35 protein-coding genes are annotated in these 50,949 nt (G+C 70.8%); 14 read left to right on the top strand and 21 right to left on the bottom strand.

Annotation, left to right across the window (positions count from 1 at the left end; translation table 11 throughout):
- On the bottom strand, positions 1 to 2,756 hold a 2,756-nt coding region (locus D7V93_RS01435), incomplete at its 3' end, for an RCC1 domain-containing protein (RefSeq protein ID WP_147450994.1).
- A 369-nt stretch (positions 2,757 to 3,125) separates the two neighbouring features.
- Between D7V93_RS01435 and D7V93_RS01430 the strand changes: the two genes are divergently transcribed.
- Together D7V93_RS01430 and D7V93_RS01425 are read left to right on the top strand one after the other, a co-directional pair.
- A complete protein-coding gene (locus tag D7V93_RS01430) occupies positions 3,126 to 3,422 on the top strand; it encodes a hypothetical protein (RefSeq protein WP_120641609.1) in 297 nt (98 codons plus the stop codon).
- Between the two features lie 12 nt (positions 3,423 to 3,434).
- Positions 3,435 to 4,256: a ferritin family protein gene (locus D7V93_RS01425; RefSeq protein WP_120641614.1), complete on the top strand. Its 822-nt coding sequence runs from the start codon at positions 3,435 to 3,437 to the stop codon at positions 4,254 to 4,256.
- A 74-nt stretch (positions 4,257 to 4,330) separates the two neighbouring features.
- Here D7V93_RS01425 and D7V93_RS01420 read toward each other — a convergent pair whose 3' ends face one another.
- The 4 genes from D7V93_RS01420 to D7V93_RS01405 all read right to left on the bottom strand — a co-directional run bounded on the left by D7V93_RS01420 (position 4,331) and on the right by D7V93_RS01405 (position 8,425).
- The gene (locus D7V93_RS01420; RefSeq protein WP_120641613.1) at positions 4,331 to 5,710 is read right to left on the bottom strand and encodes a pyridoxal phosphate-dependent decarboxylase family protein; all 1,380 of its coding nucleotides are present in this window, start codon (positions 5,708 to 5,710) and stop codon (positions 4,331 to 4,333) included.
- Between the two features lie 96 nt (positions 5,711 to 5,806).
- The gene (locus D7V93_RS01415) at positions 5,807 to 6,160 is read right to left on the bottom strand and encodes a hypothetical protein (protein ID WP_120641608.1); all 354 of its coding nucleotides are present in this window, start codon (positions 6,158 to 6,160) and stop codon (positions 5,807 to 5,809) included.
- Positions 6,161 to 6,203: 43 nt separating this feature from the next.
- A complete protein-coding gene (locus tag D7V93_RS01410) occupies positions 6,204 to 7,664 on the bottom strand; it encodes a putative metal-binding motif-containing protein (RefSeq protein ID WP_120641607.1) in 1,461 nt (486 codons plus the stop codon).
- Positions 7,661 to 8,425, bottom strand: a complete 765-nt coding sequence (locus D7V93_RS01405) for a YfgM family protein (protein WP_120641606.1) — start codon at positions 8,423 to 8,425, stop codon at positions 7,661 to 7,663. Before D7V93_RS01405 ends, D7V93_RS01410 begins: the two co-directional genes overlap by 4 nt.
- A gap of 121 nt (positions 8,426 to 8,546) precedes the next feature.
- Between D7V93_RS01405 and D7V93_RS01400 the strand changes: the two genes are divergently transcribed.
- Complete coding sequence (locus tag D7V93_RS01400; protein ID WP_120641605.1) at positions 8,547 to 9,110, top strand: flavin reductase family protein; 564 nt, start codon at positions 8,547 to 8,549, stop codon at positions 9,108 to 9,110.
- 22 nt (positions 9,111 to 9,132) lie between these two features.
- On the opposite strand, the gene D7V93_RS01395 is transcribed toward D7V93_RS01400, so the two are convergent.
- Positions 9,133 to 10,053 carry a bifunctional helix-turn-helix transcriptional regulator/GNAT family N-acetyltransferase gene (locus tag D7V93_RS01395; protein WP_120641604.1) on the bottom strand — a complete coding sequence of 307 codons (921 nt, stop codon included), beginning with the start codon at positions 10,051 to 10,053 and terminating at the stop codon, positions 9,133 to 9,135.
- A gap of 107 nt (positions 10,054 to 10,160) precedes the next feature.
- Positions 10,161 to 10,808 carry a hypothetical protein gene (locus D7V93_RS01390; protein WP_120641603.1) on the bottom strand — a complete coding sequence of 216 codons (648 nt, stop codon included), beginning with the start codon at positions 10,806 to 10,808 and terminating at the stop codon, positions 10,161 to 10,163.
- A 179-nt stretch (positions 10,809 to 10,987) separates the two neighbouring features.
- Between D7V93_RS01390 and D7V93_RS01385 the strand changes: the two genes are divergently transcribed.
- From D7V93_RS01385 to D7V93_RS01375, 3 genes are read left to right on the top strand one after another with little or no spacing between them, the layout of a single operon-like run.
- Positions 10,988 to 14,674 (top strand): AsmA family protein, encoded by a 3,687-nt coding sequence (locus D7V93_RS01385; RefSeq protein WP_120641602.1) that lies wholly within the window; start codon positions 10,988 to 10,990, stop codon positions 14,672 to 14,674.
- Positions 14,671 to 15,210 (top strand): DUF1318 domain-containing protein, encoded by a 540-nt coding sequence (locus tag D7V93_RS01380; RefSeq protein ID WP_120641601.1) that lies wholly within the window; start codon positions 14,671 to 14,673, stop codon positions 15,208 to 15,210. Before D7V93_RS01385 ends, D7V93_RS01380 begins: the two co-directional genes overlap by 4 nt.
- Positions 15,204 to 18,677, top strand: coding sequence for a TolB-like translocation protein (locus D7V93_RS01375; RefSeq protein ID WP_120641600.1), 3,474 nt, complete (start codon positions 15,204 to 15,206; stop codon positions 18,675 to 18,677). Before D7V93_RS01380 ends, D7V93_RS01375 begins: the two co-directional genes overlap by 7 nt.
- 74 nt (positions 18,678 to 18,751) lie before the next feature.
- Here D7V93_RS01375 and D7V93_RS01370 read toward each other — a convergent pair whose 3' ends face one another.
- Positions 18,752 to 20,386 carry a fibronectin type III domain-containing protein gene (locus D7V93_RS01370; protein WP_147450993.1) on the bottom strand — a complete coding sequence of 545 codons (1,635 nt, stop codon included), beginning with the start codon at positions 20,384 to 20,386 and terminating at the stop codon, positions 18,752 to 18,754.
- 208 nt (positions 20,387 to 20,594) lie between these two features.
- Here D7V93_RS01370 and D7V93_RS01365 point away from each other — a divergent pair, with 208 nt between their 5' ends.
- Positions 20,595 to 20,840 carry a hypothetical protein gene (locus D7V93_RS01365; protein ID WP_147450992.1) on the top strand — a complete coding sequence of 82 codons (246 nt, stop codon included), beginning with the start codon at positions 20,595 to 20,597 and terminating at the stop codon, positions 20,838 to 20,840.
- A 78-nt stretch (positions 20,841 to 20,918) separates the two neighbouring features.
- Here the strand turns inward: D7V93_RS01365 and D7V93_RS01360 are convergent, their stop codons facing one another.
- Together D7V93_RS01360 and D7V93_RS01355 are read right to left on the bottom strand one after the other, a co-directional pair.
- Positions 20,919 to 21,920 (bottom strand): extracellular catalytic domain type 1 short-chain-length polyhydroxyalkanoate depolymerase, encoded by a 1,002-nt coding sequence (locus D7V93_RS01360; RefSeq protein ID WP_120641597.1) that lies wholly within the window; start codon positions 21,918 to 21,920, stop codon positions 20,919 to 20,921.
- A 16-nt stretch (positions 21,921 to 21,936) separates the two neighbouring features.
- Positions 21,937 to 22,770: an alpha/beta fold hydrolase gene (locus tag D7V93_RS01355; protein WP_120641596.1), complete on the bottom strand. Its 834-nt coding sequence runs from the start codon at positions 22,768 to 22,770 to the stop codon at positions 21,937 to 21,939.
- A 121-nt stretch (positions 22,771 to 22,891) separates the two neighbouring features.
- On the opposite strand from D7V93_RS01355, the gene D7V93_RS01350 reads away from it, so the two are divergent.
- Complete coding sequence (locus tag D7V93_RS01350; protein WP_120641595.1) at positions 22,892 to 23,536, top strand: TetR/AcrR family transcriptional regulator; 645 nt, start codon at positions 22,892 to 22,894, stop codon at positions 23,534 to 23,536.
- A gap of 52 nt (positions 23,537 to 23,588) precedes the next feature.
- Here the strand turns inward: D7V93_RS01350 and D7V93_RS01345 are convergent, their stop codons facing one another.
- Both D7V93_RS01345 and D7V93_RS01340 read right to left on the bottom strand, forming a co-directional pair.
- The gene (locus D7V93_RS01345) at positions 23,589 to 23,999 is read right to left on the bottom strand and encodes a hypothetical protein (protein WP_120641594.1); all 411 of its coding nucleotides are present in this window, start codon (positions 23,997 to 23,999) and stop codon (positions 23,589 to 23,591) included.
- A 90-nt stretch (positions 24,000 to 24,089) separates the two neighbouring features.
- Entirely contained in the window at positions 24,090 to 24,839 is a 750-nt protein-coding gene (locus tag D7V93_RS01340; RefSeq protein ID WP_120641593.1) for an SDR family oxidoreductase, read from the bottom strand.
- Positions 24,840 to 24,939: 100 nt separating this feature from the next.
- Here D7V93_RS01340 and D7V93_RS01335 point away from each other — a divergent pair, with 100 nt between their 5' ends.
- Complete coding sequence (locus D7V93_RS01335) at positions 24,940 to 25,923, top strand: GlxA family transcriptional regulator (RefSeq protein ID WP_244237050.1); 984 nt, start codon at positions 24,940 to 24,942, stop codon at positions 25,921 to 25,923.
- On the opposite strand, the gene D7V93_RS01330 is transcribed toward D7V93_RS01335, so the two are convergent.
- The 3 genes from D7V93_RS01330 to D7V93_RS01320 all read right to left on the bottom strand — a co-directional run bounded on the left by D7V93_RS01330 (position 25,917) and on the right by D7V93_RS01320 (position 29,351).
- Entirely contained in the window at positions 25,917 to 27,062 is a 1,146-nt protein-coding gene (locus D7V93_RS01330) for a right-handed parallel beta-helix repeat-containing protein (RefSeq protein ID WP_341870902.1), read from the bottom strand. The two genes, D7V93_RS01335 and D7V93_RS01330, sit on opposite strands and share 7 nt — an antisense overlap.
- A gap of 177 nt (positions 27,063 to 27,239) precedes the next feature.
- Positions 27,240 to 28,148: a GNAT family N-acetyltransferase gene (locus D7V93_RS01325; RefSeq protein WP_244237049.1), complete on the bottom strand. Its 909-nt coding sequence runs from the start codon at positions 28,146 to 28,148 to the stop codon at positions 27,240 to 27,242.
- 153 nt (positions 28,149 to 28,301) lie between these two features.
- Entirely contained in the window at positions 28,302 to 29,351 is a 1,050-nt protein-coding gene (locus D7V93_RS01320) for an acyltransferase family protein (protein ID WP_120641589.1), read from the bottom strand.
- Between the two features lie 287 nt (positions 29,352 to 29,638).
- Here D7V93_RS01320 and D7V93_RS01315 point away from each other — a divergent pair, with 287 nt between their 5' ends.
- Positions 29,639 to 31,087 carry a M20 family peptidase gene (locus D7V93_RS01315; RefSeq protein ID WP_120641588.1) on the top strand — a complete coding sequence of 483 codons (1,449 nt, stop codon included), beginning with the start codon at positions 29,639 to 29,641 and terminating at the stop codon, positions 31,085 to 31,087.
- Positions 31,088 to 31,153: 66 nt separating this feature from the next.
- On the opposite strand, the gene D7V93_RS01310 is transcribed toward D7V93_RS01315, so the two are convergent.
- On the bottom strand, positions 31,154 to 31,783 hold the full coding sequence (locus D7V93_RS01310; protein WP_120641612.1) for an HAD hydrolase-like protein: 630 nt from the start codon (positions 31,781 to 31,783) through the stop codon (positions 31,154 to 31,156).
- A 153-nt stretch (positions 31,784 to 31,936) separates the two neighbouring features.
- Here D7V93_RS01310 and D7V93_RS01305 point away from each other — a divergent pair, with 153 nt between their 5' ends.
- Positions 31,937 to 32,956 carry a neprosin family prolyl endopeptidase gene (locus D7V93_RS01305; protein ID WP_120641587.1) on the top strand — a complete coding sequence of 340 codons (1,020 nt, stop codon included), beginning with the start codon at positions 31,937 to 31,939 and terminating at the stop codon, positions 32,954 to 32,956.
- Positions 32,957 to 32,974: 18 nt separating this feature from the next.
- On the opposite strand, the gene D7V93_RS01300 is transcribed toward D7V93_RS01305, so the two are convergent.
- The 5 genes from D7V93_RS01300 to D7V93_RS01280 form a co-directional block, all read right to left on the bottom strand.
- Positions 32,975 to 33,493, bottom strand: coding sequence for a GNAT family N-acetyltransferase (locus tag D7V93_RS01300; RefSeq protein WP_120641611.1), 519 nt, complete (start codon positions 33,491 to 33,493; stop codon positions 32,975 to 32,977).
- Between the two features lie 37 nt (positions 33,494 to 33,530).
- Positions 33,531 to 34,034, bottom strand: a complete 504-nt coding sequence (locus D7V93_RS01295; protein ID WP_147450991.1) for a hypothetical protein — start codon at positions 34,032 to 34,034, stop codon at positions 33,531 to 33,533.
- Between the two features lie 95 nt (positions 34,035 to 34,129).
- On the bottom strand, positions 34,130 to 35,056 hold the full coding sequence (locus tag D7V93_RS01290) for a YihY/virulence factor BrkB family protein (RefSeq protein WP_120641585.1): 927 nt from the start codon (positions 35,054 to 35,056) through the stop codon (positions 34,130 to 34,132).
- 21 nt (positions 35,057 to 35,077) lie between these two features.
- A complete protein-coding gene (locus tag D7V93_RS01285) occupies positions 35,078 to 36,313 on the bottom strand; it encodes a hypothetical protein (protein WP_120641584.1) in 1,236 nt (411 codons plus the stop codon).
- A 200-nt stretch (positions 36,314 to 36,513) separates the two neighbouring features.
- A complete protein-coding gene (locus tag D7V93_RS01280; RefSeq protein ID WP_120641583.1) occupies positions 36,514 to 37,206 on the bottom strand; it encodes a type 1 glutamine amidotransferase domain-containing protein in 693 nt (230 codons plus the stop codon).
- Positions 37,207 to 37,309: 103 nt separating this feature from the next.
- Here D7V93_RS01280 and D7V93_RS01275 point away from each other — a divergent pair, with 103 nt between their 5' ends.
- The 3 genes from D7V93_RS01275 to D7V93_RS01265 form a co-directional block, all read left to right on the top strand.
- The gene (locus D7V93_RS01275) at positions 37,310 to 38,266 is read left to right on the top strand and encodes a LysR family transcriptional regulator (protein WP_120641582.1); all 957 of its coding nucleotides are present in this window, start codon (positions 37,310 to 37,312) and stop codon (positions 38,264 to 38,266) included.
- 80 nt (positions 38,267 to 38,346) lie between these two features.
- Entirely contained in the window at positions 38,347 to 38,832 is a 486-nt protein-coding gene (locus D7V93_RS01270) for a DUF2267 domain-containing protein (RefSeq protein ID WP_120641581.1), read from the top strand.
- 329 nt (positions 38,833 to 39,161) lie between these two features.
- Positions 39,162 to 50,949 (top strand): non-ribosomal peptide synthetase (locus D7V93_RS01265; protein WP_120641580.1); only part of this gene is annotated, 11,788 nt, incomplete at its 3' end.

The raw sequence follows: 50,949 nt of genomic DNA, 5'->3' as shown, positions 1-50,949 counted from the left end.
GAGTAGTGGTCCGCGCCCCACGCCCAGACGGTGCCGTCGGAGCGCAGTGCCAGCGAGTGGACCACCCCCGCCGACACGGCGACCACCCCGCTCAGCCCCAGCACCTGGACCGGGCTGGAGCGGTTGAACGAGGTGCCATCCCCGAGGATGCCGGAGCCGTTCCACCCCCAGGCCCAGACGGTGCCGTCCGAGCGCAGCGCCAGCGTGTGGGCGTAGCCCGCGGAGATGGCCACCACCCCGCTCAGCCCCGGCACCGGGAGGGGCGTGTCGCTCGGGGTGGTGGAGCCGTTGCCGAGCTGCCCCCAGTAGTTCTCTCCCCAGGCCTGGACGGTGCCGTCCGTGCCCAGCACCACGGTGTGGGTGCTCCCCGGAGCGACGGCCGCCGCGCCGCTCACGCCGGGCACCGGTTCGGGGAAGGAGCGGTCCGCCGGGGTCCCCGTCCCCTGCTTCCATCCCCAGGCCCAGACGGTGCCGTCCGAACGCAGCGCCAGGGAGCGGCCGGTGTTCGCGTAGAGGGCCACCACCGCGTCCAGGTCCGGGAGCCGGAAGGGCGTGAGGTGGTAGGGAACCTCGCCGGTTCCGAGCTGACCGTACTCATTGGAGCCCCAGCTCCAGAGCTCGCCGTCCGCGCCCTGGGCCAGCACGTGGAGGTCGCCCCCGGCAAGGGCCCGCACATCGCTCAACCCCGGCACCTGCGTGGGGGTGGTGCGGTCGGCCTCGGTGCCGTCTCCCAGCTCGCCCCGGGAGTTGTCGCCCCAGGCCCAGACAGTGCCGTCGGAGCGCAGCGCCAGCGAGTAGCTGTCGCCCGCGAGGATCGTCGTCGCGCCGCTCAGGCCCGTCACGCGCGTGGGCACGGCCCGAGAGGTGGTGGTGCCATCCCCCAGCGCGCCGTCGGCGTTGTCACCCCAGGCCCAGACCGTGCCGTCCGTGAGCCGGGCCAGCGAGTGGATGCTGCCCGCGGAGACCTCCGCCACGCCGCTCAGGGTGGTCAGCCGCTTGGGAAGCAGCCGGTTGGTCCGGGTGCCGTCCCCCAGCTGCCGCGAGGAGTTGTCGCCCCAGACCCAGACAGTGCCGTCGGAGCGCAGCGCCACCGAGTGGGCGTCCCCCGTGGAGAGCGCGGTGACGTTGATCAAGCTCAACACCTGCGAGGGGTCGACGGTGTTGGTCGTCGAGTTGTTGCCGAGCTGTCCGCTCGCGTTGTCGCCCCAGGCCCAGACGGTGCCGTCGGAGCGCAGCGCGGAGGAGTGGTAGTAGCCCACGGAGATGGCCACGACGCCGCTCAGGAAGCGCACCTGCGTCGGCGTGAGGCGGTCCACGAAGGTGCCGTCGCCCAGCTGGCCCCGGAAGTTCGAGCCCCAGGCCCAAACGGTGCCGTCGGCCCGGAGCGCCAGGGCGTGGGAGGAGCCCATGGAGACGGCGACCACGTCACTCAGGCCTGGCACCTGGACGGGAACGCGGTGGGTGGTGGTGGTGCCATCCCCGAGCTGGCCGTAGAGGTTCTCCCCCCAGGCCCAGACGGTGCCGTCCGGCTTCACGACCAGGGAGGAGCTCCCGCCCGCGGAGAAGCGCAGGACGCCGGAGCCGGCACCGATGAGCCCGGGCGTCGTGCGCGGGGTGAGCTGTCCGTCGCCCAGCTGGCCCTGGGCGTTGTCACCCCACGTCCAGAGGGCGCCGTCCGTCCGCTGCGCCAGCGAGTGGGAGGCCCCCGCTCCAAGCGCGAGGACCCCGCTCAAGCCCGTCACCGGGACCGGCGTGGACCGCGTGCTGGTCGTGCCGTCCCCCAGGGGGCCGGAGGCGTTGTGGCCCCAGGCCCAGACGGTGCCGTCCGAGCGCAGCGCCAGCGAGTGCGCGCTCCCCGCCGCCAGCGCCGTCACCTCCGAGAGGGTGGTCTGCTTCACCGCCTTCAGGCGCTTGTTGTTGACGGTGCCGAGGCCCAGCTGGCCCTGGGTGTTGTCGCCCCACACCCAGACGGAGCCGTCCGCGCGCAGCGCCAGCGAGTGACGCCCGCCCCCCGTCAGCGCGACGACGGTGCTCAGGCCCAGAACCTGGACGGGCGCGCTCCGGTTGACGGTGGTGTTGTCCCCGAGCTGGCCCTCGGTGTTCCGGCCCCAGGCCCAGACGGTGCCATCGGAGCGCAGCGCAATCCCGTGCGTGTCGCCCGCGGCGATGGAGACCACCCCGGTGAGCGTGGGGACGGGCGCGGGGAGGGTCCGGTCGGCGGAGGTACCGTCGCCCAGCTGGCCGAAGGCGTTGGCCCCCCAGGTCCAGACGGTCCCGTCCTCGCGCAGGGCGAGCGAGAACTCCAGACCGCTGGCCAGGTGCACCACGCCCGTCAGGCCCTGCACCGGGACCGGCGTGGACCGTGGGCTGTTCGTACCGTCGCCCAGCTGGCCATGGAGGTTGTCGCCCCAGGCCCGGACCGTGCCGTCGGCGCGCAACGCCAGGGAGTGCTGGCCTCCCGCGGCCACGGCCTTCACGGTCCCCAGCCCCGGAACGGGCCCCGGGAGGGCGCGCCCGGTCGCGGTGCCGTCACCCAGCTGGCCCTGGGCGTTGTCGCCCCAGGCCCAGACATTGCCGGTCGGGGTGAGGCTCAAGGAGTGGCGTGCGCCCCCGGCCACCCGCGCCGGCCGGGCCCGCACATCCAGGGGCGAGGTCGACTGTGCGGGCGTCCCGGCGGCAGGGGGAGCTTCCAGGTCGCAGGCTGGCAGCAGCGCCAATCCCAGCAGCAGCTGCGTCAGCAAAAGAGTCATTTTCATGGCTGGCCATGAAGACCCGGATTCGACAGGGAATCAAGGGGTGGCGTCTGTCATTCCTGGAGACGCGGGAGCGCCATCGCCACCAAGGCCTGTGCTTCAGCCCAGCAGACAGTGGAGGCTGAGGTCCAACTGGCTGCGCACCAGGCCCAGGAGGCTCTTCAGCGAGGGCGTCTGGCCTCAGCCGGGTGGCCAGCTCCGGATGAAGGTGAACCCGCGGATCAAGACCGCGAGCCTCATCCGAGACGAACGCCTGAAACCTTCCCGGGACCGTCTGGAGTGGGGCTGGAGGGCCCGCGTGGAATGACATGTCATGGGCGCTTCGGGTAGTGTCGCGTCCGAGCTGTCGGGCCGGCGAAACGCGAGCGCACCATGAGCGATCTCCCCCCGAAGCACGCCCCGTCGTCTCCTCCCATGCCGTCCGAGCCCGCAGCGCCGGAGCGCCGCCGCAGGGGACGGGTGCTCCTGGCCGCCTCCGCGGCCGGCGCGGCCCTGTCGATGGCCGCATGCGACCCCTTCATGACCACCAACCCGGCGCCCTGCATCTACGACGGTGGCTTCTACGACGACGATTGTGACCCGAGCAACGGCACGAACGAGGACCGGGACAAGCCCTCCGACGCGGGCCCCGACGCCGGGGCGGATGCCGGGTCCATCCTGGTGCCGTAGGGCATGCGAGCCATGACCTCCGAACTCTTTGAAATCGACCTGACGGACGGCCCAGCGCTGACCCTGCACGAGCGGGCCACGGGGGACATCGCCCAGCGCTATCCCTGGGACTCGATGGATCCGTCCTGCTACCCGCCGCTGCTCGTGGAGCGGGCCCGGCACTCCTGGACCCTGCGCGCGCTCAACGAGTTCGGAAGCGCCACGGTCATGGGGCAGCTCGTGCAGGTGCTGGGCGAAGCGCGCGTCCCGCTGGACCTGTGGAGCCTCGCGGCGCGTTTTCCCGCGGAGGAGATCCACCATGTGGAGCTGTGCGCACGGATGGCGATGAGCCTGGGCGGAGGCACCCCGCTCACGTACGACCCAGGGGCCTTCGCCGTGGCGTTCGACCCGTCGCTCACCTTCCTCCAGCGCGCCAACGAGCTCATCGTCCGGGAGTGCTGCGTGGGGGAGACGCTTTCCTTCGCGCTGCTGTCAGGCTGCCTGCGCGCGACGACGCATCCCCTGACGCGGGCCGTGCTCACGACGCTCGTGCAGGAGGAGGCCCTGCACGGGCGGCTCGGGTACCTGTATCTGGATTGGATTGCCCCGGAGCTGGGGCCCGCGGAGAAGGAGCGGCTGGGGCGCATCGCCCGGCAGACGCTGGATGCCCAGGCGCCGCTCTGGGAGAAGCTTCGCAGCACCACGAAGGACGGCGTCACGCGCGAGGGCTTCCTCCTGGAGCACGTGAACGCGCTGGGCTGGATGGAGTCCCAGGACTACATCGCGGTGACCCACGAAACCGTGGAGGCCCAGGTGAAGGCGCCGCTCCTGCGCCACGGCATCCGCGTCCCCTGAAGTGGCGGGCGCGGGCCCCCAGGCGCTGCACGGCCTCTCCACCGTCCCGGGCGAAGCCGTGCGCCTTCCCGCACCTAGACCCTGGAGGCCGCGGCCTCCAGCGCCGCGAGGATGACGGGGAGGTCCGCCTCCGCCGTGCGCCAGTTGGAGAAGGCCGCGCGCAGGCCGGGGCGGTCGGCGTACTGCGTGGGGGTGAAGTGTACGCGCCCGTCGGCCTGCAGCGCCGCGAGGAGGCGGTCGCGCCGCGCGGCGTCCCCCGAGCGCAGCGCGAAGCAGGCGATGTTCAGCATCACCGGGGCGAGCAGCTCGTAGTGCGGGGACGCCGCGAGCCCCTCCCCCAGGCCGCGGGCGAGCGCGCAGCTGCGCTCGACGAGGGCGCGGTGCCCGTCGCGGCCGTAGGCCATGAGCGTCATCCACGCGGGCAGCGCCCGGAAGCGGCGCGAGTTCTCCGGCGTGCGGTGCAGCAGGTCCGGCCCCTTGCCAAGGTAGGCGGCCACCGCCCGGAAGACGCTCTCCTGCCGCGCGAGGTGGCGCGTGAAGACGATGCCGGAGTCGTAGGGGACGTTGAGCCACTTGTGCCCGTCGGCCGCGACCGAGTCCGCGTGCTCGAGCCCCCGCAGCAGGTGCGCGTGCGCCGGGCTGCAGGCCGCGAAGATGCCGAAGGCGCCGTCCACGTGCAGCCAGGCCCCGTGGCGGCGGCACGACTGCCCCACCGCCTCGAGGTCGTCGAAGTCCCCGGTGTTCACCTCCCCCGCACTCGCGAGCACGATGGCCGGGGCACCGCCGAGTGCCTCGAGCCGAGCCTCGAGCGCCTTCGGATCCATGACGGGGCGGCCCGGAAGACTGGGGATGGCCTGCACCGCGCGCCGCCCCATGCCGAGGATGGAGAGCGCCTTGAGCACGCTCGCGTGCGGGGCGCTGCCCAGCACCGCGACCCGCGGCAGCCCCCACAGCCCCTCCTCGCTCACGTCGTGGCCCAGGCGCTCCAGCGCCCACTGCCGCGCGGTGGCCAGCGAGACGAGGTTCGCCGCCGTCGCGCCGCTCACGAAGGCGCCCTCGAAGTCCTCGGGCAGGCCGAAGAGGGAGCGCAGAAGTCCCAGCGCCTCGCGCTCCACGCTGGTGGCGAGCGAGTCGCCGCTGTTGCTCAGGTTCTGGTCGTACGCGGAGACGAGCCAGTCGCCCACGAGCGCCGCGGGGGTGGTGCCGCCGGTGACGAAGCCGAGGTAGCGCGGCCCCGCGGAGCCGGAGAGCCCGGCCTCGTAGCGGCGGCGGAAGAGCGCGAGCGCGTCCTCGGCGCCGAGGCCCGCGTCGGGCAGCCCGAGCGGCGCGGGCGGCTCGGGCCGAATGCCCGCGGGGCGCTCGGGCAGCGTGGTGAGGAACTCGAGGGCGCTCGCGCGGGCCTGCTCGAGCAGGTCCGGGAGCCGGGAGAGGTCACGGGAGAGGAGGTCGCTCATGGTCACCAGGGTCCCCGCCCCCCTTGGGAGACGGAAGACCGCGCATCATGCGTCAGCCCCTGGAGAACGCGCGAGCCCTCATCGACCCACGTGCGCCTACGGCAGGCAGTACGAAGTCGGGTACTCGCACTTGTACGGAGTCTGCCAATACCAGGCCCCGTAGATGCAGATCTGCTGCTGGAACTTCGTGGCCGTCTGGGTGCAGCAGCCGTTTTGCACGTACCGGGTCGAGTAGTTCGTACAGGCGGAGGCGGTCACGGTGCCGCTCTCGGTCTCGACCGGGACGAGCTCATCCATGTTCACGGTCGAGGGGTCCACCAGTCCCGTGGTCCCCTCGTGCGAGATGGCGGTGTCGGGAGAGGGCTCCGACGCGGAGTCGGTGCCGCAGCCAGCAAGCCCGAACACGGCACACGAGAGAGCGATAAGGGCGAAGGAATGAGAGGTCTTCATGGCAGGGATCCTGGGTTGGGGGTGAGTACGCGATGGCAAGACATTACGGGGCCCGGGGGCCCCAGTGGAATCCGGTCCCATCGAGCGTGGCGCTCCACAGCTCATCCGACGACAGCCCCTCGAGGGTCGTGAAGCCCTGGGTGCCGAAGAGGAAGTCCCTCCACTCCTCTCCGTCGAAGCGAACAAGGTCGTCCGTGTCCAGGCGCGCGAAGACGGAGCCCTGTCCGAAGGACACCACGTCGAGGATGTCGGGCGAGACGCCCCCGTCCACGTAGATGGGGTACGCGGGCTTCGTGCTCCAGGAGCCCGCCGCACGCTCCAGGAACAGCCCCTGGTCTCCGGCCGCGTAGGCGAGGCCCGGCGCCACGACATGCACGGTGTGCAGGGCGAGCTGCCCTCCGGAGGGCGGCGGCAGCGTCTCCCGCAGCCACGGGCCTCCGTCCGCGTTGACGTGGTACGCGACGGGCAGCTCGCCCGTGGAGCCCACGGTGATGAGCGTTCTCGGGTCGAGGCCGTGGATGGAGCGGAGGTCCGCGTCCACGTGCGCCATCCGCACCGGCTCCGCCGGGTAGTCCCAGCGGAGGATGTCCCCGGTCTCACTCACCGCGTAGAGCGTCGTGCCTCCGTCCGACTCGAAGCCCACGAGGTCCTGGATGGCCGCCCCGCCCCCGTCGAAGGACGTCAGCGAGCAGGGCCCCCCGGCGGCCAGCGCCCGCGTGGCGAGCTGCCCCTCCCAGGAGCCCAGGAACACACGCCCGTCGCTCGGCCGCGCCCACGCGGTGGACCACGCCCCGTGGCAGTCGGTGAACGGCTCCACGTCGAACCCGCCGTCGGTCCCCTGTCGGACGTGGGCGAGCACGTCGTTGCTGTCGCTCACGAGCCAGGCCTGGTTGCGCGCATGGGGAGCCACGTCCCGGAAGCTCGCGCCCGTCAGCGTCCCGGTCGTCCGCCATTCGACGCCGTCACAGACGGGCGCCGGATCCTCCCGGCCGTCACAGTTGTTGTCCAGGAAGTCGCAGCGCTCCGCCACGCCCGGGGAGATGGAGACGGAGCGGTCATCACAGTCCGTGCCCCGGGTGCCGGTGCTCACAAAGCCATCACCGTCTTCATCCCGCGCGCTCAGCTTCAGCTCGACGGTGGCGGTCCCCTCCTCGGGAACCACCGCCTGATCCGACGCGGTGGCCACCTCCTGGACCGCGCACGAGCGCTCATAGGCGGAGGCCGTCACCTTCACGGTGTCACTCCACCCGGACCGGCGAATGAACCCCACCTCCGCCGTCCCCTCAAGCACGGGCAGCTCCAGGGTCCTGGAGCCATCCGCCGCGTCCACCAGTCGCAGCGTGACGCAGCCTGGACGGAAGCCGTCGTAGGTCAGCAGCACCCGGACCTGGCAGGGGTGGCTCGCGTCGCACCCGCTGGGGCGCTCCTCCTCGAGCTCCTCGATGTCCGGCACCGTGCAGGTGATGCAGAGCAGCCCGAGTCCCACGGCCACGGCGCGCATCATGGAGACACCTCCGTCCGCGGCGAGGGCGGACTGTCCGTGAGGAGCCAGGTGACGGCGGCTCCGGCGGCGGCGGTGACGGCCGCGCCCAGCAGGACGTTGGCCGCGAGCGACTGGCCCCGCGCGCTGTCCAGGTGCGCGGTCCGGTCGCTGTAGAAGACATCGTCGCGCGCGGCGTTCACGTTGCTCCGCGACTGGAGGCCCAGGTAGCCACCAACGCCACCGAGCACCACGCCCCCTCCCAGCAAGGCCAGCGGAAGCACGGGCAGGGAGCGCGTGGGGCGCACCTCCGCCTGCGCCGCGGACGGAACGAAGGCGGGCGGCGGAGGCTGCTCGGGCGGCGCGTCCGTCATCGCACGCGGGGCGTCCGGGGGCGGTCGGGGACTGCGTGCCAGGTCACGCTGCACGGTCCGGCGCACCTCCTCGAAGTCGCGTGACACCTTGGGTGACACCTTCACCGGAAGGTTTGCATCGGGCAGCAGCGACAGCCCTTCCTTGAAGGCGTCCAGTGCCTCCTGACGGCGTCCCAGGTCCGCGAGCACGAGGCCCCGGAAGGTGGCCACCCTGCCCCACTCCCTGTCGTCGCGCGCCACGGCCTTCGCCGCGTCGAGCTGCTCGAGGGCGCGCTCGTAGTCGAGCTCCTCGTAGGCGTGGGCTGCGGCGGACATCCGGGCCTGGAAGTCCGGGCCCGCGGAGGCCGCCGGCTGGCTCCAGGCGGGCGACACCAGCATCAGCGCGAGGCCGAGCACGATTCGCAGGTCCATGGGCGCGGAAGATACCACCCGACCTCCCGCCCCCGGATCGCCCTGAAGGGCTGTTTTGACACCACAGTGCGTTTGTCATTGGCACTGTAATCACTGTCCACTCAGCTAGAGTGCCTGGCCCATGAGAGTCCCGCTCGAGCTCCGCCGCGCCTACAAGCTGCTCAACCACGGCCCCACCACGCTCATCACGAGCGCCGCGAAGGGCCGCACCAACGTCATGGCCGCGGCCTGGGCCATGCCCATCGACTTCGAGCCGCCCAAGGTCGCCGTGGTCATCGCCGAGGGCACCTTCACCCACGAGCTGGTGACCGCCTCGGGAGAGTTCACCCTCTGCGTCCCCACGCGCGCGCAGTTGGAGCACGTGTACGTCGCGGGCTCGGCCTCCGGGCATGCCGAGGACAAGTGGGCGTCGTCGGGGCTGAAGGCGGTTCCCGCCTCCCGCGTGCAGGCGCCGCTCGTGGAGGGCTGCGTGGGATGGCTGGAGTGCCGCGTGCTTCCCGAGCCGGACGTCCAGCGCAAGTACGACCTGTTCATCGCCGAGGTCGTCGCGGCCTGGGTCGAGGACTCGGTGTGGAAGGACGGGGGGTGGGACTTCAGCGCCGGAGACGACTACCGCCCCATCCACCACCTGGCGGGCGGCGTGTTCTTCGCCACGGGCGAGCGGATGCAGGCGCGCAAGCCGTAGGGCGCGAAGAAGGAGCCGGGCCTCAGAGCTTGAGCTCCCAGGTCTGGCTCACCAGCCGCTTGCCGAAGCTCTCATGCGGCTCGGAGTCGACGAGCTGGAAGCCGGCCGCCTCGTAGATGCGGCGCGCGGAGACGAGCACGTCGTTCGTCCACAGCGTGAGCTTGCGGTAGCCCGCCTGGCGCGCGAAGCGGATGCACTCCTCCACGAGCCGGGCGCCGATACCGTGGCCGCGGGCGCTCGACTCCACGAGCAGCAGCCGCAGCTTCGCCACCGTGTCGCTCTTGCGCACGACGAACACCGAGCCCACCGGCGCCCCGTCCAGCTCGGCAATCCAGCAGCGCTCGCGCTTCGGGTCATGCCCCTTTCCGAAGTCCGCCACGATGCTGGCCACCAGCGCCTCGAAGCGCTCGTCCCAGCCGTACTCCTGCGCGTAGAGCGCGCCGTGGCGCTGCACCACCCATCCCAGGTCACCGGGCTGCGGCGGGCGCAGGATGAAGGGCGCGCGGCGCAGGGGTGCGGGCCGCAGGAGCCCCTCGATGGTCCCCATCGCCTCCACCAGCCGCGTGCGCTCGGCCGGCGCGAGCCGTCCGAGCAGCTCGCCCACCTCGTGCGAGGAGCGCGCGTTGATGGCCGCGAAGGCCTGCTGGCCCTTGCGCGTGAGGGCGAGGAGGCTGCGGCGCGCGTCCTCCTGGGAGCGCTCCTTGCGCAAGAGCCCCTTCTGCTCGAAGCCGCGCAGGATGCGGCTGAGGTAGCCCGCATCCAGCCCCAGCTCCTTGCCCAGCTCCACGGCGGACGTGCGCTCACGCTGCGCGAGTTCGTAGAGGACGCGTCCCTCGGAGAGCGAGAAGGGGCTGCCCAGCAGTTGCCGCTGAAGCACCCCCATGTGCTGCGTGTAGAAGCGGGTGAAGCGGCGGACGGACTCGACGGGCGACGGTGACGACATGCTTGCTATCGTCAACTGAATTGATTGACGGAGTCAAACACCTCCGTTGATCGCCGCGCTCCTCGCTGTCCATCGAGGCCTGCTCCTTGCGCTCCTTCGCACTGCCGTCAGAAGCGCACGGCGAAGAGAGGAATGGAGGGGTGGGTCTGCCACCGCCGGGTGCGCAGGCCGTCGCGGCGGGCCTGGAGCTCGCGCAGCTCCTCCTCCCGCAGGGTGCGCTCCTGGATGAGCGCGTCGCGCTGGTCCTTCCGGGCATGGGCCGCCCGCGAACCTCCGGTGAAGCCGCCGATGATGAGCCCCACCCCCGCCGCGCCAGGCAGCGCGAAGACCAGGCCCACGGTCACGAGCGCGTCCCCGGTGTTTCCCGCCGTGTCCAGGCCCGCGGCGAAGACGGGAATGCCGATGAGCAGCAGCGGCGCGAGGATGAAGCCGATGATGGTCATGACCTTGTAGCCCGCGGGGCGGCCCAGGCGGATGGAGCGGATCTGCCCATCGAGCAGGCTCACCTGCTGCGCCAGCTCCTCGATGCGCGCGTCCAGGCCCTCGTCCGTGCCCAGCTGCTGCGTGTCCTGCGCCTCCCGGTCCGGAAACGGCGCCGTGGGAAAGAGCTCCGGCTCCGACCCCGTGGGCGCCTGCGCCACGAGCAGCCGCGCGGACAGAGGTCGCCCATTGAAGGACGGCGCGGGCGACACCAGGGACAAGGAGGAAGCGGTGGGAAGCGAGGCCAGCAGGACGGCGGCGACCAGGGACAGCATGGCAGGCGATCCTTTCGCGAGCGCGACGGAAGGACGAACCTACCATCGCGCTCCTCGGGAATGATTCATCGGGCGCACGGTTCCGCCCCGCTCGCCCTCCGTCTCCAAGGGGGCTCGGATTGAAGCCCGATTCCGCCACATGGTAGGACGCGGGTGGCCGCTCTCCTCGACGGAACACCATGGAATCCCCCGGAGCTGGACGGCCTCGTCGGCGATTGAAGCGGATCCTCGCGGGCGCGCTGCTCGGGCTCGTCGCGCTCGTCGTGCTGGTGCTCGCCGCCGGGGTGGTCGTGCTGCACCACCTGGACCAGCCCTGGCTGAAGCAGCGCATCGTCTCCCGGGTGGAAGCGGAGACGGGCCTGCGGCTGGACTACCAGGCCGCCCGCGTCGCGGTGCTCACGGGGTTGTACCTGGAAGCGCTGGTGGTGCGGACCCCGTCGCCGTTCGAGGGTGCCGCGCCGGAGCTGCTGCGCGTCGGGACGCTGGAGGTGCACTGGTCGCCGGGTGCCCTGCTGAGCCGGACTCCCCGCGTGGAGCGGGTGGTGGCGCGGGACGTGGCCTTCACCCAGGTGGCCGATGACGCGGGCCCCACGTCCCTCGATGCGGTGACGGGACCGGAGGCCCCCGAGCCGACGCCCCCCAAAGCCCCCCTCGGAGCCTCGCGGCAGGCCGCGGACTTCCTGGCCTCCGCCCCGCCGTTCGGGAGGATTGAACTGTCGGGCGTGTCGGTGGGCTACGTCCGCGTCCGGAACGGAGCCGTGGTCGACCGCTGGTCCCTGCGCGGGCTCGCGGCCGTGGTGGAAGCGAGACGTCACGACGGGGCATGGAAGCTCTTCGCGGAGCTGGGCCAGCCCGGAAGGCCCCTGCCGCTCGTGCTGGGCCGTGAAGGTCCTGCCACGCCGCCGGCCCTGGCCGAGCTGGCGCTGGCCCTCTCGGCGGAGGTAGGTGCCTCCGCCGCACGCGCACAGGTGGACCTCGACGTCACACGGCAGACGTTCGATCCCCGGTTCGCCGTCAGCACGCTGCTGCACGGCGCGGTATCTGCGAAGTTCGAGAGCGAGCAGCAGCACATCGCCGTCGACCTGGACCGCACCCGACTGACCGACAGCGCCGAAGTGCAGGCCCAGTTGGTGCTCCCGGATGCGGCGGAGCTTCCGCCCATCCTGATCCGGGCCCTGGCGGACGTGGATCTCGAAAGGCTGTCGCAGGCGATTCCCGCGGACCTGCGTCCCTTCTCCCTCGAGCGCGGCAAGGTGCACCTGGACGCCCAGGACGTCACGCTCAGCGCCATGCCCCAACTGGGGGCCCGGGGCAGGCTCGGGCTGGAGGTGGAGGTCGCGGCGCTCCAGCGCCTCCAGGACACGCTCCGGCTGTCACTCCGCGCAGGACGCATCACCCTGACGGCGACCCCGGATCCCCAGCAGGGGCTCACCGCCCGGCTTGCCTTCGCGCTCCAGGGGCTGGAGGTCCAGGGGCCCACCGCGCTCCGCATCCCCATGGCCTCCGGTGAACTGAAGGGTCACCAGTTGCGGCCCGACCTCGCCTCCCCCCTCCAGGTCGCCGGGGACGTGGACCTGTCTGGGAAGGTGGAGGCCCTGGACGTCCGCGCCTCCGGGCTCCAGGTGATGGCGGAGCAGTTGGGACTCCATCTCCAGGCGCCCCTCGCGAGCAAACCGCCCTTCACGCTGAAGGCAGACATGCCCGTGGGCACGCTCCAGGTCGTCACGGCGGAGGGACGCGAGCTGCTGAAGGGCCCGGTGGACGTGAAGCTCCACGTGTCGGAGGCGTACCCCGAATGGGAGGAGCCCCGCCTCAGCCGCGCCCGCGCCCGCCTGAAGGTCGACATCGACACGCTGCACGCGTCTGTCGAAGCCACCAAGGGGACCGACGACGTCGCCTACACGCTCGACGTCCAGACCCCGGACCTCGTCGCCGCCCGCCCCTTCATCCCGGACTCCGTCGCCGCGCATGTTCCCTGGAAGGGATTGGGTGTGCTCCTGGCGTCCAAGGGCAGGCTGACGGCGCTCTTCTCCGCCTCGCCCCGGCTGGAGCACCAGACGGAGCTGCGCTTGCAGCGGCCAGGCTGGGACGATGTGACGGCGCACGAAGCCATCCTCGTGCTGCGCTCCCAGGGCGATGCCTGGCGGCACCAGGGCGAGCTGGACCTCCAGCTCGAAGGGCTGCGCATCGGCGACAGCGACGCGGGCCCCCAGCATCAGCGCCTCACGCTGGACCTCGACCGCCGCAAGCCGTCACTGCGACTGGGACTCACCGGCCACGCGGGGCTGAAGGCCAACGTCGACGCCGCGCTGGCCTTCGACCGCAAGGCCCGGGCGCTTCGCGTGGATGTGAAGGGCGACCTTCCACCGCTAGGTCCCCTCTCGCCCCTCCTGGCCCGGGCCGGGGTCCCCAGGGAGGTGGATCCGTCAAAGCTGTCCTTCAATGGCGAACTCCACGGCACGCTCTTCGGCGTGCTCACGGGCATCGCCGCGGACGGGACCCCGCGCCTGACTCCCAATCCGCTGCGCACCGGCGCCTTCGAGGGAACCGCGGTGGTGGACGGACGCGGTCTCCGCTGGAGACAGGATGCCCTGTCCATCCACCTCCCCGAGGCGCACTGGCAGGCCGAGTCACATGTCGACGGGCCCCGTCGCCGCGTCCACAGCCACCTGACGGCGGAGAAGCTCTCCGTGGGCCTGAGCGACCGCCGGTTGTCATTCGCAGGCCTGTCGAGCGACACCACCGTCAACTTCACCGACAAGCTGGAAGCGGCGGAGATGGAAGGCAGCCACCAGATCAAGGTCCGCACCCTCGAACAGAATCCGGCGCTGCCCTACCCCGCCCAGGACCTGGAGGCGTCGTTCACCGTCCGCCACCAACCCCACGGCATCGTCCACGTCCCCGACCTGAAGCTGATCAACCCGGGGACCGGGACCGAGCTCAAGGTGCAGGGGCGGCTCGACCTCAGCGATGGCCGGCGCCGGCTGGCCTTCCGGGGGGAGCTGGAGCAGGACCTGTCGCGGCTCGCGCAAGCAGGCCGCATCGAGAGCAGCGGCAAGGTCTCCGTGGACTTCCGGGTGTCATCACCCGACCTCGTGATCTTCCGGACCCTCTCCCACCTGGTCTTCCAGAACGTGAACCTGCGGCTGCCCGAATCCGGCATCGCGGTCGAGACGCTCGATGGCGACGTGCCGCTGGCGGAGAACGTGGAGTTCAGCGAAGGCCAGGTGCAGCTCCTGAGCGACATCGACGTCAATCCCTATTCAATGCTTCGCTTCGCCGACCAGCATCCCCTGTTCTCGGGCAGCAGCTTCGTGTCGGTGGGACGCATCACCACGCCGCGCTTCACCATCGCGCCCCTGGCCGGCAACCTGTCCATCAACCAGAACGTGGTGTCCATGAGCCAGTTGGAGATGGGCGTCCGGGGCGGGCGCATCACCGGCCAGTGCCTGCTGAACTGGCAGGGAAGGCACTCCACGCTGGAGGCCCACGTGCGGGCGACGGGCGTGAAGTCGTCCCGGGGCGAGCCCTTCGACGGCAATGCCGCCGTGGTCATCTCCGCCAGGGATCGCAGCGTCAACGGGCGTGCGGAGATCCTGCGCATCGGCAACCGGCACCTGCTGGACCTGCTGGACCTGGAGGATCCGCGCCACGTGGACCCCGCCACCAACCGCGTCCGCTACGCGTTGGGCCTGGGCTACCCGGAGCACGTGCGGGTGAGCTTCAATCACGGCTTCGGCAGCCTGAGCATCACCATGGGCGGCCTGGCCAGGCTGGTCAGCATCGATGAGATCCGCGGCATCCCCCTGGGCCCCCTCGTCGACCGGATGCTCCTCCCCCTGACTCCTCCCGAGGCCACGCCATGAAACACCGCGGGTTGCTGCTCCTTGCCACCCTCGCCGCGCCCGGCTGCATCCGCGCTCCGGAGATCGTCATGGTCGACCGCGCGACGGCGCTCGAGGAGCAGGCCTCGGGTTCGTTCAAGGACGTGGAGCAGCGGCTGGCCCGCGCGGGCATGAGCCCCACGCCAGTGCCGCTCACGCCCAACCAACTGGAGGATCTGGGCATCCAGCCCACGCCGCTCGTCGAGAACCTCGGCAAGACGCCGGCGGACCGCGTCGACGACCTGCTGCGGCGCCACTGCGTGGGCGAGGGCCGGGATGGGCTGCTGGTGGTCACCCGGCGCCAGTGTCAGGCCGGGCGCATGTCCTCCGACGACGTCGCGCTGGTGGAGCGGGTGAACCGCGGCCGGATGCAATTGTGGCAGTGGATGCGGACGGTCCGCCCGGGCGTGCCTGAAGCAACGCTGCGGCAGGGCTGGCAGCAGGCGCACGCGGAAGGGGTGGTCTGCGGCGGCTGGGTGGAAGCGGGTGACGGCACCTGGGGAGAGAAGAAGTGCTGACACCCGGTGGCCGGTGGTGCGTGGCCCTGGCCGTGCTCATCGCGGGCGCGGCCCTGGCCCAGGAGGAGGACAACGACGGAGGCCTGCGCACGCTCTCGCGGCTCACCGTGGGCGTGGGGGACCAGTTCCTGGGACAGTTGGGGCCGGACGGAAACACGCTGCTCTTCGTGTCCAACCGCAACATCGCGACCGAGATCTACGTCCAGGACCTGGAGCAGGGCCGCGAGCGCCGCCTCTTCGATGAGGGCGCGGACGTGACGTGGCCGCGCATCAGCCCTGATGGCAAGCACCTGCTCTACATCTCGTTCCGCACCCAGGCCAGCGGACAGCTGTGCGTGAGGGACCTGCCGGCTGCCGAGGAGCGCCGCTGCCTGGAGGAAGAGACCAGCGCGCTGCAGGCGGAGTGGATCGACGCCTCGCACATCGCGCTGGTGAGCCGCGCGACCATCCAGGGAGACCTGCGCCTGTCACGGGTCGCGGTGGAGCGCGAGTGGAGCGTGAGCCCGCTGCTCGAGCGCAACCTGACCAGCCCCACCCTCTCTCCCGATGGACGCTGGCTGGTGTACGTCCCCATCGAGCGCTCCGTGCGGCAGGTGGGCCCGGGCTTCGCCGCGCGCGCCGCGCCCCACCTGGAGGCCCTCCGGCTGGACCGTCCCGGCGCGGCCCCCATCCCGCTGGCACTCGACCTCCCGGGGCAGACCGGGCAGCCGGTGTTCGCACGCGATGGGCGGTCGCTGTACGTGGTGCAGTTCTTCACCGACTCCAACGCGGACGGCGTGATTGACGCCAGCGACAGCGGGGTGTTGTTCCGGGTGCCCTTCGCGTCCGAGCGCGAGGATGCGCCCGAGCGGGCCGCGGCCTCCAGCCCGGATCAGCTCACCAACGAGACCTGGAGCTGCCAGTACCCGGCGCCAGCAGCCACGACCCTCATCGCGACCTGTTCGCGCGACCATTCGCTGGATGTGTATCAACTGCCGCTGGACGGCCTGGTCCCCAGCGACTGGGACGTGCCGCGCCTCAGTGAAGAGCTGAAGATGGTGGGGCGGCGCGCGGACCTGCTCCTGCTCTACCGTCAGCGCCTGCTGCGCGAAGCACGGCCCAAGCCCCGCCGGCTGCTGATGATGCGCCTGAGCCTGCTCCACCTGGCGTTCGAGGACTTCGGCACGGCGGCCTTCTACGCCCGCCACATGTCCGCCGTGGAGGACCCCGCCACCCGGGGCCTGTCGGAGCCGCTGCGGATCCTCATCGACCACCGGCGGGACATGAAGGAGCGCGAGCGCGGCCGCATGGTGGACGAGCTGAACGAAGCCGAACGGCAACGCATGGCCGCGTTGGATCCGGCAGGCGCGCCCAGCCCGCCCTCCGCCGTCTTCCAGCACGTCGTGCGCAGTGAGCTGGCGCAGGCCGCGGGTGACTTCACCCAGGCGCGCCAGGAGCTGGAGGCGGCCCAGGTGACGGACACCACGCCGCGCGCGGTGCTGGAGGCGTGGTTCGATCGAGCGGACGCGCTGTACCGGGCGCTCGACGACCGGGAGGCCCTGCTCGACGCCGGCCGCAGGCTGTCCACGAACAAGGTCTTCCGTGACGACGACCAGCTCGACTTCGCCCGCGCCGCCGTCCGCGCGCTGTACCGGGGACGCCCCTACGCCGAGGCGGATGCCGCGATGGCCCAGGCGCTCGGGACGGCGCCCGCCGGTTCCGCGCTGGCGTTCGCCCTGGAGCTGGGCCGGCACGTCAATGCGTTGCACGAAGAGCGCCCGCCCCGCCCCGTCCGGGATGCGCTGATGGCGTTCTACCATCAGCAGACGGACCCGCTCCGTCGGCGTGCGCTGGTGCAGGACGCCGTCGAGCGCGCGGCGGGCCTGGGCGCGGATGGAGTGCTGGAGGCCCTGGCGACGGCCTACGTCGAGGACGCCCCGGCTGGCACCGAGGAGGGCCGCCGCGCGGAGCGGCTGTTCCGCCGCACGATGATGGGCCGCGCCTACCGCCGGTTGGGCAGGCAGCGCCAGGACGAGGCCCGTGCCGACTTCGACCTCGTGACGCGGCGGACGGGTTCGCTGGAGAGCGCCGTCGAATCCATGAGCCTGCGCCTGCGTGCCGGCGTCAGCCCGGAGGTCGTGGAGCAGGAGGTCACCACCACCGCCGCGAAGATGCGCGGGCCGCTCGCGCACTTCGTGAAGGCGTATCTCCTGGCGCGCCAGTTGCCGAAGCTGGAGGACGGCGCCCATGCGCAGGCGGTGGCGGCGGCCGTGAAGGAGCTGCGCGCGGCCTGGCCGGAGCTCAAGAACCAGCGCGCGGCACGGGCCCTGTATGGCGCCATCCAGCACGAGGACTTCCTCCGCGGTCACGATCCCGCCGCCGCCGAGCGCGCCAACCGGCACTACCTGGTCGCCCTGGATCTGGTGCGCAACAACGTCCGCTACAAGGCGATGATCCTCGGCGCGTTGGGGCTGCTGCACACGCAGGTGGGCAACTTCCACATCGCCCTGGGCTACCTGGATCAACGGGACGCGTATCCCTACGTGGACAACGCGGCGGGGGTGGCGGTGTCGTTGGCCCGCGCCCGGGCGCTGCTGCACGTCGGCCGGGAGGCGGAGTCCGCGCAGGCGGCGGATCAGGCTCTGGCCCTGGTGGACGCCGCGCCGAAGCTGGCCCGGTTCGCCCCCCTGGCCCTGGATCGCGCGGCGCTCTACAACCTCGCGGCGGGCCGGTTCGAGCGGGCGCTGGCGCTCTACGGCCGCGAGCTGCCCGCCGTGGAGGCAGGCCCCCGCGACACGGAGGGGCTGCGCAACCGGCTGGTGGTGCGCCTGTCCCGCAGCGCCGCCGCGTTGGGCGCGGGTCAGCCCCAGCGGGCGTTGGAGGACCTGGATCAGGTGGAGCGCGACCTGGCGCTCCCCGCCGTGCGGGCCACGCTGAACCAGGCGCGGGCCACGCCCCGGCAGGTCCAGCGCGCCTACCGCATCATCGCCGCGGGCCTGCGCGCCAACGCGGAGACGCGGCTCGGGCACCTGGACGCCGCGGCCCGCGCGCTCGAGCAGCGGCGCGCGCTGTTCCTGGAGCAGTTCGACGAGACGGACCGCGACGAGGACATCCGCGCGGCGACGCTGGCGGAGCTGCGGCTGGCCGAGAACGCCGTGGACCGCCAGGACCCGGCGCGGGCGGCCCAATGGTTGGGCACGGCGCTGGAGCACGCCGACGCGCTGAGGGAGCGCACCCACGCACCGGTCGATGCCAATCAGTTGGATGTGCTCTGGTTCGCGGCGCAGCTGCACGCACAAGGCAGCACGCGGCTGCCCTTCGACGTGCCCCAGCGCCTGGGCCAGGCGCGGCGCACCCTCATCGAGCAGCGCGACCCCGTCTGGCGCGCCTATCGGGCGTGGTTCGACATCTACCTGGCGCTCGGCGTAACGCAGGGGCCCACGCCGGCTGCGGGGGAAACTCCGGCTCAGGCCCCCTTGGCCCGATGAGCTTGGAGCAGTCCTCTCACAGAGGCCCCGCCCGCCACCGCCAGGCTTCGCGGTAGCGGGCTTCAAGCCGGGGGCTACGGCGTGGTGAACGCGGCGCTGAACGTCTCCGCGCGGGTGAAGGGCAGCAGCTCCCCGCTGACGAAGGGCGCGCGCCAGGGCTCGTAGTTCGGAGAGCCGTCCGCTGCCACGCGCAGGTAGTACGTGGAGCCGGGGACCAGGAGGCCCGGCGGCAGGCGCAGCTCGGTGCGGTCACCCGGCACGGTGAAGCGCGTCTGCACGGTGGTGAAGGAGGTGGTGGGCAGCAGCACGAGCGTCACGATGTAGGCCCGGGGCGTCCCCAGGGTGGGCGGCCGCCAGCTCATCACCGGCTGGTTGGTGCCCACCTGGCGCGACACGTAGGCGTCCACGCCATCGATGCGCAGCTCCCGCGGCGGCGAGATGCCGGGCTGGATGGGCCCGGCGATGAGGCGGTCCAGCCGGTCGGTCACGTTGAAGGTGCCGCTCGGGAAGAAGCTGCGGCCGTTCACGACCACCGGGGAGGAGGCCCGGAACGAATAGGACGCGCTGCTCACCACACCCCAGGTGGAGGGGTAGGGATTGCCGAAGGTGAGCCGGCGCGTGAGGACCCCGTCCTCGCCCCTGGGCAGGTACATGTCGAGCAGCTCCCCCTGGTAGCCCACCCAGCCGTCCTGGAGCCCGTTCGCCGAGGGCACCACCGAGAACGAGGGGTAGTTGAGCGACGCGTTCGGGTTCGCGTCCGTGCGCCAGCGCGTGAACTCCGCCAGGCGCCACTCCAGGGAGAACGAGGTCTGCGGCGCCTGCTGCATCAAACCGCTCAGCGACAGGAACGACGCGCTGTCCGGCGTGTAGTCGAACGCCGGCATGCGCAGGCTCTTCGACACGGCGGCGTACGTCAGCGGCGCACCGCTGCTCGGCGTCGTCCCGGCCGTCGTCACGCTGAGCTGGTTGATGTAGAGCCGGTCCCCCTTGGCCGCGCTCAGCGCGGGCATCGGGTAGCCGGTGCCGCTCTGCACGTAGCCATCCGAGGTGCTGTAGGACGTGCTGCCCACGGGCGGCTCGCTCGAATAGAAGGACAGGTAGGCGAACAAGTCCACGTCGCCGCTGGTGACCTCGAAGGAGCTGCCCGGGCTGGTGACGGACTCGTAGGTCTGCCACGGCGCGAACTGGGAGAGGTTCACCTGCGCGGGCATCTCCACCATGGGGGGATAGACGGCGTCCGCGCGGCCCACGCGGTTGACGCCCAGGTCGAAGCGGCGCTCGTGGGTCAGGTAGTAGCTCCGATTCGAGCGCAGGAAGTACTCCACCTGGGGCACGTTGTCGAAGCGCATGCCACCCGTCACCGGGGTGCCCGTGCGCCTGTCGAAGCCGATGCCGTTGGGGATGAGCAGCTCCAGGTCCTGGCCGGCCAGGCTCTGGGGCACCACCGTCACCGTCCCGTTGCTCGCGTGGAAGCGGCTGTCCGCCGTCACCAGCACGGAGGTGTCCGGCGTCCCCGCATCCGTGCCCCCGTCGGCGTCACCGCAGCCCGGCAGCAGTGGGTCGTCGGTGAAGACCGCCTCCCCTTCGCGAGGGTCCGCCTGCACGACCTCCTGCGGGTTCACTTCATCGGCGGAGGGGTCTCCTCCCGCGCAGCCCAGCCAGGCCGCGCAGACGGGAACGAGCAACAAGGACAAGCGACGCAAGGACATGGAGGGCCCGGGGGTGAAGAGAGGGTTTGACGGTCCGGCCGAGGCCGGACCTGACGACCCCGGATATACGTCAATGGACAGATTCCCTGACTATTTCACCTTGACAGGAATTCAAGTTCTCTCACGGTAATTCCATGGGCAGGTGCCATCCGTTGGAAAGCGGACTATCCTGGCGAGGCAGCACAAACCTTCGAACCAGGACAAGCACATGCGAGTGGCAATCATTGCCGGGCTGATGGCGGTCGGACTGCTGGCGGGCTGTGGCGGCGCGGAAGGAGTGGAGGAGACGGCCAGCCCGGAGGAGCAGGGGCAGGTCCACCAGGGGGTGACGCGCTGGGAGTGCGTCAACGACTGTGACATCAAGTGGATGCAGTGCGTCTATGGCACTGGCGGCACCCCGAAGCCCACCTGCGACAGCTACAAGGCGTTCTGCATCTCCCAGTGTCCCCCCTGACGCTCGCGCGTCATCCCAGGCGACGAGCGCCTGGGGATGGGTCGACTTGATGGGCTGGGAGAGAGCCCGGCCTGCGGCTCAGCGCGAGTGTTGTTTGAAGAAGTCCCACATGAGGGTGGTGCCGTCGGGCCCCGCGGGGTCGGCGAACGGGAAGGCCGGGTCTCCGCCCGGCCATGCGTGCCCCATCCCCTTGACTTCATACTGCTGGAGCAGCAGCACGCCGCCGGTGACGTAGTCCCTCACGGTGTAGTCGCGGCCTCCCGGCGAGGTGGCGTTCACCACGCGGGTGGGCTGGTTCGACACGCTGTTGTTGTCCGCGCCGTCGTCCCCGTAGTCGTTCGTCTGGAGGAACTGTCGCACGGTCTGCGTGCCATTGATGGGGTTGACGACGTTGTCGTTCGTGCCGTGAACGACGAGCACCGGTACCGTCCTGCGCGGCCGTCCCGAGCAGGCCCAGGCGTCATATCCCCGGTCATCCGGCGAATAGATGCTGCCAAACGTCATGGCGTACAGGCTGCCCGACGCCGTGGTGGCCGCCTTGTACATCGCTCCTGCGCCCACCATCCCGGCGGTGAACACGTCCGAATAGCAGGCCATCAGGATGCTCGTCATGACCGCGCCCGCGGAGACGCCTCCCACGTAGACGCGGCGCTCATCCACCGCGTAATGGCTCTTCACCCACTGCACCATGCCGACAATCAATGACGGCTCACCCACCCCACGCTCCTGGTTGACGGAGAACATGAAGTTCCAGCACTGGGTGGCGTTGGAGAAGAGCGCCTGGTTGGGATAGAGCACCAGGAAGCGCTCCGCGTCCGCCTTCTCGTTCAGGCGGGAGAGGCCGGCGAACTGGTCCGGGTTCTGGAGACAGCCATGCAATCCAACGACGAGCGGAAGCTTCTCACCCGGCTGGTAGCCGGTGGGAACCCAGAGCTGGAAGCTCCGCGTGCCCCAGACGCTGCTGTAGCTGCCATGAACCCACGAGCCTGCCTGGGCCGGGGCCGCCGCCAGCACCGCGAACACCACGCACAACCCCACGGCCGCCCGTGAAAGGGCGCTGACCATCCGAGTCACCGACATCTGACTGCCTCCTGCTTCAACGAGGACGCGACATGCGCCCTCGGGAAGTTGCGGATGCGTCGGCTTCGACTTCCCGGAGGAACCCCTCCACCGCCTCCACGACCTGTCCGGGTTGGTCCACGGGCGCGGCATGTCCGGAGTCCGTCAGCACCTGGAGCCGGGCCTTCGCGAGCTGGTCCACGTAGGCCTGCTTCTGGGCCTGGGGCGTGTAGTCCCGCTCGGAGTGCAGCGCCAGCACGGGGCAGGCCACGTCCTTCAGCCGCGTGAGGACGCTCCACCCGAGCAGCCCCCGCGTCGCGCGCAGGTACACGTCCGGATCGTTGGCGCCCAGCGACTCGCGCGCCCTCTTCCGCAGCGCCTCCTGCTCCGGCCGGGGGAACAACTTCGGTGCCAGCAGCTTCGCCAGCCCCCGGGGCCCCAGCACCTTCAACGCCAGCAGTCGCGTCGCGAACGTGAGCTTCTGACGCAGCGTGCGCGGCACCATGTCCGGCCCGCTGTTGATGACGACCAGGCTGCGCACCAGGTCCGGCCGGTCCACCGCGAGCTGGAAGCCCATCATTCCGCCCATGGACAACCCGACGACGTGCACCCCCGTCAGGCCCAGCCCGTCACACAGCGCGGCGATGTCGCAAGCGAAGAGCGCCACGCCATACGCGCCGGCCGGCTTGTCACTGCGGCCGTGGCCCCGGGCGTCGGGGACGAGCACGCGGTGGTGCGCGGACAGCCGCGGCAGCACGCCCTCCCAGTCGCTCCCCGACGACCCCAGCCCGTGGAGCAGCAGCACGGGCACACCCTTGCCCGCTTCCTCGAAGTGGAGGGTGACGCCTTCCGGGGTGCGAAACGTAGGCATCGTCGGAGCCTCGGGGCCCGGCCACTTCGGGATGAACGACCGTTCAGAGGCGCGTTAGACTGCGCTGCCACTGACGTCGATGCAGGCTATCTGAACGAACGTTCGTTTCGCAAGGCCACCCATGTCCTCCCTCCCTCCGTCCCGGCTTCGCGCGCGCAAGGCGGTGCTTCCGTCCTCGGCGGTCCCTGACGGTACCCGTCGGCGCATCCTGGAAGCGGCGCTCCAGCTCTTCGCGAGCCGGGGCTTCCACGGCGCCTCCATCCGGGACCTGGCGACAGCGCTGGAGCTGCGGCCCAGCGCGCTCTACGCGCACTTTGCCTCCAAGGAGCACGTGCTCGCGGAGCTGGTGCGCATGGGCCACGAGGCGCACCACGAGGGGCTGCGCACGGCGTTGCTCGGCGCGGGCTCCGAGCCCACCGAACAGCTCCGGGCGCTCGTCCGCGCGCACACGCTCCTGCACGCGAACCATCCCCAGCTCGCGGTGGTGGTGAACGAGGAGATCCACGCGCTGCCCCCTGAGCTGGCGGCGCCGGCGCTGGCCCTGCGAGAGCAGTCCTCCGCCCTGCTGCTCGCGGTCATCGAGCGGGGCCGGGCCCAGGGGGTGTTCTCGGTGCCGCACGCGGTGGTGACCGCCGCGGCGATCTCCACCATGGGAGTGCGGCTGCCGTACTGGTACGAGCCCTCCCCCGCGCTCGACGTCGACACGCTGGCGGAGCTGCACGTGGAGCTGGCGCTGCGACTGCTGGGGGTCCAGGGCAGGCCCTGAGCCCCGCTCCGGCCGTATGAGCCTGGCCCGGCTCCGTGGCCCCCTGGGCTGACTACAGCGCCGCCTCCAGCGTCTGCTGGATGCTGTTCTTGCGCTCCCGGATGTCGTCGATGTTGGTGGTGGGCCTGTGGTCCAGCGTCAGCACGCCGTCCTCGAACGTCACCATGGAGCTTCCGGACGACACGTCCGCCGTGTTGCGGATGACCACGCGCTTGAGCTTCGACTGGAGCGCCTCGCGCCCCATGTCGTCGATGCAGATGGCCTCGAAGGCCTCGATGAGCGGGGTGAAGTACACCTTGGTGAAGGCCTCCTCGTACAGGTCAGCGCTTCCATCGATGGCGAGGCTCTGCCAGTTGACCTCCACCTGCACCTCATGGTGCGCCGCCGCGTCCAGTTGCTGCTTCAGCTTCGGGTACACCGTGTCCTCGAACTTCTTCGCGGCCCTGCGCTCTGCGAGTCCCATGCGCTCCTCCAGATGTGGATGCGGCCGCCAGTCTGGCCCAGCCTCCCAGGGAATCCCAAGCCCGAAGGCGGGGCGCGCGCCGAGGCGCGGCTATGACACGGAACGGCGGAGCCACTCCTCGAACCGCGTCGTCCCGACCCGCGGTGTGCCCGCCGGCGTGAGCGCGGTGTCGTCCAGCTCCACGCCAAAGTAGCGTGCGTGCGCGTCGGCGATGACCTTGCGCCCATCCTGCTTCGCGCGCAGGTGGCGTTCGACCGCGTCGACCAGGCGCATGCGCTCCGGCCCGGCCACTTCGACGATGCCCTGGACGGGTGCGCCCAGCGCCACTCCGGCCACCGCGTCCGCCACGTCGTCCGACGCGATGGGCTGCATGAGCGCCGTGGAGAGGCGCACCGTGTCCCCTTCTGTTCCCGCCTGCGCGATGCCGCCCATGAACTCGAAGAACTGCGTCGAGCGCACGAGGGTGTACGGAATCCTGCCGGCCGTGATGAGGTTCTCCTGCGCCATCTTGCCGCGGAAGTAGCCGCTGCCCAGAAGCCGCTCGGTGCCCACCACGGACAACGCGACGTGGTGCTTCACGCCGGCCTTCTCTTCCGCCGCGAGGAGATTGCGCCCCGAGGTCTCGAAGAACGCCAGCACGGCGCCGTCTTCGAACGACGGCGAGTTGGCCACATCCACGACCACCTGCGCGCCCGCGAGCGCCTCCGCGAGCCCCTCGCCCGTGAGGGTGTTGACGCCCGAGCTGGGGGCCGCCGCCACCACCTCATGCCCCTGCCCTCGAAGCCTGTTCGCCAGCTTCGTTCCGATGAGGCCGGTGCCGCCAATGACCACGATTTTCATGATTGCCTTTCCGTTGACGGCGGGAAGGTACCGATGAAAGGTTCTGGCAGCCATGCCATCCAACCCTGATTTTCTGCCAACCCCCGGCGGACCGCGCACCGTGCTCTTCGTCGCCTTTCCGGACATGGGGCTCCTGGACCTGACGGGCCCCCAGACGGTGTTCTGGGCCGCGTCGAAGGCCCTGGCCGAGCGCGGAGCGCCGGGGTACGTCCGCCACACGGTGAGCCTGGACGGCGGGCTGGTGCAGACGGCGGAGGGCGTCGCGCTCCAGACGGTGCCGCTCGCCGCGTTCACGAACGTCCCGGTGGACACCGTCGTCGTTCCCGGCTCGCCGAACATCGAGCAGGTGCTGGCCCGCTCGGAGCCGCTGATTGGATGGCTGCGGCGGAAGGCGAAAGCGACCCGCCGCACCGCCGCGGTCTGCAGCGGCACCTTCCTGCTGGCGCAGGCCGGGCTGCTTCACGACAAGCGCGCGGCCACGCATTGGGCCCTGTGCGACCTGCTGCGCGAGCGCTTCCCTTCCATCCAGATCGACCGCGACGCGCTCTTCGTCCGGGAAGGCCCGGTGTGGACCTCCGCCGGAGTCACCGCGGGCATCGACCTCGCCCTCGCCCTGGTGGAGGCGGACCATGGACGCGATCTCTCCCTGAAGGTGGCGCGGGAGCTGGTCGTCTTCTTGAAGCGTCCTGGCGGGCAATCGCAGTTCAGCGAGCTGCTGCAATCACAGACCCGGGACAGCGCCGACTTCGATGAGCTGCACCTGTGGATTTCGGACCACCTGGACAGTGACGACCTCACCGTCGAAACGCTGGCGGACAGGGCCCGCATGAGCCCGCGCAACTTCGCGCGCGTCTACAAGCAGAAGACCGGCCGCACTCCAGCGAAGGCGGTGGAAGTCCTGAGGCTGGAGGCGGCCAGACGGCTGCTGGAGGATTCGAAGCACAACGTCGACCAGGTCGCCCGGAGGTGCGGCTTCGGGACGGAGGAGAGGATGCGCGTGACCTTCCAGCGCAACCTCTCCGTCTCACCGAGGGACTACCGGAAGCGGTTCGCGACGGAGCCAGCAGCTCCGGGTCGTCAGTAGGGGGTGCAGAAGATGCCCACGCAGTCGCCCGCGCCATTGTCTCGCGCGACGTTCCCGCCTCCGTCGAAGGCGGTCGGCGCGTAGATGCCAAAGCCCGTATTGCCCAGGGCGACATTGCCAATCACCGTGGGGGTGCTGGGAGCCAGGACCCGGAGACCGTCCCCGTCATTGCTCAGGAACTGGTTGCCCCGGACAATGCCCGTGAGCGGGACGGTGACGACCCCCGGGCGGTCGGACAGGATCAGGCCGCCCGCGTTGTCATAGAAGGTGTTGCCATCGATGTAGACCGTCTCGGCCGCGGCCTGGAGACTTGAGCCATTGTTGACGGCCATCGAGTTGATCATCGAGAGCCTGAGCGGCTCCCAGACGGGGACGGTCGGGGGCGCGAACGCGGTGTTGTTCGCGATGAGCGTGTTCTCGAACCGCATCTGGCTGCACATACGGGGGCCGGCGCCGTCGTTCGGGATCGTGCTCACGGAGGCGTTCCACGCGAGCATGCTCGACCTGAAGCGGACGTTGCCCTGCCAGCAATAGACGACGTTCCCGTTGGACGTGAAGGTGGAGTCGAGCACGTCGATGTTATGGAAGTCCGCGAACATCGCGGTCCCGTTGTGGGTGAAGACCGACGACCTCACGTCGAACGTACCGTTGGACGCATCGAACTCATTGCCCAACCCGGCGACGTTTCCGCTCAGGCGGCACTCCGTGATGAGGAAGTTCGTAGCACCCCGGTCGTAGACGGCGCGGATGTGGTCGAGGAGCGCGAGCTTGTGCAGCCGGACATGAAGCGCGCTCAACTGGCCCACGAGCCCGTAGTTGAAGCCCTGGATGGTCCCATTGCGGACCATGCTGTCGGCCTCGACCACGATGCCTTGCGAGCCGTCCACCTGCGGGCCGGTGCGGCGCACGGTGTAGCCTCCCAGGTCGAGGACGACGCCTGCCGCGGCGACGCGGAGCGCGTAGGGGACCGTGCCCGGACAGTTGAGATCGCGCGTGAGCTTCGTGTGGTGGGTGAGGGTGTCACCGCACTGGACGGTGGCGCCACTGAGGCTGTACGCAACCTTGGCATTCGCATCGAACGGCACCGCGGCGCTGGCCTGGGCCGTGGTTGTTCCCATGAGCAAGGTGCTCAGGGCCATGACGACGAATCCGCGAGTCTGCTGCATGCTGCCTCCCCGGGCCGGAGGTGCCCGGCCACAAGCAGACAGGCTAGACACGGCGCTCCAGACGGCTTCCCCCCCGGGGGTGGCAGCGCGCTGCCCGGAGCGTGACACCGAGGGGGCTCGGAAGGGCGATGCGGCAGGGAGCCAGCGCCATCAGCTCCCGGGCGCGCGATAGGCCGGGAAGTAGCCCGTGTCGCTGCTGCTCGCCGAGAGGCGGTCATACACCAGGGGGTCGCAGATCAGCTCGTGGGTGTAGAAGTGGGAACTCGCGTTCGCGAAGCTCCGCTTGAACTGCTCGAGGCCGTCGCCCGGCCGGACGCCGCCGCCCAGGTGGAGCGGCAGCCCAAGCCGCGTGCTGAGCTCCACCAGCGCCCCGAAGACGGTGTTCTTGGCCGGCGAGCGCGCCAGGTCCGCATCCGCCGTCCCGCCCAGGTAGTGGTGCAGCAGCCCGTCGCTGGAGACCCCCACCCCCGCGGAGGCGATGTGGCCGTCCGCTGCACGGGTCGTCGCGAGCCAGGCGGCGGGGGAGGAGAACAGCTCCTCGAAGTACGTGTCGGAGAAGAAGTACCGGGAGAGCGCCCCGTCGCGGACCATGGTCTGCCGGTAGACGTCCTTGAAGCCCTCCCGCTCCTCGTGCGAGGCCTCGCGCACCGGGCAGCAGGTGCTCACGAAGCCCAGCCGGGTGTTGCGCCGCATCTGCCGGCGGGCCTCCGCCTGGAATTGGAGGGGCCGGCGGGGGTCGATGAAGAACACCTCGTTGCGCTCCGTCCCACCCGCGAAGCAGCGGGGACCGGCGACGCGGTCGCGCACGAAGAGGCTGACGAGCCCGGTGCCTGCCCAGTCCACGCCGCCCTTCGGCACCTCGCTCAACCCCTCCAGCAACCCGCCGGGGAAGCCGTAGGGGGAGACGGCATCGCGGTACGGCGTCCCCTCGATGGGCCGCACGATGAGCGGCAACCGCAGCGCGCCACCCTCGCCATCCTCGATGACAAGCGTATGCGTCACCCCCTCGGCCCGCAGGTGGTGCGCGGAGCGGAAGTAGTCCTCCGACAGGGCTGACATTCCTTCGTCAGACACCAGGACGGCGTGGCACTGCTTCAGGCGCGAAGGACTGCCCCGCGAGACTTCGGATTGGTTGATCATTCGAGCGCATCCTTTCAATGAGTGGCGCGGAGCCCCCGCCCCCGTGCGCCCGCTTCGGGCGCACGGAGGCCCTCATGCGACGTGTGGCGAGACAGCCGTCCGGACCTGGGCCTTCCGCCGCCACTGGCGGTAGCCGCGCAGCGCGGGCTGCTCGACGCGGTAGGTGATGAAGGTCGCCAGCAGGAGCCCGACGGCGAACGCGACCGCGATGGCTGCCTCGGGGCGCCAACCCGCGGCCTCGAGCCGCCGGATGACGACGTAGCCGATGTTCTGGTGGACCAGGTAGAACGGATAGGAGATGAACCCCATGAAGAGCAGGGGGCGCCAGTTGAGCCAGCGCAACGAGCCCCGGGAGAGCGCATGGGCAAGGCCGAGCACGACCCCGAACACGGGGAGGGGTGCGTTGCTCCCGACGAGCACCTCGTGAGCGAAGCAGACCCCCACCAGCGCCAGCGCGGAGGGGACGGAGACCCTGCCGCGGCTCTGCTGGAAGGCCAGCACTCCCAGCGCGAAGAACTGCAGGTGCGGCCGGCTCGCGAGGCGCGCGACGAAGAGCATTCCCATCGCCTGAGCGGCCAGCTCGGCCAGGGTCTGTAGCGCGACGAGCGCGATGAAGATGGGGATGACCTTGGGGAGCGCCCGCGCGGACGCGAGCACGAACATCAACAGATAGAAGGACAGCTCGATGGTCAGCGTCCAGTACACGGTGTCCACATGCGGGACGCGAAGGAGCTCGTGAAACATGGTCAGGTTGATCAAAGCCGTCTGGAGGCTGAACTCGCGATCCGGCAGCCCGAACAGCGCCACCACCGTGAAGGTGAGCACGACGGCCGTCCAATAGGACGGATAGAGCCGGGCCGCGCGGCTCCACACGAAGTCCCGGGCCCGCGTGATGCGCTCCAGCGACATCAGGATGACGAAGCCGCTGATGGCGAAGAAGAGCTGGACCCCATACTTCCCGATGGGCACCTGCCCCCAGAGGGGGACGGAGTGACCGTAGAGGTCGCTGTATTCGGTCGTGAAGTGATACAGCGCGACAGCCAGTGCCGCGATCCCCCGGAGTGCGTCCAGCTCAACCAGGCGCGGGGGGCTCGCATCCGAGGTGGCGGCAATGCCTGTCATCCGAATTCACCCTTCCTGGATTTCTCCAGCCAGCGCTCGGAGCGTGTCGCAAGGTGGGTGCCGCCCTGTGTTATCACCACGACCCCGGAGGTCGCGGACAGGTGTCTCATTCTCCGCACCCGTCGGCCCTCGCGTCGGAGGCCCGCCGCGGGCCTGCCGCTCGATTCCTTGGCGCGCGATAGGCCAGAAGAAGCAGTCGCCGACGGTGCGGCGGGCCGAGCACCGTCTGCGTTCCCGGCGTGCCAGCTGCTACGCTCGGCGGCGCCCTCCCCGGGAGCTCCGAGCCGATGAAGCGTGTCCTCCTCGCCCTGCTGGTCCTCCTGCTGCTCCTCGTGGGCGTCCTCGTCGTCCGCACGCTGCGCTTCGGCTCGCGGCAGGTGCCCACCGAGCCCGCCGAATCCTTCCCGGTGGACGCCACCGCGGCCGCGGGCCGCCTCGCCGAGGCGCTGCGCCACCGCACCATCGCCGCCTCCGACGGCACGGGCACGGAGGACGCCGCCTTCCAGGCGCTGCACGCCCAGCTCGTCACCGGGTTCCCCCGCGTGCACGCGCAGCTCGGGCACGAGGCCGTGGGCGCGCACGCGCACCTCTATACGTGGAAGGGGACGGAGCCCGGACTGCCTCCCGTGCTGCTCATGGGCCACCTGGACGTGGTGCCCGTGGAGGCGGAGGCCACCTGGAGCCACCCGCCCTTCGGCGGTGGGGTGGCGGACGGCTACGTCCACGGGCGCGGCGCGCTGGACGACAAGGGCAGCGTGCTCGCCATCCTCGAGGCCGTGGAGGGCCTGCTCGCCCAGGGCCACCGCCCGCGACGCACGGTGCTGCTCGCCTTCGGCGCGGACGAGGAGGTGGGCGGGCACGACGGCGCCGTCCGCGTGGCCGCGCTGCTGCGCGAGCGCGGCGTGCGCCTCGAGTCGGTGCTGGACGAGGGAGGCCCCATCGGCGAGGGGCTCGTGCCCGGCGTGACCGCACCGGTGGCGCTGGTGGGCGTGGCGGAGAAGGGCTCGGCGCGCGTGGAGCTGGTGGTGCGGAGCGCGGGCGGGCACGCGTCCATGCCGCCGCGGCAGACGGCTGTGGGCATCCTCTCCCGCGCCCTCGTGCAGTTGGAGGAGCACCCCTTCGAGCCCGGGCTGCGCGGCGGGACGCAGTCGCTGTTCGAGTACGTGGGGCCGGAGATGGCCTTCGGCATGCGCCTGCTCTTCGCCAACACCTGGCTCTTCGCGCCCCTCATCGAGCGGCGGATGGCCGCGGTGCCCTCCACGGACGCCAGCATCCGCACCACCACCGCGGCCACCATGCTCGAGGGCAGCCCCAAGCCCAACGTGCTGCCCTCGCAAGCGCGCGCGGTGCTCAACATTCGCCCCCTGCCGGGCGACAGCCTGGAGGACGTGCGCACCCACGTGCGCGAGGTGGTGGACGACGCGCGCGTGGAGCTGCACGCCGAGGGCCACGAGGCCTCGCCGGTGTCGCGCCTGGACACGGAGGGCTGGCGGCAACTGCAGCGCAGCATCCGCCAGGTGTTCCCGGACGTGCTGGTGGCGCCCTTCCTCACCGTGGCGTACACCGACGCGCGCCACTTCTACCCCTTGAGCGACAGCGTGTACCGCTTCATGCCGGTGCGCATGACCCGCGAGGATCTCGCGCGCATGCACGGCCGCGACGAGCGGGTGTCCGTCGAGGATCACGCAGCCGCCATCCGCTTCTACGCGCAGTACCTGCGCAACATCACGCGCTAGCGCGACAGCGGCAGCAGCAGACCTCCGCGCGCGCCACGCCCCCGCGTCAGCGCGCGGCACCCGCGCCTACGCCGCGACGACCCGCAGCAGCTCGTCGAGGCGGGTGAGGACGAGCGTGGGCGCGCGCGAGCGCAGCAGCGCCTCCGTCGCGTAGCCCCACGTCACCGCGGCGGTGGGGATGCCCTCGGCCGCGGCGGCCTCGATGTCGCGCACCTCGTCGCCCACGGAGAGGGCCTCCGTGGCATGCACACCCGCCGCCTTCAGCACCTTCCGGAACTTCGCGCGCTTGCCGAAGACACCCGCGCCGCACGCGTAGTGATGGATGCGCACGGACGCCACCGGCCCCAGCACGCGCCGCACGTTCTGCTCCGAGTTGGAGCTCACCACGGCGAGGATGATGCCCCGCGCCTGCAGCTGCTCGAGCAGCGCCTCCACGCCCGGGAAGAGCGGGATGCGGTGCGCGTCGCGCATGACGAGCTTGCGCATGTGCGCGGCGATGAAGGGCATCTTCCAGACGGGCACGCCGAGCCGCGCGACGATGGCCCGGTTGTCCTGCCCGCGCAGCGCCTCGAGTTCCTCCGGGCTGACGCTGCGAAAGCCGTAGCGCCGGGCCACGTCGTGGAAGACGCCGCGCATCCAGTCCGCGCTGTCCGCGAGCGTGCCGTCGAAGTCGAAGATGACCAGCCTGTATCCCATGGGTTCCTTCTCGTGCCAGGTCTTCGCGGGTGCGCGCGGCATGCCGAGCATAGGACGGAGGGGGTCCTCAAGTATCTCTGGCTATCCCATTAAAACTGTCTAAGCATCTTGGCGCCTTGGATTGTCCTCCACCGGGTCTTCCCTGGTGGAGCCATGGAGGTCACGATGAAGCTCGCGGCGCTGTCCCTTCGTTTTGTCTGCCTTTTCTCCCTCGCCTCGCTCGGCTGTGGCGCGCCGGAGCGGGAGGAACCCGCTGCTCCAGCCGCGTCGGCGTCGGTCGAAAGCGACTTCCGCTGCGAGCCGCTGTCCGCCGAGGCGCTGCGAGTTCCCGCGCCCCCGGCCGCGTGGGGGGTCGGGCCGTCCGCGAGCGCCGTCACGCCCTCCGGGGCGCGCCCCTGTCCCACCGGGCAGGTGCCCCGGGCGGTGAGCCATCCGGAGCCGCGGCACCACCGCGCACCCATGCTGGCCGCGAACGTGCCTGCCAGCCGCCCCGTGTCGGCGAGCGCTGACGCCTACTACTACGCGGGCGTGATGAAGCCGACGGCGGACACCGGCTTCCGGCTCGGCGTGGGGGCGCTCATCCAGATCGCCAACCCGGCGGTCGCCAACTGGGGCGACCAGGTCACGGCGGAGACGGCCATCGTCCAGGGCGCCAACACGTCGCTCGTGGAGGTGGGCTATCGCAAATGGCAGACGACGTACCCGACCCTGCTGCTCGGCAACTGGGTGGGCGGGGTGTTCAAGCACGTCACCGGCTGGGTGCAGACCCATCCCAGCTACTACCCGGGCATGGACCTGACCGCGTATGTGGGGGTGAAGGTCCGCTTCTACATCCTCTACTCGGGCGGGAACTGGTGGGTGTGGTTCAACGACGGCTGGATGGGCTACTTCCCCGGCTCGCTGTGGGGCGGGAGCTTCACGTCGGGCGACATGGCCCACTGGTACGGCGAGGTGTTTGACTATGGCGCGCGGGTGCCGCCCATCACCGACATGGGCAACGGCCTGTTCGCCGCCGACCCGGCCGCCTCCGCCATCGACGAGATGTGCACCCACTCGGGGACCACCTGCTACCTCATGAGCGGCGCGTGGACGTCGACCACCCACGCCGCCTACTACAGCCTCTCCTACCCGGGCGGCGCGTCGCTCCGTTACGGCGGCAACGGCGGCGGGTAGTCGCCGGAGGCCGGCGGCTCAGCCGATCACATACAAGCGGTTCGGGATGCCCTCGGAGTCGATGACGCGCTCCAGGCGCATCCCGAGCCGCTCCGCCACGCGGATGGACGCGGAGTTCTCCGGGTGGATGATGGCCACCAGGGGAACGTGCGGAAGGTGCCGGGCCGCCAGCGCCAGGGCGACGCGGGACACCTCCGTCGCGTACCCGGAGCCCCAGGTCTGGGGACTGAAGCGGTAGGCGAGGTTGAGCACGCGCTGGCCTTCAAGTTCTTTGTGGCGCACGCCGCCCAGGCCCACGACGACGCCGGGGGCCTCGAGCCGCTCCACCAACCAGTAGCCCACGCCTTCGCGCGCCCAGTCCTCCAGCCAGAGGCCGAGCATCTTGCGCGCGTCCTCCCGGGTGCGCATGTAGCCGGCGCGGCTGAACCGGTTCGTCGCCGGATCCGCATGGAGGGCGAAGACCGCCTCCAGGTCGCTGTCGCGGACGGCGCGCAGCAGCAGCCGTTCAGTGGTCGCGCGTTCGAAGTCCTGGATCATGGCCCCCAGCATAGAGAGACCTGGCGGAGTTCGGGGTTCACACGTAGCCCAGGGTGAAGCGCACGGTGGCGCCCCGGCGCTCCACCTGCTCGGTCGTGACGATCTTCCCGAAGCCGAGCAGGAAGCCGCGGAACACACCGGTGAGCAGCGCGGGCGGCACGCGCGTGTCGCACTCCAGCACCACCCTGTCGCGGGTGAAGCTGATGGTGCGGATCAACTCGGCGGCTGGCACGTCGCGCACCACGTCCCGCGTCAGCGCTTCGAAGTTGCCGAAGATCTTCTCCAGCGAGTCGAAGCCTGCCGCCTTGCTGAGCGGCAGCGTCTGGAGCGCCGACGTCTGGCCGATGGCGGCGAGGGTCTGGTCGCCCAGCTTCGCGTGGAACTCCCCCACCACCTTCACGTACTCATCCCACTCGTACCAGACGTCATCCCGCATCGCGTCGATGCGCTTGCGCTGCTGCGGAAAGAGCAGCGCGGTGCTCGCGCCCAACATGGATCCGATGACGGCCTTGAAATACGCCCCGAGCAACTGTCCCGCCATGTGAACCATCCCCCCCACGCGCGGTGCGCGTGATACATCCTGAGACAGCGATGATGACGGATTCGAGTCGCTGGATGTATTGGGTCCTGGCAACCTCAGGCAGGCCGCTCGGTCCTGTCAGGGCCGGCTCGCCTGGCAGCTTGGGATTCCTGGGAAGCCTGCGCTGACTGGCGCTCCGCGCGCCGGCTGCCGAGCCAGCGCGAGTACACCTGGGTGAACTCCGCCCCAAGGAAGAGCAGCTGCGAGGAGTAGTAGACCCACAGCAGCAGCACCGCGAAGGAGCCGGCGGCCCCGTACGCGGAGGAGACGCTGCTCTTGCCCAGGTACAGGCCGATGCCGAGCTTGCCGAGGCTGAAGAGGAAGCTCGTCACCGCCGCGCCGAGCCACACGTCCTTCCAGGCGACGCGCGTGTCGGGCAGGACCTTGTAGATCATCGCGAAGAGCACCGTGGTCACGCAGAAGGCGATGGCCAGGTTCACCAGCTGCAGCACCGTCTCCCAGCCGGGCATCAGGCCCATGAGGAAGGTGCCGGCGGCGGACAGCGCCGCGCTCAGCACGAGCGACACGAGCAGCAGGAAGCCGATGCCCAGCACCATCGCGAAGGAGAGCAGGCGCTGGCGCACGAAGGCGAGCACCCCGTTCATCGGCTTCTTCTTCACCTTCCAGATGGTGTTGAGCGAGTCCTGGAGCTGGGCGAAGACACCCGTGGCGGCGAAGGCGAGCACGAGGAGGCCGACGACGGTGGCGAGGATGCCCGAGCGGGGCTTGCTCGCGCTGGCCACCAGGTCCTCGATGACCTTCGCGCCCGCATCCCCGATGAGGCTCTGCAATTGCTTCTGGATCTCCCCCTGCGCCGCCTCCTGCCCGAACACGAGGCCCGCCACGGCGATGGCGATGATGAGCATCGGCGCCACGGAGAACAGCGTGTAGTACGCGAGCGCCGCCGCCTGCGCGGGCACGTTGTCGTCCACCCATTCCGAGAGGGTCTGCTTCAGCAGGGACCCAACGTGGTGAGGCCTCATCGAGCAGGCACCGGAGGGGACCTACTGCGTGGCCTGCTCGGACAGCAGCCGCACGTTGAGCGCGCCGTTGGCGAAGAACTGGCTGTTGCGCCCCACGGTGTGCGCCTCCAGGCGGCGCTGGAGGCTGATGTCGTAGCGGCCGAGCTTCATCAGCCCGTCATTGAACCAGCCGTCTCCGGCTCCCGAGCCATCCACGTACTCCGCATAGCTCTTGGCCGCGGGCCAGATGATGGTGTCGAGCGTCACGATGAACCGGCGGATGTCATTGTCCGTCCACATCATGTCCGCGGCGTGCGCCTCGACGATGAAGGCCAGCACGCCGTTCGCGTGCGCCACGTCCTGACCGGGCTGGGAGTACGAGCCCCACTTCTCGCTCCAGAAGTAGGCCTTCGGGTGGTCGGGGTTGAGCTCCAGCTGCGCGCGCAGGGACGACGGGAAGTTCGGCAGGCCCTGGTTGATGTTGTTGAAGACCTCCATGTAGAGGGCCTTGCGCAGGGGGTCCGTGGTCATCTTCGACAGGTCCATGGCGATGAAGGCCCAGTGCGCGGCCATGTGCGTGCGGTTGCGATAGAGGTACTCGTTCGACCCGCGCAGGAACCACTTCTCGAAGAGGTTCTTCTCCGTGAACGCCAGCAGCCGCTCGTACTGCGAGCGGTAGACGTCGGAGGTGTAGAGCTCGGGCGTCTCGCGGATGACGCGCAGCATCCGTGTCACGTAGCGCCAGCAATAGCTCTCATACAGCGGCACCTCCTGTCCCGGTGGCTCCGAGAGCCTCGAGGGCCAGCCCAGGTACCCGTCCTTGAACTGGCTCTGGGAAAGCGCCGAGGAGGGCCTGGCGCTGGCCACCAGGTTGTTGACGTAGAGCAGGGCCCGGTCGAGGTACGGCGTCCTCCTGGTGGCCCGGTACATCGCGGTGTTGGCGTCGATGCCGTAGGCCAGGTTGTAGAAGTCCCAGCTGTCGCGCGAGTTGCTCCAGGGCAGGAAGTCCCGGGCGTGCTCACGCCCCCATTCCGACAGGAACAGCCGCTCCCAGGCCCCGACGGTGCGAAGCCCCGCGGGGGCTGGAGGCACCGGCGGTGGGGGCGTGGGTGAAGGAGGCGGCTCCACGTCCGGCGAAGGCTCCCCTGGAAGGACCCGCTCACCGGGGGCCTCCTCGATTCTTCCCACGGTCTCACATGCGGCGCACAGCAACAGCGCGAGCAGCAGGACCGGGGGCCTGGCGAAGCGAGAGGGGCATGGGCTGCGGGTGTTCGACATCGAGGCGGCCTCTGGTCGGTTCAGGGTGCCGTGGAAGGGTAGGTGCGCTCGGGGGCCGTCCCAATGCCCCCCAGGGAACAGACGCGCTTCCAGGACAGGACGCTTGCATGCCCCCAGCGTCCGAGCCCCCGCGACGTGACGTGGAGGTTCGGACAGACGGAGTGTTCAGCACCGACTTCCGAGGCAGGGATCTGCTCGCCCTACTTCTCGCGCAGGGCCGTGAGCACTTCGCGCGCGGTGGCGGCGGACGACGCCGGGTTCTGGCCCGTGACGAGCCGCCCGTCGCGCACCGTGAAGCTGCCCCACAGCGGGCCGAACTCGTAGCGGGCGCCGAGCTCGCGCAGCCGGGTCTCCAGCGCGAAGGGAACGACGGTGTCGAACTTCGCCGCCTTCTCCTCGGCGTTGCTGAAGGCCGCCAGGCGCTTGCCGGCCACGAGCGGCTTGCCGTCCGGCCCCTTCACGCCCACCAGCGCCGCCGGTCCATGGCAGACCGCCGCGACCACCGAGCCCCGCGCGTAGCCGGCCGACAGCAGCTGGTGCAGGGGCGTGTGCGTCGCCAGGTCCCACATCACGCCGTGCCCGCCCACCACGAAGTACGCGTCGTAGGTGTCCTTCACGTCGGACAGCTTGAGCGTGTTCGCCAGCTTCTTCGTGGCCTGCGCGTCGGCGAGGAAGGCCTTCGTCTCCGCGCTCGGTTCCTTCTCGCTGCGCGGATCCGCGGGCGCCTTGCCGCCCAGGGGCGACGCGATGTCCACCTGCGCTCCGGCCTGGGTGAACGCCTCGTAGGGCGCGGCGAGCTCCTCCAGCCAGAAGCCCGTGCGCTCCCCGGTCGTTCCGAACTGCGAGTGGCTGGTGACAATCAGCAGGATCTTCACGGCGGTCAGGACCTTCATGGCGTGACTCCTTCATGGCCCCCACGGACGGAGGCGATGGGCCCATGAGTACGCCCGGAGCAGGGCCCAGAAAACCGAGAGGGTCTTCGCATAAGGTGAAGCCATGCTTGGCAATCACGAAGCGCTCTGGACGCTGTGGGAGGTCAGTCGCGCGGGGACGCACGCCGCCGCGGCGGCGCGCCTGGGCATCACCGCCTCCGCCGTGGGACAGCAGCTCAAGGCGCTGGAGCGGCACGCGGGCGTGGCGTTGTTCGAACGGGTGGGACGCCGGGCCCGGCTCACCCCGGCGGGGGCGGCGCTGGTCGCGCGGTTGGGAGAGCACCTGCCCGCCCTGGACGCGGCGCTGGAGGAGGCGTCCGAAGCCCAGCGCACGGTGCGCGGCGAGGTGTCGCTGGGGGGGCCCTGGCCCTTCTTCCGCTCATGGTTCCGACCCCGGCTGCCCGGCCTGCTGGCGCGTCACCCGGAGCTGCGGCTGGACGTCCGGTTCGACGTGCCGAGCCGCATCGTGCGGCGGCTGATGGACGGGGAGCTGGACCTGGGCATCATCGGCCTGCTGCCCGAAGCCCCCGGCCTGGAGGTGCGACCGGTGGCGCAGGAGGGCTTCGTGGCGGTGGCCTCCCCCGCCTACCTGAAGCGCTGGGGGACGCCGCGCGGCGCCCGCGACTTCGGGGCGCATCGCTTCATCGCCTTCGACGCCGACCTGGCCATGCTGGCGCCGTGGTGGCGCGCGGCCTTCGGTCCGAAGGAGCGCCCGCCGGCGCAGGTGGTGTGCCGCATCGCCAACCTGGATGAGATGCTGGCGCTGGTGGAGGCCGGCGTGGGCCTGTCCGTGCTGCCCGACTACCTGGTGGAACCGTCGGTGCGCGCGGGCCGGGTCGTGACGCTCACGCCCGAGTCGGCCCGCCGCTCCGCGAGGCGCCCCCGGGGAACGCTCTGGGTGGCGTGGCGCCGGGCGGCCGCGCCCACCGCGCGCTTCCTCGCCGTCCGCCACTGGCTCCTGGAGGGCGGGGGCGAGGCGCCGCGGCCAGCTGGAGGGCGGGCTGTCGCCCTGCCGGTGTGAACGCAGCCGGGGGTGCGCCGCCGTCCGAGCCCTGTCCCTGGCCCGGACCGTGTCCACCTTGGCATCAAGGAGGCCCTTCCATGGCCCAGGACACCCCACCCCCACAGGCCGACCGCGCCCTTCCGCAGCAAGGGGAGCGAGCGCTGCGGCGGCGCGAGGCCCGCCGCACCCAGTCCTACCGGACCTTCCTGCACGAGTTGGCCACCGCCGGAACGATGACGAACGACGAGGCCGAGCGCGCCGCGAGCGCGGTGCTCTGCGCGCTCGAGCAGCGGCTTCTCGGAGGGGAGGCCGAGCAGCTCGCGGACCAGTTGCCGCAGCGGCTGCAGGAGATGCTCTGGCGCTGCGAGCGCCACGAAAGCAGCGGGCCTCCCCTGAAGCTCGACCGCCACGGCTTCCTGGAGATGGTGTCACAGGACCTGGGGCTCGACTCGAGCGCGGACGCCGAACCCATCGTGCGCACCGTGTTCGCGCTCCTGCGCACCCAGGTGAGCGAGGGCGAAGCCGAGGACGTGATGGGCCAGCTGCCCGAGGACCTGCGCGAGCTCTGGCGGCGCCCCGTCTGAATCCGGCTCCCGGGGCCCGGCGGCCACCCGCACTCGCAATCACAGACAACCCAACCTTGGCGAGACACCGCGTGAAGCAATCATTGCCAGCCCCGGGGCGTCAGCGGGTGGGGCAGGACGGACCGCCCGGCCCGTGAACACACCCGTTCTCCCCGCACAAGGGCGCTCCTGGCTCTCCCTTGAGCCCCTGGCGAGGGCTCACGGTTTGGACAAGGTATCAATTCGATGACATAGCTGACTCCAGTTCACGTCGTCGCGCACTTCAGGAAGACGCCGCTCCGCAGGAGGAGTCGGCCCCGTCCGCGCGACACGAAAGAGCTGGCGCCAACATGACCCTCCCCTTTGATGAGAAGCGCTCGCGGCTGGCCGAACTGCTGCGTGGGAAGACCCGTCCGTCTCCACGCGTGGCCGCATCCTCCGGGCAGGAACGGATGTGGCTCCAGGAGCGGCTGTCGCCCGGCAACGCCGCGCTCCACATGGCCGTCGCGGTGCGCCTCTCCGGGCAGCTCGACCCCGTGGCGCTCTCCCGGGCCTTCCAGGCCGTCGTGGACCGCCACGACGCCCTGCGCACCACCTTCCCGGAAGCGGAGGGCCGGCCGCTCCAGCAGATCGCTTCGGACCTCGAGCTGTCCGTACCGGAAGTGAACCTGGGGAGCCTGCCTGAGCCCCAGCGTGAACCCGAGGCCTGGCGCCGACTGCGGGAAGACGTCCGCGTTCCGTTCGACCTGGAGCGGGGCCCCCTGCTCCGCGCGGTGCGCTACCGGCTCTCCGAGGACGAGCACCTGCTGTTCGTGACCGTCCACCACATCGTGTCCGACGGCTGGTCCATGGGGGTGCTGGTCCGCGAGGTGGCGGAGCTGTACCAGGCCTTCGCGTCTGGCCGGCCGTCGTCCCTGGCGCCACTGCCCTTGCAGTACGCGGACTATGCCGCCTGGCAGCGGCAGGGGTCGCAGGGGGACGCGCTCGAAGCGCAGCTGTCGTACTGGCGCCAGCGGTTGGATCCACACGCCGTGCTGGAGCTGCCCTCGGACCGGACGCGCCCCGCGCACCTGGACGTCCAGGGCGCGCGCCACTCCATCGTCCTGCCCCCGGCGCTCACCCAGGCGCTCAAGGAGCTGGGCCTGCGCGAGGGCCGCACGCTGTTCTCCGTGCTGCTGGCGGCCTTCAACGTCCTGCTCCAGCGCTACTCCGGCCAGGACGACCTCGCCGTCGGCACCCCCGTCGCGGGGCGCTCCCGCTCCGAGCTCGAGGGCCTCATCGGCCTGTTCGTCAACACGCTCGTGCTGCGCTCGGACCTGTCTGGTGATCCGTCCTTCCGCCAGCTGCTGGCCCAGGTGCATGACTCCGCCCTGGGCGCCTTCGCCCACCAGGACGTGCCCTTCGAGAAGCTGGTGGAGGTGCTCCAGCCCTCGCGCCGGCTGAACGTCTCACCGCTGTTCCAGGTGATGTTCGTCCTGCAGAACGCGCCCCTGTCCCTCACTCCCCTTCCCGGCCTGCGCATGGACACGCAGCCGGTGGACGTGGGCGCGGCCCGCTTCGACCTGACGCTGGTGGCGTCCGAGGAGGCCCGCGGCCTGCGCCTCACCGCCGAGTACCGCACCGCCCTCTTCGACGAGTCCACCATCGCGCGCATGCTGGGACACCTGCGTTCGCTGCTCCAGGCCGTCGTCCTGGACGCCGGACAGCGTGTGTCCGCGCTGCCCCTGATGGGCGAGGCCGAGCAGCGCCAGGTGCTCCTCGACTGGAACGACACGCACGCGGATTTCCCTCGCGAGGCCACGCTGCCGGAGCTGCTCCAGGCGCAGGTGGAGCGCACCCCCGACGCGGTCGCGCTGGTCTTCGAGGACCGCACGCTCACCTACCGGGAGCTGGACGCGCGGGCCAATCAGCTCGCCCACGCGCTCATCGCGCGGGGCGTGGGGCCGGAGGTCCGCGTCGGCCTCCTGCTGGAGCGCTCCCTGGAGCTCGTCGTGGCCCTGCTCGCCACGCTGAAGGCGGGCGGCGCCTACGTCCCCTTCGACCCCGCCTATCCCGCGCAGCGCCTCACCTGGATGTTGGAGGACGCGCGCCCCGCGGTGCTGCTGGCCCAGGAGCACCTGCTGTCGCGCCTGCCCGCGCAGGAGGCCCCGGTGCTGTGCCTGGACACGCAATGGGAGGACGTCGCGCTCCAACCCCGGCACGCGCCGCCACCGCGCGCCACGCACGACAGCCTGGCCTACGTCATCTTCACCTCGGGCAGCACGGGCCGCCCCAAGGGCGCGATGAATGCCCATGGCGCGGTGGTGAACCGGCTGCTGTGGATGCAGCAGGCCTACGACCTGAGGCCCCAGGATGCGGTCCTGCAGAAGACGCCCTTCAGCTTCGACGTGTCCGTGTGGGAGTTCTTCTGGCCCCTCATGACGGGCGCGCGGCTCGTGCTCGCGCGGCCCGGGGGACACCAGGACCCGGCGTACCTGGCGCGGCTCATCTCCGACGCGGGCATCACCACGCTGCACTTCGTGCCCTCCATGCTCCAGGTCTTCCTGGAGGAGCCGGGGCTGGAGGCATGCACGTCGCTGCGCCGGGTGGTGTGCAGCGGCGAGGCCCTGCCGCTGGAGCTCGCCGAGCGCTGCCTGCGACTGCTGCCAGGGGCCCGGCTGCACAACCTCTACGGCCCCACGGAGGCCGCGGTCGACGTCACCGGGTATGAATGCGTGCGCGGCGAGTCGCGGCGCTCGGTGCCCATTGGCCGGCCCGTGGCCAACACGCGGATCCGCCTGTTGGACGCGCACCTGCGGCCCGTGCCGGTGGGCGTGCCGGGGGAGCTGTTCATCGGCGGCGTGCAGGTGGGGCGCGGCTACCTGGGCCGCGCGGAGCTGACGGCCGAGCGCTTCATCCCGGATGGCTTCAGCGACACGCCGGGCGCGCGGCTGTACCGCACGGGCGACGTGGCCCGCTGGCTGCCGGACGGCGTCATCGAGTACCTGGGCCGCGCCGACTTCCAGGTGAAGGTGCGCGGCCTGCGCATCGAGCTGGGAGAGATTGAAGCCACGCTGGAGCAGCACCCCGCCGTGCAACAGGCGGTGGTGGTGGCCCGCGAGGACGCGGCGGGCGACAAGCGGCTGGTGGCCTACGTGGCATGCCGCGGCGGCGCGGAGGCGGTGGACGTCCGCGCGCTGCGCTCGCGCCTGCACGAGAAGCTGCCGGAGTACATGGTGCCCTCCGCCTTCGTGCTGCTGGACGTCCTGCCGCTGACGCCCAGTGGCAAGGTGGACAGGAAGGCCCTGCCCGCACCAGAGGCTCAAGCCTCCACCGCCGGGTACGTCATCCCGAGCACGCCCACCGAGGAGAAGCTCGCGGCCCTCTGGGCCCAGGTGCTGCACGTGCCCCGCGTGGGCGCCACCGACCACTTCTTCGAGCTGGGCGGACACTCGCTCCTGGCCACGCAGTTGGTCTCGCGCGTGCGTGCGGCCTTCGGCGTGGAGCTGGCCCTGCGCACCATCTTCGAGGCCCCGACGCTGGAGGGCCTCGCCCGGCACCTCGACGCGGCCAGCACGGTGGAGCCGGCGCCCGCGTTGCCGCCCCTGGTGCCGGTGCCGCGCCTGGACGCCCCGCCGCTGTCCTTCGCCCAGCAGCGACTGTGGCTGATCGATCAACTGGAGCCCGGGACGGCCACCTACAACATGCCCGTCGCCCTGCGGCTGTCCGGGGCGCTGGACGTCGAGTCCCTGCGCCGGGGGCTCGAGGCGCTGGTGCACCGACACGAGGCCCTGCGCACCACGTTCCGCGACGCTCCCGAGGGCCCCGTCCAGGTCATCGCGCCGCCGTCCGTCCTGACGCTGGACCTCACCGACCTGCGCGCCCTCCCCCCGGAGGAGCGCCAGGCCGAGTCACGCCGCCGCGCCACCGCCGAAGCCCTTCGCCCCTTCGCGCTCACCACCGGCCCCCTGCTGCGCGCGGCCCTCCTGGTGCTGGAGGAGCAGGAGCACGTGCTGCTCCTGACGGTCCACCACATCGTGTCCGACGGCTGGTCCCTGGGCGTGCTGGTCCGCGAAGTGGCGGAGCTGTACCAGGCCTTCGCGTCTGGCCGGCCGTCGTCCCTGGCGCCACTGCCCTTGCAGTACGCGGACTATGCCGCCTGGCAGCGGCAGGGGTCGCAGGGGGACGCGCTCGAAGCGCAGCTGTCGTACTGGCGCCAGCGGTTGGATCCGCACGCCGTGCTGGAGCTGCCCTCGGACCGGCCGCGCCAGGCGATGCCCGACGGACGGGGGGCTCGCTACGAGTTGCTGTTGCCCCTTCCGCTCGTCCAGCGCCTCAAGCTCATGTCCCTGCGCGAGGGCCGCACGCTGTTCTCCGTGCTGCTGGCGGCCTTCAACGTCCTGCTCCAGCGCTACTCCGGCCAGGATGACCTCGCCGTCGGCACCCCCATCGCGGGGCGCTCCCGCTCCGAGCTCGAGGGCCTCATCGGCCTCTTCGTCAACACGCTCGTCCTGCGCTCGGACCTGTCTGGTGATCCGTCCTTCCGCCAGCTGCTGGGCCAGGTGCATGACTCCGCCCTGAGCGCCTTTGCCCACCAGGACGTGCCCTTCGAGAAGCTGGTGGAGGTGCTCCAGCCCTCGCGCTGGCTGAACGTCTCACCGCTGTTCCAGGTGATGTTCGTCCTGCAGAACGCGCCCCTGTCGCTCGTGCCGCTGCCCGGCCTGCGCATGGACACGTTGCCGTTGGACGGCGGCGTGGCCCGCTTCGACCTGACGCTGGTGGCGTCCGAGGAGGCTCGCGGCCTGCGCCTCACCGCCGAGTACCGCACCGCCCTCTTCGACGAGTCCACCATCGCGCGCATGCTCGGCCATCTGCGCTGCCTGCTCCAGGCGGTCGTCCGGGATGTGCGGCAGCCCCTGTCCGCGCTGCCCCTGATGGACGAGGCCGAGCAGCGCCAGGTGCTCCTCGACTGGAACGACACGCGGTCGCCCTTCCCCGCCGAGACCTCCATCCACCAGCGCTTCGCGGACCAGGCGCGCGAGACGCCGGATGCGGTGGCCGTGGTTTTCGGTGACGACAGCCTCACGTACCGGCAGCTGGATGAGCGCGCCAACCAGCTCGCCCATGCCCTCATCGGCCTGGGCGTGCGTCCGGGCACTCCCGTGGCCCTGGGCCTGGGGCGCTCGCTCGACCTCATCGTGGCCATCCTGGGTGTCCTCAAGGCCGGCGCCGCCTACGTCCCGCTGGAGATGAGCTACCCCCACGAGCGCCTCGCCCTGCTGCTGGAGGACTCCGGCGCTCCCGTGCTGGTGACCCGCTCCGACTGGGAGTCGAGCCTCCCGTCGTTCTTCGGCGCCACCCTGCTGCTGGACGACGAGGCCCCTCTCCTCGCGCGCAAGCCCACGCATGCGCCCGCAGTGCCCTCGTCGGCGGACAGCCTCGCCTACGTCATGTTCACCTCCGGCTCCACCGGCCGGCCCAAGGGCGTCATGGTGCCCCACCGCGGCATCGTGCGCCTCGTGTGCGGCGCGTCCTACTTCCGCTTCGGCCCGGAGCACCGCTACCTCCAGCTCGCTCCCACTGCCTTCGACGGCTCCACGATTGAGATTTGGGGCGCGCTGCTGCACGGGGCCCAGTTGGTGCTCGCGCCGCCGCATTCCCTCTCGCTCGAGGAGCTCGCGGCCTTCTTCCGCCGCCACGCCCCCACCAGCGTCAGTCTCACCACGGCGCTCTTCGAGCAGATGGCGCTCCACCAGGGTGAGACCCTGGCGCAGGTGTCCCAGCTCATTGTCGGTGGCGACGCGATGCCCGCCGAACGTGCCCGTCAGCACCTGGCCAGGCTGGCTCCCGGCTCGGTGCTCATCAACGGCTACGGTCCCACCGAGAACACCACCGTCTCCACCACCCACGTCATGCACCCGGCGGCTTCCGTCGGGCATGCGGTACCCATCGGCAAGCCCATCGGGCAGTCCACCGTCTACGTACTGGACGCGGCCCTGCGGCCCGTGCCCGTCGGCGTGGCCGGAGAGCTCTTCGTCGGTGGCGCGGGCCTCGCCTGGGGCTACCTGCGCCGCCCCGACCTCACCGCCGAGCGCTTCGTTCCGAGCGCCTTCTCCTCCACGCCCGGTGAGCGCCTCTACCGCACCGGCGACAAGGCCCGCTGGCGCGCGGACGGCACGTTGGAATTCCTGGGCCGCACCGACTTCCAGGTGAAGCTGCGTGGCTTCCGCATCGAGCCCGGCGAAATCGAGTCCGCCCTGCTCCGGCTCTCCGGCGTCTCCGAGGCCCGCGTACTCCTGCGCGAGGACGTGCCCGGCGACAAACGCCTCGTCGCCTACGTCGCGCTCCCTTCCGGATCCGGTGGACCGACGCTGGACGCCGCGGAGCTGCGAACGCACCTCCAGCAGCAGTTGCCTGGGCACATGGTGCCGTCCGCCTTCGTCGTGCTGGAGGCCCTGCCCCTCACGCCCAACGGCAAGGTGGACAGGGAGGCCCTGCCCGTCCCCACCACGGCCACGCTGGAGCGGGGACGGTACGTGCCCCCGACGACGCCCACCGAGCAGAAGCTCGCGGCCCTCTGGACCGAGGTGCTCCGCGTTCAGCGGATCGGCGCGGAGGACGACTTCTTCGAGGTGGGGGGCCACTCGCTGCTGGCCACCCAGCTCGTCTCGCGCGTGCTCGCGGCCTTCGGCGTGGAGCTTCCGCTGCGCTCTGTCTTCGAGGCGCCGACCCTGGCGGCGCTCGCCCGGCGCATTGACGAGGCCGGGCCCCGGGCTTCCCTGCCGGAGGGGCCTCCGTTGACGCCAGTTCCTCGCACGGAGGATCTGCCGCTGTCCTTCGCGCAGCAGCGGCTGTGGCTGATTGATCAGCTGGACCCCGGAAGCCTCGCCTACAACATCCCCACCGCCTTGCGGATGCAGGGTGCCGTGGACGTCGCCGCCCTGGAGCAGGCGTTCCGCGCCCTCATCGAGCGGCACGAACCCCTTCGCACCACCTTCGCCCCACGGCAGCCCGAGCCCGTCCAGGTCATCCACGCCACCGTCGACTTCTCCCTGCCCGTGGTGGACCTGAGCGCTCGGGGGGAAGCAGCCCCGGAGGAGGCGCGGCGCCTGGCGTCCGCCGAGGCCCTGTGCCCCTTCGACCTCGAACGCGGACCGCTGCTGCGCGTGCAGTTGCTGAGGCTCGCGCCCACCGAGCACGTGCTCCTGCTGACGATGCACCACATCGTCTCCGACGGCTGGTCCATGGGCGTGCTCGTGCGCGAGCTCGTCGCCTCCTACGAGGCGCTCCGCGAGGGTCGGTCGCCCCATGAGGCCCCCCTGCCTGTCCAGTACGCCGACTACGCCGCCTGGCAGCGCTCATGGTTGCAGGGGGAGGTGCTCGAAGCGCAACTGGGTTACTGGAAGCAGCAGCTCTCCGGCGCTCCCGCCCTGCTGGAGCTGCCCACCGACAAGCCGCGTCCCGCCGTGCAGTCCCAGCGCGGTGCTTCCCTGCCCGTCCACCTGCCGCCTGCGCTCTCCGAGGCGCTGTCTGACTTCTGCCAGCGCGAGGGCGTCACGCCCTTCATGGCCCTGTTGGCCGCCTTTCAGGTGCTCCTCTCCCGCTACTCTGGCCAGGAGGATGTCTCGGTAGGATCCCCCATTGCCGGCCGCATCCGGGGAGAGACCGAAGGCCTCATCGGCCTGTTCATCAACACCCTCGTGCTGCGCTCCCATGTCGCGCCCGACGCATCATTCCGTCAGCTGCTCCAGCAGGTGCGCGACACCACCCTCGCCGCCTACGAGCACCAGCACCTGCCCTTCGAGAAGCTCGTCGAGGAGCTGCAACCCCAGCGCAGCCTGAGTCACTCGCCCCTCTTCCAGGTCATGCTCGTGCTGCAGAACGCGCCGGCTGCGGCGTTGAGTCTGCAGGGTCTCTCCTTCCAGCCCCTGGAGCAGGACTCCGAGTCGACCAAGTCCGACCTCACCCTTTCCTTGACGCAGACGCCTGAGGGCCTCACCGGCACGCTGGGCTACCGCACCGACCTCTTCGAGCCGTCCACCGTCGCCCGCATGGTCGAGCACCTGGGCATCCTCCTGGAGGCCGCGCTCGCTTCGCCGGAGAGGCTTGTCAGTGAGTTGCCGTTGCTGACGAACGCCGAGCGGAAGCTGCTGCTCGAAGACTTCGTCTCTACTGATTCGCCCCTTCCCCAGCCTCGCAGCGTGCACTCCCTCTTCGAGCAGCGGGTCGCCTTCCATCCGGATGCCCCCGCAGTGGCCTGCGACGGACAGGTGCTCACCTACGGGGAGCTGGACGCTCGCGCCAACCAACTGGCCTGGCACCTGCGCTCGCTCGGCGTCGGCACCGACTCGTGCGTCGCCCTCTGCCTGGAGCGTTCCGTTGAAACCGTCGTCTCCCTGCTCGGCGTCTGGAAGGCCGGCGGCGCCTACGTGCCGCTCGACCCGAACCAGCCCGCCCTGCGCTTGCAGTCCCTCGTGCAGGAAGTCGCCGCTCCCGTCGTCGTCACGGTGGCGCGCCACGCTTCCGCGTTTGCCTCTTCCAGCGCGCACGTCGTTCGTTTGGATGTGGACGCCTCACTGCTTTCCCGCCTGCGCACCGACGCGCCTCCGGGTGAGGCACTCGCGGACTCCCTCGCCTACGTCCTCTTCACCTCCGGCTCCACCGGCAGGCCCAAGGGCGTCGCCGTCGCCCACTCGCAGCTCTCCTCCTACGTCGCCTCGGTGACGCAGCGGCTTGGGCTGGAGGCCTGCTCAAGCTTCGCCCTCGTCTCCACCTTCGTCGCGGACCTGGGCAACACCGTCCTCTTCCCTGCCCTCACCACCGGCGGCCTGCTTCACGTCCTCTCCCAGGAGTGCGCTTCCAGCCCCGCGGCCCTCGCTGACTACTTCGCGCGTCACCCCATCGACTGCATGAAGGTGGTGCCTTCGCACCTCGCCGCATTGCTCACCGCGCCTGAGCCCCGCCACGTCCTGCCTCGTAAGCGATTGGTGCTCGGCGGTGAGTCCTCCACCTGGGCCCTGCTGCAAACCGTGCACGCTCTCGCTCCGGACTGCGAGGTGCACAACCACTACGGCCCCACCGAAACCACTGTCGGAGTGCTCGCCGGCCGCGTGCAACTGCCCGCCTCGCACTCCGCTTCGACTTCCGTGCCCCTGGGCTGGCCCCTGGCCCACTCCCGACTCTACGTCCTGGACGCTTCACTGCGGCCCACGCCCCTGGGCGTCCCGGGCGAGCTCTTCGTCGGTGGCGCCCAGGTGACTCGCGGCTACCTCGCCCGCCCTGACTTGACGGCCGAGCGCTACGTGCCCGACCTCTACAGCCCCGCTCCCGGCGCTCGCATGTACCGCACGGGCGACCGCGTGCGCTGGCTGCCCGACGGCCGCATGGAGTTCCTCGGCCGCACCGACTTCCAGGTGAAGGTGCGTGGCTTCCGCGTCGAGCCCGGTGAAGTCGCCACCGTGCTGCGTTCGCTTCCCTTCGTGCACGAGGCCGTTGTCGTCGCGCGCCAGGACTCCCCCGGCGATGCCCGCCTTGTCGCCTACGTCGTCGCTGCGAATGGACAGGCGAAGCTGGACCTTCCAGCCCTGCGCGCCTCGCTCCAGCAGCGGCTGCCCGAGTACATGGCGCCCTCCGCCTTCGTCGTGTTGGAGGCCCTGCCCCTCACCCCCAACGGCAAGGTCGACCGCAAGGCCCTGCCCGTTCCCGACGCCACCTCCTCCTCCACCGGATACGTCGCCCCGAGCACTCCCACCGAGGAGCTGCTCGCCTCCCTCTGGGCCGAGGTGCTGCGCCTTCCCCGCGTGGGCGCCACCGACCACTTCTTCGAGCTGGGCGGCCACTCGCTGCTGGCCACGCAGCTCGTGGCTCGCGTGCGCGCGACCTTCGACGTGGAGCTGCCCCTGCGCTCCGTCTTCGAAGCGCCGAGCCTGACGGGCCTCGCGCGACGCATCGATGACGCCAGGGCGCGGGCGTCCGGGCTTCAGGCTCCGCCCCTTGTCGCGATTCCGCGCACGGGGGAGCTGCCGCTGTCGTTCGCTCAGCAGCGGCTGTGGTTCCTGGATCAGCTCCAGCCCGGGTCGGCCACGTACAACATGCCGTACGCCCTGCGCCTGGAGGGCGCGGCCGACGTCTCCGCTCTGGAGCACGCCTTCCGCGAGCTGATCCGCCGTCACGAGTCCCTGCGCACCACCTTCCATGCGCGCGCAGGCGAGCCCGTCCAGCGCCTCCACTCCACCGTGGACTTCTTCCTGAACAGGGTGGACCTGGGGCACCTCACCGAGGACGCACGTCAGGTCGAGGCGCAGCGGCTCGCCGCCGCTGAAGCGCTACATCCCTTCGACCTCACCCGTGGCCCGCTGCTGCGCGCCTCGCTCCTGAAGCTCACCGAGCATCAGCACGTGCTGCTCGTGACGCTGCACCACATCGTCTCCGACGGATGGTCTCGCGGCGTGCTCGTGCGCGAGGTGGCCACCCTCTATTCAGCCTTCGTCCAGGACAGGCCTTCACCGCTTGCCGAGCTGCCCCTGCAGTATGCCGACTACGCCGTCTGGCAGCGCGCGTGGCTGCAAGGCGAGGCGCTCGAAGCGCAGCTGGGCTACTGGAAGCAGCAGCTCTCCGGCGCTCCCGCCCTGCTGGAGCTGCCCACCGACAAGCCTCGCCCCGCCGTGCAATCGCAGCGCGGTGCTTCCCTGCCCGTCCAGCTTCCGCCAGCGCTCTCCGCGGCGCTGACCGACTTCTGCCGCCGCGAAGGCGTCACCCCCTTCATGGCCCTGTTGGCCGCCTTCCAGGTGCTCCTCTCCCGCTACTCCGGCCAGGAGGATGTCAGCGTCGGTTCTCCCATCGCCGGCCGCACTCGCGCGGAGACCGAGGGCCTCATCGGCTTCTTCGTCAACACCCTCGTGCTGCGCTCGAACGTGCAACCCAGGGCTTCGTTCCGCCAGTTGCTCCAGCAGGTGCGCGACACCACCCTCGCCGCGTACGAGCACCAGCACCTGCCCTTCGAGAAGCTCGTCGAGGAACTGCAGCCCCAGCGCAGCCTGAGCCACTCGCCCCTCTTCCAGGTCATGCTCGTGCTGCAGAACATGCCTGCCACGGAGCTGAGCCTCTCCGGCCTGTCCTTCCGGCCCCTGGATCAGGACTTCGAGTCGACCAAGTTCGATCTGCGGCTCTCGCTGACGCAGACACCTGAGGGCCTCACGGGAGCCCTGGGCTACCGCACCGACCTCTTCGAGCAGTCCACCGTCGCTCGCATGGTCGAGCACCTGCGCATCCTCCTGGAGGCCGCGCTCGCTTCGCCGGAGAGGCTTGTCAGTGAGTTGCCGCTGCTGACGAACGCCGAGCGGAAGCTGCTGCTCGAGGACTTCGTCTCCACGGAGGCGCCGCGTCGCCAGCCTCTCGCCGTGCACTCCCTCTTTGAGCAGCGGGCGGCTCTGAATCCTCACTCGCCCGCCGTGGCTTGCGACGGTCAGGTGCTCACCTACGGGGAACTCGATGCACGTGCCAATCAGTTGGCCTGGCACCTGCGCTCGCTCGGCGTCGGCACCGACTCGTGCGTCGCCCTCTGCTTGGAGCGCTCCGTTGAAACCGTCGTCGCCCTGCTCGGCGTCTGGAAGGCAGGCGGCGCCTACGTACCGCTCGACCCGAACCAGCCCGCCCTGCGCTTGCAGTCCCTCGTGCAGGAAGTCGCTGCGCCTGTCGTCGTCACGGTGGCGCGCCACGCTTCCGCGTTTGCCTCTTCCTGCGCGCACATCGTTCGCCTGGATGAGGACGCCTCACTGCTTCCGCGCCTGCGCACCGACGCGCCTCCGGGTGAGGCATTGGCGGACTCCCTCGCTTACGTCCTCTTCACCTCCGGCTCCACCGGCAGGCCCAAGGGCGTCGCCGTCGCCCACTCGCAGTTGTCCTCCTACGTCGCCTCGGTGACGCAGCGGCTTGGGCTGGAGGCCTGCTCAAGCTTTGCCCTTGTCTCCACCTTCGTCGCGGACCTGGGCAACACCGTCCTCTTCCCCGCCCTCACCACCGGCGGCCTGCTCCACGTCCTCTCCCAGGAGTGCGCCTCCAGCCCCGCCGCCTTCGCCGACTACTTCGCGCGTCACCCCATCGACTGCATGAAGGTGGTGCCTTCGCACCTCGCCGCCCTCCTCACCGCGCCTGAGCCCC

Source organism: Corallococcus llansteffanensis (assembly GCF_003612055.1).
GTDB classification, from domain to species: domain Bacteria; phylum Myxococcota; class Myxococcia; order Myxococcales; family Myxococcaceae; genus Corallococcus; species Corallococcus llansteffanensis.
This window is presented reverse-complemented; position numbering and strand designations above follow the sequence as displayed.

Coding starts and splice junctions, on each gene's coding strand:
- D7V93_RS01430 (WP_120641609.1), top strand. CDS start 3,126: ATGAGCGATCTCCCCCCGAAGCACGCCCCGTCGTCTCCTCCCATGCCG.
- D7V93_RS01425 (WP_120641614.1), top strand. CDS start 3,435: ATGACCTCCGAACTCTTTGAAATCGACCTGACGGACGGCCCAGCGCTG.
- D7V93_RS01420 (WP_120641613.1), bottom strand. CDS start 5,710: ATGAGCGACCTCCTCTCCCGTGACCTCTCCCGGCTCCCGGACCTGCTC.
- D7V93_RS01415 (WP_120641608.1), bottom strand. CDS start 6,160: ATGAAGACCTCTCATTCCTTCGCCCTTATCGCTCTCTCGTGTGCCGTG.
- D7V93_RS01410 (WP_120641607.1), bottom strand. CDS start 7,664: ATGATGCGCGCCGTGGCCGTGGGACTCGGGCTGCTCTGCATCACCTGC.
- D7V93_RS01405 (WP_120641606.1), bottom strand. CDS start 8,425: ATGGACCTGCGAATCGTGCTCGGCCTCGCGCTGATGCTGGTGTCGCCC.
- D7V93_RS01400 (WP_120641605.1), top strand. CDS start 8,547: ATGAGAGTCCCGCTCGAGCTCCGCCGCGCCTACAAGCTGCTCAACCAC.
- D7V93_RS01395 (WP_120641604.1), bottom strand. CDS start 10,053: ATGTCGTCACCGTCGCCCGTCGAGTCCGTCCGCCGCTTCACCCGCTTC.
- D7V93_RS01390 (WP_120641603.1), bottom strand. CDS start 10,808: ATGCTGTCCCTGGTCGCCGCCGTCCTGCTGGCCTCGCTTCCCACCGCT.
- D7V93_RS01385 (WP_120641602.1), top strand. CDS start 10,988: ATGGAATCCCCCGGAGCTGGACGGCCTCGTCGGCGATTGAAGCGGATC.
- D7V93_RS01380 (WP_120641601.1), top strand. CDS start 14,671: ATGAAACACCGCGGGTTGCTGCTCCTTGCCACCCTCGCCGCGCCCGGC.
- D7V93_RS01370 (WP_147450993.1), bottom strand. CDS start 20,386: ATGTCCTTGCGTCGCTTGTCCTTGTTGCTCGTTCCCGTCTGCGCGGCC.
- D7V93_RS01365 (WP_147450992.1), top strand. CDS start 20,595: ATGCGAGTGGCAATCATTGCCGGGCTGATGGCGGTCGGACTGCTGGCG.
- D7V93_RS01360 (WP_120641597.1), bottom strand. CDS start 21,920: ATGTCGGTGACTCGGATGGTCAGCGCCCTTTCACGGGCGGCCGTGGGG.
- D7V93_RS01355 (WP_120641596.1), bottom strand. CDS start 22,770: ATGCCTACGTTTCGCACCCCGGAAGGCGTCACCCTCCACTTCGAGGAA.
- D7V93_RS01350 (WP_120641595.1), top strand. CDS start 22,892: ATGTCCTCCCTCCCTCCGTCCCGGCTTCGCGCGCGCAAGGCGGTGCTT.
- D7V93_RS01345 (WP_120641594.1), bottom strand. CDS start 23,999: ATGGGACTCGCAGAGCGCAGGGCCGCGAAGAAGTTCGAGGACACGGTG.
- D7V93_RS01340 (WP_120641593.1), bottom strand. CDS start 24,839: ATGAAAATCGTGGTCATTGGCGGCACCGGCCTCATCGGAACGAAGCTG.
- D7V93_RS01330 (WP_341870902.1), bottom strand. CDS start 27,062: ATGGCCCTGAGCACCTTGCTCATGGGAACAACCACGGCCCAGGCCAGC.
- D7V93_RS01325 (WP_244237049.1), bottom strand. CDS start 28,148: ATGTCAGCCCTGTCGGAGGACTACTTCCGCTCCGCGCACCACCTGCGG.
- D7V93_RS01320 (WP_120641589.1), bottom strand. CDS start 29,351: ATGACAGGCATTGCCGCCACCTCGGATGCGAGCCCCCCGCGCCTGGTT.
- D7V93_RS01315 (WP_120641588.1), top strand. CDS start 29,639: ATGAAGCGTGTCCTCCTCGCCCTGCTGGTCCTCCTGCTGCTCCTCGTG.
- D7V93_RS01310 (WP_120641612.1), bottom strand. CDS start 31,783: ATGGGATACAGGCTGGTCATCTTCGACTTCGACGGCACGCTCGCGGAC.
- D7V93_RS01305 (WP_120641587.1), top strand. CDS start 31,937: ATGGAGGTCACGATGAAGCTCGCGGCGCTGTCCCTTCGTTTTGTCTGC.
- D7V93_RS01300 (WP_120641611.1), bottom strand. CDS start 33,493: ATGATCCAGGACTTCGAACGCGCGACCACTGAACGGCTGCTGCTGCGC.
- D7V93_RS01295 (WP_147450991.1), bottom strand. CDS start 34,034: ATGGCGGGACAGTTGCTCGGGGCGTATTTCAAGGCCGTCATCGGATCC.
- D7V93_RS01290 (WP_120641585.1), bottom strand. CDS start 35,056: ATGAGGCCTCACCACGTTGGGTCCCTGCTGAAGCAGACCCTCTCGGAA.
- D7V93_RS01285 (WP_120641584.1), bottom strand. CDS start 36,313: ATGTCGAACACCCGCAGCCCATGCCCCTCTCGCTTCGCCAGGCCCCCG.
- D7V93_RS01280 (WP_120641583.1), bottom strand. CDS start 37,206: ATGAAGGTCCTGACCGCCGTGAAGATCCTGCTGATTGTCACCAGCCAC.
- D7V93_RS01275 (WP_120641582.1), top strand. CDS start 37,310: ATGCTTGGCAATCACGAAGCGCTCTGGACGCTGTGGGAGGTCAGTCGC.
- D7V93_RS01270 (WP_120641581.1), top strand. CDS start 38,347: ATGGCCCAGGACACCCCACCCCCACAGGCCGACCGCGCCCTTCCGCAG.